Source organism: Flavobacterium sp. UBA7682, from assembly GCF_002482945.1.
Classification (GTDB): domain Bacteria; phylum Bacteroidota; class Bacteroidia; order Flavobacteriales; family Flavobacteriaceae; genus Flavobacterium.
Map to the genome: position 1 here is coordinate 1 of NZ_DLGY01000015.1, position 43,625 is coordinate 43,625.

A 43,625-nucleotide genomic window follows, 5' to 3' on the forward strand; every position below is an offset into this window, starting at 1 on the left:
CAAAGAGAACGAGGTTTAATTTCTCACACACGATATATCTCTGAAGGATTATCAAGGGATAGACATAAATCACTCGTTCTCATCACTATCTAATCATAATGATTGAACTGTAACAAATTTACGAATACAAACATACGAGGGACAGCAGCCTTGTGGAGCTCCCGCAATGCAATGGAGGAGCGACGGCGTATGGCCCGACCTGACATTTTTGGAAAAAATGACAGGGCACGCCCGAAAAAAAATTATTTTTGCGACCTAAACTAAAAATTCCATTTTTTGACTTTAGACATTTGAATTTCAAACTTTAGACTTATCATGAAATACAATCCCTCGGAAATAGAACAAAATTGGCAAAAATTTTGGGCAGCAAATAAAACTTTTAAAGCAGAACAACCTGAACCCAAAACCCAAAACCTAAAACCTAAATTTTACGTTTTAGACATGTTTCCTTATCCGTCGGGCGCTGGTTTGCACGTAGGTCATCCGCTGGGTTATATTGCTAGTGATATTGTGGCGCGTTACAAACGTCATCAGGGGTTTAATGTGTTGCATCCGCAAGGGTATGATTCGTTTGGTTTACCTGCGGAACAATATGCGATTCAAACGGGGCAACACCCCGAAAAAACCACGCGTGAAAATATTGCGCGTTACCGTGAACAACTAGATAAAATTGGGTTTTCGTTTGATTGGGACAGAGAGGTAAGAACTTCAAATCCGGATTATTACAAACATACCCAATGGATTTTTATTCAGTTGTTTAATTCGTGGTATAATAAAGACACCGATAAAGCCGAAGACATTTCAACCTTAATTGCTGTTTTTGAAAAAGAAGGAAATGCTACAGTAAATGCAGTTTGCGATGACAATATCAATCCATTTACAGCAACGGAATGGAATGCTTTTTCAACTGAGGAAAAACAAAAAATATTATTACAATACCGTTTAACTTATTTAGCCGAAACCGAAGTAAACTGGTGCCCTGCTTTGGGAACCGTTTTGGCGAATGATGAAATCGTAAACGGCGTTTCGGAACGTGGCGGTCACCCAGTGATTCGTAAAAAAATGACCCAATGGAGCATGCGCATTTCTGCCTATGCCGAAAGATTATTACAAGGTTTAGACTCAATAGATTGGAGCGAATCGATAAAAGAATCACAAAGAAATTGGATTGGGAAGAGTGTAGGAGCAATGGTAAGCTTTAAAGTCATAAGTAGTAAGGATGAAGTAGGAAATATTGATGTTTTCACAACAAGACCCGACACCATTTTTGGCGTTACGTTTATGACTTTGGCGCCTGAGCACGAATTGGTTTCTCAAATCACAACGCCAGAACAAAAAGCTGCTGTGGAAGCTTATGTGGAAGCTACGGCTAAACGTTCGGAAAGAGAAAGAATGGCGGATGTAAAAACCATTTCGGGGGTATTTACTGGTGCGTATGCCGAGCATCCGTTTACTAAGGAACCGATTCCTGTTTGGATTGGCGATTATGTTTTGGCTGGCTACGGAACAGGCGCTGTAATGGCTGTGCCTGCGGGCGATGAGCGTGATTATGCTTTTGCGAATTTCTTTAAAGGACAAAATGGAATGCCCGAAATTAAAAACATTTTTAATCAGGATATTTCCGAAAAAGCCTTTACTGAAAAAAGCGGTTTTGAATTAATAAACTCCGACTTTTTAAACGGTTTGGGTTATAAAGAAGCGACTAAAAAAGTCATAGATCAATTAGAAGCCATCGGGCAAGGAAAAGGCAAAACCAATTACCGTTTGCGCGATGCGGTATTTTCTCGTCAAAGATATTGGGGCGAACCTTTCCCCGTGTATTACGTGAATGGTTTACCGCAAATGATTGACGCACAACATTTACCCATTGTGTTGCCAGAGGTAGAAAAATATTTACCTACCGAAGATGGTCAACCGCCTTTAGGCAACGCCACTGTTTGGGCTTGGGACACCGTAAATAACAAAGTAGTTAATAATGATTTGATTGACCACGTTACCGTTTTTCCGTTGGAATTAAACACCATGCCTGGTTGGGCAGGAAGCTCTTGGTATTGGATGCGTTATATGGATGCAACAAATGAAAATGAATTTGCTAGCGCAGATGCTTTAAAATATTGGGAAAGTGTTGATTTATATTTAGGCGGAAGCGAACATGCCACAGGGCATTTATTGTATTCTCGTTTTTGGAATAAATTTTTGAAAGACAAAGGATTTGCCCCAACCGAAGAACCCTTCAAGAAATTGATCAATCAGGGGATGATTTTGGGAATGAGTGCGTTTGCATATAGATTAAATATAAATGGAATATTAGGAGATGAAATTGAAGAAAAAAATATTTTTATATCCCACACTACAAATAGCACCATAAGAAGTGTATGTAAAAAATACAGCATCAATGAAATACATTTTAATTGGAAAAACATTAATGATCCAATAGATAAAATTATCCTTTTTGATAAGGAATGTCGTGTTCTAATAATAGAATATAAAAGTGATTTTGAAGTTTTTAATATTTTGAAAGACAAACTCAAAGCTATTTATGGCAACACTATTTTTTCTATTGAGATAAGTCCAGAGTTTTATCCTAAACACGTTAACTTATCATGCATTAACGATATCACTAATGAATTAAACATAGAAGCATTCAAAAATCATCCATTATATTCTGAATATAAAGATGCTGAGTTCTTTTTAGAAGATGGCAAATACATCGTTGGACGCGAAGTCGAAAAAATGTCCAAATCCAAATACAACGTGGTAAACCCTGATGACATTTGTAACGAATACGGAGCCGACACTTTGCGTTTGTACGAAATGTTTTTAGGACCTTTGGAGCAAGCCAAACCTTGGAATACCGCAGGAATTACAGGTGTATTTGGTTTCTTAAAAAAATTATGGCGTTTGTATTTTGACGACAACGGTTTAAACATCACCGATGAAGAACCAACGGCAGACATGTACAAAACCTTACACAAAACCATTAAAAAAGTAACTGAGGATATTGAGCATTTTTCGTTCAATACATCTGTGTCACAATTTATGATTTGTGTAAACGAATTGGCACAATTAAAATGTCACCACCGCGCCATTTTAGAACCTTTAGCCATTTTGATTTCGCCGTATGCCCCACACATTGCCGAGGAATTGTGGAGTCAATTGGGTCATCAAGGTTCCATTTCAACGGTTCCATTTCCAATATATGAAGAGAAATATTTGGTAGAAAGTGAAAAGGAATATCCTGTTTCATTCAATGGAAAAATGCGTTTCACCCTAAAATTACCTTTGGATTTAACACCTAAACAAATTGAAGAAATGGTATTGGCAGACGAAAGAACCCAAGCCCAGTTAAACGGAAACGCACCTAAAAAAGTGATTATTGTACCGGGGAAGATTATTAATTTGGTGGGTTAGTGATTGGGGTGTTGGGTGTTGGGTTTTAGGTGTTGGGTTATAGGTGTTAGGTGAAATTATTAATATATCTACACCAAAAAAAAACAAAGACCCAAAACCAAAGACCCAAGACCTAGTTAAAAAAATCTGAAATTCTGTCATAGTTGTTCGTTTGGCTTTATCTTTGAAATCTGAAAAACAAAATAAAACATTTTAGTTATGGGAATGATCCTAATGATTCTGATAATGGGCGCCAGTTGGTTGGTGAGTTATCGTTTAAAAAGTAAATTCGAAGAATATTCTAAACTGCATTTACAAAACAGCATGAGCGGTGCTGAAATCGCTGAAAAAATGTTGGCAGACCACGGTATTTTTGATGTAAAAGTGATTTCTACCCCAGGTAGATTAACTGACCACTACAACCCAGCAGATAAAACCGTAAACTTAAGCGAAGCAGTGTATAACCAACGCAATGCAGCAGCTGCGGCAGTAGCGGCTCACGAAGTTGGGCACGCCGTGCAACATGCTACGGCTTACGAGTGGTTAACCATGCGTTCTAAATTAGTACCCGTAGTTTCATTTGCGTCTAACATCGTACAATGGATATTGTTAGCCGGCGTTTTAATGATTAATAAATTTCCAGAATTGCTATTGGTTGGTATCGTGATTTTTGCTGCCACTACTTTGTTTTCGGTAATTACCTTACCGGTAGAATACGACGCCAGTAATCGTGCTTTGGCTTGGTTAGAAAACAAACGCATGTTAAACCATCAAGAACACGACGCGGCTAAAGATGCTTTAAAATGGGCTGCCAGAACGTATGTAGTTGCTGCGATTGGTTCTATTGCTACTTTATTGTATTACGTAATGATTTATATGGGAAGAAGGGATTAATCTTCCTTTTTAATCCTCATAAATAAAAAGCCTTCATAATTGAAGGCTTTTTATTTTTTTAACCAATACTGAGGATACAGAATTAATTTTCCAATATAAATGGGAGCATTAAAAGTATCGCTCAACAAATTATCTCCGTTAAAAATTCTACGATACCCTACGCCTATTCCAACGCCTATCCAAGGTCTAATTTTATAACTGGTTTGCGTTGAAGTTTCATTAACCCACAAATTAACCCTAGCGGCTCTTACCACATCATCATCTACCGTAGTTCTTACAATTGACAGTTTTCCAAAACCAATTTGTTCTGTAATCAACCACTCCCACTTATCGTTTTTATAGACAATTAAATCGGCAAATAAGCTACCGTACCAAAAACCAATATCAACAGTGCCTCTGACATCATTTTTTTGATTAAAAAAAGTAACTTCAACCGGACTAGTTATAAACGAAACACCTCCTCCTACACGAAGTCTGTTTTTATATTGAGAGCCCACCTTGGCTCCTAAAATTAAGATATCTGTGTTTCGAATACTAGAGAAACGATTATCTAACTGAAAGCTGAATTTCCAATTTTTGGGTATAGAATCTTGAGCAAAAATTACATTATTTAAAAAACAACAAAATAATAACCCTAAAAAAAACTTAATGTAAGTCATTATTTATTTTTAATTTTTTTTCTAGACACCTAAACAGTATTAACTAATTAAAATACTTATTCATTAACATGTAATCAATATTCTCTGCCTGAGAATGGCAAGAAATACATGATTTCCCTTTGTTAGAAGCCGATTCAGCGACACTTCCATCAGAATTAATATATCCCCAAACCCAACCTTTAGCATCTGCAAATTCATGGCCCGACTTTTTGTACAACACCGCATATCTTGCTACCGAAGAAGCATCGTTACGCAATTCTTTTACAATTAAGGAACCTTCTGGAAAAACAGCTCCGGCTTTCACTTTCCCTTCTTCAGTTAGTTGAGAAGCGGCTACTGCATTAAATCGAGTTTTTAAAAACGGATAATTATGTGCGCTTCCAGAACTTTTATCCAATAAAGCATCTGACTTTTTATACCATGTAAAACCATCTGTTTTTATGGACATTTCTAATAATTCTTTGTCGGTATTCGTAACTACTTTTTCGTCATCTTTATCACAAGACAACAAAAAAACCAAAGCAAATAATGAATAAATGATTTTTTTCATAATTAAGATTTTTAGGGAATAGGTAAATGTGTGTGAATGATTTATGTAAAAATAAAACCCTTCCTAATAGAATATGAAAAATTAACAAAACCTTATTGTTTTTTCAACCCTGCAAAACCTCCTAATCTTAAACAATTACTTGCTAAGCGTTTATATTTAAAACACCGCCTCGGCTACCGCTTTAATATTGTCAGATTTACCCATAGAGTAAAAATGAACAAACGGAACGCCTGCGGCGATTAACTCTTTACTTTGCTGAATACACCACTCAATACCTACTTGTTTGACTTGAGCGTTGGTTTTACATTTCAACACTTCGCTAACCAATTCTTGCGGAATATCTAAACTGAATACGTGTGGTAAAATCTGTAAATGACGTTGTACGGCAATGGGTTTTAAACCCGGAATAATCGGTACGTTAATACCAATAGCTTTCGCTTTGGCTACAAACTCAAAATATTTTTTGTTATCAAAAAACATTTGGGTAACTACATAATCAGCGCCTGCCTCTACTTTTTCTTTTAGCTTTTGCAAATCAAATTCTAAAGAAGGAGCCTCCATGTGTTTTTCTGGATAACCTGCTACACCTACACAAAAATCGGTGTGCATTTCATTATCCATAATATCGTGTAAAAACTTCCCTTTATTCAAATCGCTAATTTGTTTCACCAAATCAACTGCATAAGTGTGCCCTCCTTTAGTAGGCTCAAAATACTTTTGGTCTTTCATGGCATCGCCCCGCAAAGCCACTAAATTGTCAATTCCTAGGTAATGACAATCCACCAACATGTATTCGGTTTCTTCTTTAGTGAATCCGCCACAAATCACATGCGGAATGGCATCTACCTGATATTTATGCATAATAGAAGCACAAATCCCAATGGTTCCCGGACGCATACGGGTAATTTGTTTGTCTAACAAACCATTTTTATTCACATACACATACTCTTCACGCGAAGTAGTTACATCAATAAACGGAGGTTTAAACTCCATTAATGGCGTAATGTTATCGTATAATTCTTGAATGTTTTTTCCTTTTTGCGGTGGTATTACCTCAAAGGAAAATAAAGTTTTCCCTTGGGCTTGTGCGATATGATCGGTTACTTTCATTTTATTAGGTTTTAGGTGTTGGGTATTGGGTGTTGGGTGTTGGGTGTTGGGTTTTAAAAAAATTAAAACCTAAAACCCTTGACCAAAAACCTAAGACCCAAAAATCTACTCCGCCAAATTAGGGCTTAACCATTTTTCGGCTAATTCCTTAGAAATCCCTCGGCGTTGTGCGTAATCTTCTAATTGATCTTCTTTGATTTTTCCCAATCCAAAATATTTGGCTTCTTTATGGGCAAAATACATTCCTGAAACAGCTGCGGTTGGGAACATCGCCAAACTTTCGGTTAAGGTTACACCTATATTTTCTTCCACATTTAACAATTTCCACAAGGTTTTTTTCTCTAAGTGGTCCGGACAAGCTGGATAACCCGGTGCCGGACGAATCCCTTGATACGCTTCTTTAATCAACTCTTCATTGCTTAAATTTTCGTTAGAACCATATCCCCAAAATTCTTTACGCACTTTATCGTGTAAATATTCTGCGAAAGCTTCTGCAAAACGATCGCCTAAAGCTTTCACCATAATGGAATTATAATCGTCCATTTTTTGTTTGTACTCTTCTGCTTTTTCTTCTACTCCAAAACCTGTGGTTACACAAAATCCGCCGATATAATCTTTTAATCCAGTTGATTTTGGCGCCACAAAATCTGCCAAAGCGATATAAGGTTTGCCTGGAGCTTTTGCTGATTGTTGACGTAAAGTCAATACGGTTTCGGCTACTTGGGTTCTGGTTTCGTCGGTATAAATTTCTATATCGTCAGCATTATCAGCCGTATTGGCAGGAAATAATCCGTAAACTGCTTTAGCGGTAAACCATTTTTCTTTTAAAATGCATTGCAACATGGCTTGAGCTTCTTTATACAATTCCGAAGCTTGCTCACCTACTACCTCATCTTTTAAAATATTTGGAAATTTTCCGTGCAATTCCCAAGATTGAAAGAAAGGAGTCCAATCCAAATAAGGCACCAACTCATTAAAATCTAAATCATCAATTACATGAACACCTAGTTGTTTTGGTTTATAAACCTCATCGGCTTTCCAATCTATCTTAAACTTTTGCGCACGAGCGTCTTCTAATTTTACATATTCTTTGGTTCGGGCACGGCTTAAATAACCTTCACGCAATTCATCATATTCTGCGTAAGTTTTTCGCAAAAATTCTTCTCTGGTATCATCGTTAATTAACGTACTTACTACAGGCACGGAACGTGAAGCATCCAACACATGAATCACTCCATGATCGTATTGTTCTGAAATTTTTACGGCAGTATGCGCTCGTGATGTAGTCGCCCCACCAATCAACAACGGAATTTTAAAATCCAATCGTTTCATTTCTTTGGCAATATGTACCATTTCATCTAACGATGGCGTAATTAATCCACTTAATCCAATCACATCTACGTTGTGTTTTTTGGCTTCTTCCAGAATTTTTTCTGGCGGAACCATTACGCCTAAATCTATGATTTCATAATTATTACAAGCCAATACTACACCCACAATATTTTTTCCAATATCGTGCACGTCACCTTTTACGGTAGCTAATAATACTTTTCCTTGTGGTTTTGAATTTTCATCTTTTGCAGCTTCAATAAATGGCATTAAATAGGCTACGGCTTTTTTCATTACCCTTGCCGATTTCACTACTTGCGGTAAAAACATTTTTCCATCGCCAAACAAATCTCCTACTACACCCATTCCAATCATCAAATGTCCTTCGATAACTTCTAATGGTTTGGCCACTTGTAAACGAGCTTCTTCTACATCTTCTACAATATATAAATCCAATCCTTTAACCAAAGCGTGGGTGATGCGTTCTTGCAAAGGTTTGTTACGCCATTCTAAATCAAAAACTTGTTCTTTTTTAGCCCCTTTTACCGAATCGGCAAAATCCAACAAACGCTCTGTGGCATCGTCTCTGCGGTCTAAAATCACATCTTCTACATACTCCAATAAATCTTTAGGAATATCATCATAAACCTCCAACATCGCTGGGTTTACAATTCCCATATTCATTCCTTTTTTTATGGCATGATATAAAAATACCGAATGCATGGCTTCGCGCACGGTATCGTTTCCTCTGAAAGAAAAAGACACATTACTTACCCCACCACTTACACTTGCGTTGGTTAAGTGAGTTCTTACCCAATGCGTAGCTTCTATAAAATCAATAGCATTTCGGCGGTGTTCATCCATACCAGTTGCCACAGGAAATATATTCAAGTCAAAAATGATGTCTTCGGACGGAAAGCCCAATTCATGCACCATAATATCGTACGAACGTTTAGCAATTTCGCAACGACGTTCATAATTATCAGCCTGACCTACTTCGTCAAAAGCCATTACAACTACAGCTGCTCCATATCGTTTCAACAATTTTACATGATGACGGAACGCTTCTTCTCCTTCTTTTAATGAAATGGAATTCACTACACATTTACCTTGCACTACTTTTAATCCAGCTTCTATGATGTCCCATTTAGAACTGTCAATCATAATTGGCACTCTAGAAATATCAGGTTCTGCCATGATTAAATTTAAGAAACGAACCATCGCTTCTTTACCGTCAATCATACCGTCATCCATATTAATATCGATGATTTGTGCACCACCCTCTACTTGATCACGGGCAATATCTAAGGCTTCTTCGTATTTTTCTTCTTTGATTAAACGCAAGAATTTTCTGGAACCCGCTACATTGGTTCTTTCTCCTACGTTAATAAAATTCATGTTGGGACTTAAAACTAAAGGTTCTAACCCCGACAACTTCATGTATTTTGTTTGTTGTATGCTCATTTGAAATAATTGAATGCGTTAATTAATGGTACGAACTACGCTACAAAACCTTAAATAGGTCTGGGCTTGTATTGAGCCGCCAATTCCGCAATGGACTTAATGTGAGCTGGTGTGGTTCCACAACACCCACCAATAATATTGACCAATTTTTTATCTAAATACTCTTTAATGTGTGTTGCCATTTGTGCTGGTGTTTCATCGTATTCTCCAAAGGCATTAGGTAATCCTGCATTTGGATGTGCCGATACCCCAAACTCGGTATTGTGTGCAATGGCCTCTAAATGCGGAATCAGTTGATTAGCACCTAAAGCACAATTCAACCCTACCGACAATAACGGAATATGCGACACCGAAATTAAAAAAGCCTCGGCAGTTTGCCCAGACAACGTACGTCCACTAGCGTCGGTAATCGTTCCGCTTAACATCACGGGCACATCAATTTTTCTTTCCTCTTTTACTTCTTCAATCGCAAACAAAGCCGCTTTAGCATTTAAGGTGTCAAACACGGTTTCTACCAACAACAAATCTACTCCACCATCCAATAAAGCTTCCGCTTGTTGTTTGTACGCAATGCGCAAATCATCAAAAGTTACTGCTCTATAACCCGGATCATTCACATCGGGCGACATACTTGCTGTACGATTGGTTGGCCCCATAGAGCCCGCTACAAAACGTGGCTTATGAGGTTCTTTAGCCGTAAATTCATCGGCTACTTCGCGAGCAATTTTAGCCGATTCATAATTCAATTGATACACATATTGCTCCATTTCGTAATCTGCCATCGCAATAGTAGTACCCGAAAAAGTATTGGTTTCCGCAATATCAGCACCCGCTTCAAAATACTTGCGATGAATTTCTTTAATCGCCTCGGGTTGCGTAATCGACAACATGTCGTTATTCCCTTTTACCGATAAATGATAGTTTTTAAACTGCTCCCCACGGTAATCTTCTTCAGTAAATTTATATTGTTGTATCATGGTACCCATAGCACCATCGAGTACCAAAATGCGTTCTTTTAAGGCTTGTCTAATATCTGCTTTCATGTTTTATAAAGCTGAAGCGTTCAACGCTTGATTAATATCTGCAATAATATCTTGTATGTTTTCTAATCCTACGGAAATACGAACCAAACCATCAGTAATACCTACTTCGTTGCGGTCTTCTACCGACAATTTACTGTGTGTAGTTGAAGCTGGATGCGTTACAATGGTTCGGGTATCCCCTAAGTTCGCCGCCAAAGTACACATACGAATGGCGTCTAAAAATTTACGACCTGTTTCTAAATCCTTTACTTCAATCGCTACAATATTGCCTCCTAACTTCATTTGTTTTTGGGCAATTTCATATTGCGGATGCGATTTTAAAAATGGATATTTTACTTGTTTCACCTGCGGGTGACTTTCTAAAAAAGTAGCCAATGCCAAAGCATTTTCACAATGTTTTTCTACACGAACGGCCAAAGTTTCTAAACTTTTAGACAATATCCAAGCGTTAAAAGGCGACAATGAAGGCCCTGTGTTTCGGGCAAACAAATAAATTTCACGCAACAAATCGGCTTTACCAACGGCAATTCCACCTAAAACACGTCCTTGTCCGTCCATTAATTTAGTCGCTGAATGCACCACAATGTGCGCTCCAAACTTGATGGGCTGTTGTAAATAAGGCGTTGCAAAACAGTTGTCAATCACTAAAATTAAGTTGTGTTTTTTAGCAATCTGTCCTAAAAATTCTAAATCTAAAATATCTACTGCCGGATTGGTCGGCGATTCTGCATAAATGATTTTAGTATTCGGTTTGATGTACGATTCGATGTTTGCTACATCGTTTACGTTAAAATAACTCGTATTGATATTCCATTTTGGAAAATACTTGGTAAACAAAGTATGGGTAGAACCAAACACCGAACTACACGACACAATGTGATCGTCACTACTTAACAAAGCGGCAAACGTATTGTAAATCGCTGCCATTCCGGTACTGAATGCCAAACCATCTTCGGCTCCTTCCATCTGACATACTTTTTCTACAAATTCCGAAGTATTTGGATTAGAAAAACGACTGTAAATATTGCGGTGTTTTTCTTCGGTGAAAGACGCTCTCATGTCTTCGGCATCTTCAAAAATAAAACTAGAGCTTAAATATATAGGTGCAGAATGTTCTAAAAATTCAGAGCGATTGATTTGAGCTCTTATGGCATTGGTTTCAAAATTATCGTATGGCATGGTGTGTTTTATTTAAATATTTTACTTAAGATTTTTTCTAATTGATCAAATTCAATTAAAAAGGCATCGTGCCCGTGAATGGAATGTATTTCGTCGTAATATACATTGTCTTTTACCTTTTTCATTTCCAAATAATCGTCGTGATTTTCTTTACGGGTAAAAAACAAATCGGTATCAATAGCCACAATGTAAATAGCACTTTGAATATTTGCCACTACTTCGGGCATGGTTCCACGTCCTCGGGTAATGTCTACCGTTCGCAATAAATTATTCATCATGCGGTAGGCAGTCAACTGAAATCGTTTTTGCAATTTTTCACCGTGATGCATCAACCAACTTTCTACGTTAAAAACGTGTAATTCTTCGTTGGTAGAACGATTGAATTTAAGTTTATACGATTCAGGCGTACGATATAAATTCATGGCATGCATTCGGGCATCGTAAATCGGATTAGATGAATTGTTTAAAATGGCTTCTTGAACTAATGTATTAGCAATCATCCAATCTGTCGCTTTCCAATCTGTAGCAATCGGAATTAGATTTTGAATCAATGTAGGTCGTAAAGCCGCTAATTCCCATATAATTCCTCCGCCAATGGAACCTCCAATAGCCGAGAATAATTCTTTTACTCCCAAACTTTTTAATCCTGCACTAAAAATCTTAGCGATATCACGGGCGGTAAAATTTTTGTATTTATCAATTACATACTCATTAAAACAATTTCCTGGCACATCAAATGCCAATACTGAATATTTTTGAGTATCAATCACCTTACCATCACCTATAACTTCTGACCACCAACCTTCTTCACCAGCCACAGTTGAATTTCCTGTAAGTGCATGCACCACCAATACCACAGGTGCTTCTCCTAAAGGTTTTCCAAAAACCTGATAAGACAAAGCTACAGCATGGTAATGGGCGCCGTTTTCGGTTCCGTAATCAATAATCGTAATTTCTTTAAACTTATTTTTCAAGGTGTAACTTTTTAATATTTATAGCTATAAAGAAGTTGCACCAAAGGAGTTTTCTTGTTGTTATCTGTCCAGCGAACTGGTAGAACGTAGCACCTTCTTTTTAGGAAAAGGGTTGCCAAGACTTCACAGGGTCTATTCCCTCGGTCTTTCTTTATAACATTTCAAAACGTAAAAGAACTAAAAATTCTAGACTGCAAAGTAAACAAATGATTCACGATAAAACAAATAGAACTAAAGCTATTTTTTATTTATCAATTTTAAAATCAAATCCGTAGCTCCGGCATTTTGCAAAACATAATCCGACGCTAATTTGCCTAATTGTTTTTGACGTTCGGGATCAACTAATAAACCATCCAAAACAGCATTTAATTCCTTTTGATTATCCACCACAATACAAGCTTCTAAATCGACCAAATCAACCGCTTCTTTAAATTTTTTAAAATGGGGTCCAATCACAATCGGCACTCCAAAAACCGCGGGTTCTAATATGTTGTGTATTCCAGAGCCAAAACCTCCACCTACATAAGCCACATCGGCGTAAGCATATACCTTGGTTAAAAAACCTACGGCATCAATAATTAATACTTGTGCATTTTTTAAATCACTTTGGTCTTTTTCGGAATATAAAACCACCGCTTTTTGAATAGACTTTTTCAGTTGTTGGATTTGTTCAGATTTAATATTGTGCGGAGCGAAAATCCATTTCACAGACAAATCAGACTGATTAATATATTCCACCAACAACTTTTCATCAGCAGGCCAAGAGCTTCCAATAACTACCGTAGTTTGTTCTTGGGTAAATTCGGTAATAAAATCTAATGAATTATTGGCATTCAACACCTCCACTACCCTATCAAAACGAGTATCTCCACTCACACTCACATTGGTTTTTCCGATGCTTTTTAACAAATTTTCAGAAGTTGAATCTTGCACAAAAAAATGCGTAATACTTTGTAAGCAATTTCTATAAAACCCACCATACCACTTAAAAAACACTTGATTTTCCCTAAAAATACCCGAAACCAAATACGTAGGAATATTTCGTTTTTTTAGCTCTTTTAAATAATTAGGCCAATATTCATACTTCACAAAAAAAACTTTTTCGGGATGCACCAACTGTACAAAACGCTTCGCATTAAAAAGAGTATCTAACGGCAAATAACAAACCACATCCGCAAAAGGCGTGTTTTTACGAACTTCGTAACCCGAAGGCGAAAAAAAAGTAAGCACAATTTTATGTTGTGGAAATTGTTGTTTCAACCTTTTCATAATCGGCAATCCTTGTTCGTATTCCCCCAAAGAGGCCGCGTGAAACCAAATGACTTTGTCCGATGGTTGGATGTTATTTTTCAACAGTTCCCAAACCAACTTTCTACCCTGAATAAAGCTTTTCATCTTAGCCGAAAACAAAGCCGTTACAGGCAAAATCCAAGCAACAATTTGGGTAATTAAACGATATATAAAAAACATCCTGATTTGAGTTTAAGTATAAATGCCACAACAATTGCGACTACCAAATAAATGGTTATTTTTGCTTACTTTATTCTTCACCATGAAAAAAATTCAAATGGTTGACCTTCAAGGTCAGTACAAATATATCAAAGATACCGTTAACACTTCTATACAAGAAGTTTTAGAAACCAGCACTTACATCAACGGACCAAAAGTACACGAATTTCAAAAAAACCTAGAAAATTATTTAGGCGTAAAACACGTCATCCCCTGCGCTAACGGAACCGACGCTTTGCAAATTGCCATGATGGGACTAGGTTTAGAACCTGGCGACGAAGTCATTACCGCCGATTTCACCTTTGCGGCTACCGTAGAAGTGATTGCCTTGTTAAAATTAACGCCTGTTTTAGTGGATGTGGATTTGCACAACATGAACATTTCATTAGAACGCATTAGACAAGCCATTACACCCAAAACCAAAGCCATTGTTCCAGTGCATTTATTTGGTAGAGTAGCCAATATGGAAGCCATTATGCAGATTGCACAAGAACACAATTTATACGTTATAGAAGACAACGCACAGGCCATAGGAGCCGATTGCAAATTTTCAGACGGAAGCAAAAGAAAAGCAGGAACCATCGGACACGTTGGTGCTACCTCATTTTTTCCATCAAAAAACTTAGGATGCTACGGAGACGGAGGTGCTATATTCACCAACGACGACGCTTTGGCTCATACGCTTAGAGGGATTGTAAATCACGGCATGTACGTGCGTTACCACCACGATGTTGTTGGAGTAAATTCCAGATTAGACAGTATACAAGCCGCTGTTTTAAATGCCAAATTACCTTTATTAGACCAATACAATCAAGCCCGACAAAACGCCGCGCGCAAATACACCACAGCCTTACAAGGTCATCAAAACATCATCGCGCCAAGCATTTGCGACACCTGCGACTGCCATGTATTTCATCAATACACCCTAAGAATCATCAATGCCGACCGCGATGGACTCATGCAACATTTACTAGGCAAAGACATTCCGTGCGCCATCTATTACCCGATTCCTTTACACAGTCAAAAAGCCTATGCCGATGCGCGTTACAAAGAAGAAGATTTTCCCGTAACCAATCAATTGGCAAAAGAAGTCATTTCGTTACCCATGCACACGGAATTAGATGACGAACAAATCAACTATATTACCCAAGCTATTCTAGAATATTTAAAATAATTGTGAATTATATTAAATCTTTTAAAAAACTTTCGACTTAAAACTAAAACTAAATGAAAATACTCGTAACTGGTGGATTAGGATTTATTGGTTCGCACACTGTGGTAGAACTTCAAAACAAAGGATTTGAAGTGGTGATTGTAGACAACCTTTCCAATTCTTCTTTAGACGTAATTGAAGGTATTACCGCAATCACTGGCAAAAAACCCTTGTTCGAAAATCTTGATTTAAGAGACAAAACCCGTTTACGTGCTTTTTTTGAAAAACACCAAAACATTATAGGTGTGATTCACTTTGCGGCTTCTAAAGCGGTTGGAGAAAGTGTAGGCAATCCATTATTGTATTACGAAAACAATATCAATGCCTTAGTATATTTATTACAAGAATTACAAAAAAAGGAACAAGCTCATTTTATTTTCAGTTCTTCTTGCACCGTATATGGTCAGGCAGAAAAAATGCCGATTACCGAAGATGCCCCTGTAGTAAAAGCCATGTCGCCTTACGGAAACACCAAACAAATCGGAGAAGAAATCATACAAGACGTAGCCAAGGTAAGTAACATCAACAGCATCTTACTTAGATATTTTAATCCTATTGGTGCGCATCCAACTGCAGCTATTGGAGAATTACCTTTAGGCGTTCCTCAAAATTTAGTGCCTTTTATTACCCAAACGGCTATTGGTTTGCGTCAAGAATTATCGGTATTTGGCAACGACTATCCTACCCCAGACGGAACAGCCATTAGGGATTATATTCATGTCGTAGATTTAGCCAAAGCCCACGTAGTAGCTTTAGAACGATTAGTCCATAAACAAAATGCCGAAAAAGTAGAGGTTTTTAATCTAGGTACCGGAACAGGAAGTTCTGTTTTAGAAGTCATCAAAGCTTTTGAAAAAGTAAGCAACACCCAATTACCTTATAAAATTGTAGATCGCCGAGAAGGCGACGTTACCCAAGCCTATGCTGACACCACAAAAGCTAATAAAGTATTGGGTTGGAAAACCGAATCAAGTTTAGAAGATGCTCTAGCAAGTGCTTGGAAATGGGAACAAAAAATTAGAAAATAATTATTTTAAAAAATCTATATTTCTTTTAAACCCTTCAAATTTGGTTCTTTTTATCGGAGAATCCCTAAACACTTTTTTGAATACGTCTTCGGTAATTTCTTGCCAATCTTGTTTGGTGTAATTTAAAATTTCCGCTTTAGGCTGAAACAAAGGTTCTTGATGCGGTTTTGAAAATCGATTCCACGGACACACATCCTGACACACATCACAACCAAAAACCCAATCGTCTAAATAACCTTTGGCTTCAACAGGTATTTGATTTTTAAGTTCTATGGTATAATACGAAATACACTTACTACCATCCACCACATACGGCTGTATAATGGCTTGTGTGGGGCAAGCGTCCAAACAAGCGGTGCAACTACCACAATGATCGGTTGTAGGAGTATCATATTCTAACGGCAAATCCACAATAAGTTCTGCAATAAAATAAAAAGAACCCACTTTTTGGGTAATCAAATTGCTGTTTTTTCCAATCCAACCTAATCCACTTTTGGCAGCCCAAGCTTTGTCTAACACAGGTGCAGAATCTACAAAAGCACGCCCTTGCACCTCGCCAATTTCGGTTTGAATATTGTGTAAGAATTCTTGTAGTTTCTGTTTGATTACGGTGTGATAATCTGTTCCATAAGCATATTTGGAAATCTGATAACTTTCTGGATTTTGAGTTTCGGAAGGATAATAATTCAACAATAAAGAAATCACACTTTTGGCACCTTCCACCAACAGCGTGGGATTTAATCTTTTGTCAAAATGGTTCGCCATATAAGCCATTTCTCCGTGGTAATTATTTTGCAACCATTGATCTAAACGAGGAGCTTCTTGTTCTAAAAATTCAGCTTTGGAAATACCACAAGACAAAAATCCGAGGCGTTGGGCTTCGGATTTTATAAATGAGGTATATTCGTTTTTAGCTATCAAAACAATCCGCCTTGTATATTGTTTTTTATTTTACCCAAGTGTTTATAAGCTTTTTCGGTGGCTTCACGCCCACGAGGTGTACGCATAATAAAACCTTCTTGAATCAAAAAGGGCTCGTAAACTTCTTCTATGGTTTCTCCGTTTTCAGAAACCGCAGTAGCTAAGGTAGACAAACCAACAGGGCCTCCTTTAAACTTTTCTATAATGGTGTACAAGATTTTATTGTCCATCTCGTCCAAGCCGTGCGTATCCACATTCAAAGCTTTTAAAGAATATTTAGCAATATCAATATCTATTTTTCCTGTGCCTTTGATTTGGGCAAAATCGCGAACCCTACGCAATAACGCATTAGCAATCCTAGGTGTGCCACGACTTCTACCTGCAATTTCAATAGCAGACTCCATATTAATAGGTACTTTTAAAATGGAAGCACTGCGTTCTACAATGGTGGTTAATAATTCGGTATTGTAATATTGTAAACGACTTTGTATTCCAAAACGCGCCCGCATAGGGGAAGTTAACAAACCCGAACGTGTGGTGGCACCCACCAAAGTAAAAGGATTTAAATTGATTTGAACACTACGGGCATTGGGCCCAGATTCAATCATAATATCAATTTTGAAATCCTCCATGGCAGAGTACAAATATTCTTCAACCACAGAACTTAAGCGATGGATTTCGTCTATAAATAAAATATCTCTTTCCTCTAAATTAGTTAACAAACCTGCTAAATCACCTGGTTTATCTAACACCGGGCCAGAAGTAATTTTAATACCTACCCCTAATTCATTGGCTAAAATATTGGCTAACGTGGTTTTTCCCAACCCTGGAGGTCCATGAAACAAAGTATGATCCAAGGCTTCTCCTCTTAATTTTGCTGCTTCTACAAAAACTTTCAAATTATCCAAAACCTGCTCCTGACCCGTAAAATCATCAAATGATAAGGGTCTTAATTTTTTTTCGAGATCTAATTCCTCGGGATTAAAATGTTCGTTGGTAGGATTTAAATTTTCATTCATATGAGCAAAGATAACGCAAGCGCATGGTAAAAAAAAAGCCTTTTTACAGTTGTGTAAAAAGGCTTTTATATATTTTAAAAATGACTAGTGATTCAACACTTGCTCTCCTGGTTTCATAGGAACAGTTTGTGGAACAAAATCTTCTTCGTGGTAAGGATTGCTATAATCATATGGCCATCTGTGTACTTCTGGGATTGCTCCAGGCCAGTTTCCATGAATGTGTTCTACTGGTGCAGTCCATTCTAAAGTATTTGATTTCCAAGGATTCATCTCTGCTTTTTTACCGTAGAACATACTATGGAAAAAGTTCCATAAGAATACCAATTGGAAAGCACCCCCTACTAAAGCAAAAGCTGTAATTAAGACGTTAACGTCTGCTAAATCATCAAATAAAGGGAAAGCAGTATTGGTATAATATCTTCTTGGTAAACCTGCCATTCCAATAAAGTGCATCGGGAAGAAAACTCCATAAGCACACACTGCGGTTACCCAAAAGTGTACGTATCCTAAATTTTTGTTTAACATTCTACCGAACATTCTAGGGAACCAATGGTAAATCCCTGCAAACATTCCGTATAAAGCTGAAATACCCATTACCAAGTGGAAGTGAGCAACCACAAAATAAGTATCGTGAACGTTAATATCTAAAGTACTATCTCCTAAAATGATTCCTGTTAAACCTCCTGTAATGAAAGTTGAAACCAAACCAATAGAAAATAACATCGAAGGATTTAACTGTAAATTTCCTTTCCACAAAGTAGTTATGTAGTTAAATGCTTTTACTGCTGATGGAATAGCAATTAATAAAGTAGTGAAAGTAAATACCGAACCTAAGAAAGGATTCATACCTGACACGAACATATGGTGACCCCAAACAATCGTTGATAAAAAGGCAATCGCAATGATTGATGTTACCATCGCTCTATATCCAAAAATTGGTTTTCTAGAATTGGTGGCAATAATTTCAGAGGTTATCCCTAAAGCTGGTAATAATACAATATATACCTCTGGGTGACCTAAAAACCAAAACAAGTGCTCAAACAATACTGGAGAACCACCTTGGTAATGTAAAACTTCTCCGCTGATAAAAATATCAGACAAAAAGAAAGAAGTACCAAAACTACGGTCAAAAATCAACAATAAAGCAGCCGATAATAATACTGGGAATGAAATAATACCAATAATTGCAGTAACAAAAAATGCCCAAATCGTTAAAGGTAAACGAGTCATTGACATTCCTTTTGTTCTTAAGTTAATAACCGTAACTACATAATTTAAAGACCCCATTAAAGAAGAGGCAATAAATATAGCCATAGAAACTAACCATAGAGTCATCCCTGTTCCAGATCCTGGAATCGCTTGAGGTAAAGCACTTAAAGGCGGATAAATTGTCCAACCAGCAGATGCAGGTCCAGCTTCTACGAATAAAGATATAATCATGATTACACTAGATAAAAAGAATAACCAGTAAGAAATCATATTCATAAATCCTGAAGCCATATCACGCGCTCCAATTTGCAATGGAATTAAAAGGTTACTAAACGTACCACTTAAACCTGCTGTTAAAACGAAAAACACCATGATGGTACCGTGAATGGTTACTAAAGCCAAATACACGTCGTTTTTCATGACTCCGTCTGGAGCCATTTTATCACCTAAAAAGATTTCAAATACTTTGAAAGATTCTTCTGGCCAAGCCAATTGCATACGGAACAAAAGAGATAATCCTACACCAATAACCCCCATAACGATACCTGTAAGCAGGTACTGTTTGGCAATCATTTTATGATCAATACTAAATATGTATTTAGTAATGAATGTTTCTTTGTGATGGTGATCGTGTTCTTGACTGTGATCGTTTTCGTGAGCTGATGCTGACATAATCTTTGGTAGATTTAAATATTATGTAAGATTAATTATTTTTTATCGTTAACCACTGCTGAATCCTTAGCAACCACTACTGAATCTTTAGCAGGAATTTCTTTTACTTCGGTTTCTGTTGTATTCTGAGCTTTAAGAGCCTCTCCAAAGGTAGGTTTATCTTTTAACCAATTCTTAAACTCATCTGCAGATTCTACCACTATTTTCATTTGCATGTTATAGTGAGAAGCTCCACATATCTTGTTACATAATAACAAGTAATCAAAAGTATAAGGTTCTAATGCTTCTTCTCCTTTAGCTTTAAGCACTTCGCTTTTTTTAGCTCTAATTTGATTAATGGTATTTACTTTTTCAACAATCGCAGGATCCTGACGCATTTCGGCAGTAGTGATGATAGGTGTAAAAGCAAACTGAGTAACCATACCCGGAACACAGTTCATCTGCGCACGGAAATGAGGCATATAAGCAGAGTGTAAAACGTCCTGAGAACGGATTTTAAACAATACTTTTTTACCTTTTGGTAAGTGTAATTCGTTAACTACAATATCATCTTGGGCATTTGGGTCAGTAGCATCAATACCCAAAGTGTTAATTCCTTGTATGTATCTTACGTTAGATTTTCCTAAAGTGTTGTCTTTTCCTGAATAACGTGCTTCCCATCCAAATTGTTTAGCATATAATTCTACGACCATTACTTCTTCGTCTTCTGGAACAAACATAATGGTATTCCAAGCATATAATCCGTATAAAATCAAACCGAATAAAACCACTACAGGGATACCTGTCCAAAGCAATTCTAGTTTATTATTATCGGCAAAAAACAAAGCTTTAAGTCCTTTTCTACCACGGTATTTGAATGAAAAATAATGCAATAAAGCCTGAGTAAACGTTTGTACAAAAAAGATAAGCACCATAGAAATGTTCATTAACATATCTACTTCTGCACCATGTTCAGAAGCTGGAGTTCCCAGTACTAAATGTCCCCATTTGTACAATCCATAAATGGTAAATATGTAAATGAATCCCAAAAAGGCAAACATCAAATAACCATTCACATTATTATCTGCGTCATTGGCAACTTGACTATCATCAGATTGTGCTCCTGCTTGGGTAAGATCAAAAATCTTCACCAACTGCCAAACTGCAATAGATATTAAAACTAAAACAACTATAATCAACAAACTGGTCATACAATAATGTATTTACTATTAATAATGAAAATGTTTACTTTCTTCGATAAATGGGTTTCTCTTAGGTAATAAAGGAGATTTGGTAAGGGCATTGAAAACCACATACACAAACAATCCAAAGAAAAACAAAACAGAACTGATTTCTGATACGCCAATAAACCATTGAGTACCTACAGTAGCCGGCATAATCATATTGAAAAAATCAACATAATGACCTAATAAAATCACTACTCCTGCCATTACAATAATCCAATTCAAACGTTTAAAGTCTGTATTGATTAAGATTAGGAAAGGGAATATAAAATTCATCACTACCATACCAAAAAACGGCAAATTGAAATCTTTAATTCTGGTTACAAAATAAGTTACCTCTTCTGGAATGTTAGAATACCAAATCAACATGAACTGTGAAAACCACAAGTAAGTCCAAAAAATACTGATACCAAACATGAATTTAGCTAAATCATGGATGTGACTTGTATTTACATATTCTAGGTAACCTTTAGATTTTAAATAAATAGTAACTAAAGCGATAGAGGTTATTCCACTCACAAAGAAACTGGCAAAAACATACCATCCAAATAAAGTACTGAACCAGTGTGGATCTACAGACATAATCCAATCCCACGACATCATAGATTCAGAAACAATAAAGAATACTAAGAAAATAGCTGATAATTTAAAGTTCTTTTTATAATTAGTATTGTCATTAGCCGCATCTTGAGCTAAAGAATTTTTTCTAGAAAAATGACGATATAAATTCCAACCTAATAAAAAGATGAAAGCTCTTACTAAAAAGAAACCTGCATTTAACCAAGTTGATTTACCAGCAATTAAAGCATCGTATTTAGGACTTTTCACATCCAACAACTCTGCATCCATCCAAACAAATAAATGATTAAAGTGTAAAGTGGATAATACAAGTAATATAAATAAAATGATAGAACCTGGCAATAAATAACTAGCAATACCTTCCATTACTCTGAACAATACAGGAGACCAACCTGCTTGTGCCACTTGTTGCAAAGCATAAAACACCAAGGCTCCTAAAGCGATTAAAGTAAAAAACAAAGCTGCTACATATAAAGCTGCCCAAGGTTTATTTTGTAACTGGTGTAAAACATGCTCTAAGTGAGCGTTGTGTTCTGCGCTAGCTGCATGATCGTTTGCGGTAACATGATGTGCATTGGCATGTGCATCATGGTGCTGATCCTCTAGAATTTTTTCAACATCCTTTATGTCGTTAGGTTTAGTAGCAAAACCATATCCAATCCCCAACAATCCTAATATCATCAGGATAATTGAAAACGTTTTAAGCTTTTTTGAAAATGTGTACATATCTAAAAAATCAATTATTTCTATTTGGATAAATCAGCCTTTAATTTTAAAACGTAGTCAGTAACCAACCATCTTTCGTTTGGAGACAACTGATTGGCATGAGAACCCATGGAATTTAATCCATAAGTAATTACATGATAAACACTTCCTTCTGTGATTTGTCGGTCTGCATAATTAGGAACTCCTAAGAACTTTTCACGTTCTACTAATTTTCCTTTACCATTACCCGTTTCGCCATGACAAATTGCACAGTAAATACCGAATAATTCTTTCCCTTTTTCTGGATTTCTAGATAAAGAATCTAAAGGCGATTTCAAATTAGCTTTAGCCAATTCATAACCTTCGGTTGTATTGGGATACTCATAAGGAATAAAACCTCTTTTTACCGTACCTTTTACAGGAAGCTGAGCTTCTTGACCATTTTTGAAAGCATCTGACTCAGCATAAGTTTCATACCCTACCGATTGATACATATTTGGAAAATACTGATAATTAGGTTTGCTGTTATCCTTGCAAGAAACGACTGCTAAGGAAAATACGGCAAGCATTAAAAATTTAGATACTATTCTCATGTGACTAGTGCTTATCAATTACTTTAACTTCAATAGCGCCAGTAGATTGTAAAAATGCTACTAACTCCTCTTCTTTATCAGAAACAGATACTTCCATAATAAAGTGATCATCTGTTGTTCTTACATCTGGATTCTCTGCTTTTTTAAAGGGCCATAACTTACTTCTCATATAAAAAGTAATTACCATTAAGTGCGCGGCAAAAAACACGGTTAACTCAAACATAATAGGCACAAAAGCGGGCATGTTTTCGATGTAACTGAAACTCGGTTTACCCCCAATATCTTGTGGCCAATCTTCAATCATAATGTAATTCATCATCCAAATCGCAACAGACAATCCTATAGCTCCATAGATGAATGAAGTAATGGCTAATCTGGTTGGAGCTAAGCCCATGGCTTTATCTAAACCGTGAACAGGAAACGGAGAATATACTTCTTCTATATGATGATGAGCTTTACGAGTCTGCTTTACAGCATCCATTAAAATATCGTCATCATTGTAAATGGCATGTACAACTTTATTACTCATCTTATTAATGGTTTTTTGCTTCGTTTATTTTTTTGTAATTATCTCCAGAAGATTTTAAAATGGTTTTCACCTCTGCTTGAGCAATCACAGGGAAAGAGCGAGCGTATAAAAGGAAAAGCACAAAGAAAAATCCAATTGTTCCAATAAAAATTCCAATATCTACAAATGTAGGAGAGAACATTGTCCAAGAAGATGGTAAGTAATCTCTGTGTAGTGAAGTCACAATAATTACAAAACGCTCGAACCACATTCCAATATTTACTACAATAGAGATAATGAACGAGAACATAATACTTGTTCTTAATTTTTTAAACCACATAAACTGAGGAGAGAAAACATTACAAGTCATCATTGCCCAATAAGCCCACCAGTAAGGACCAGTTGCTCTATTTAAGAACGCATATTGTTCATATTCAACTCCTGAATACCAAGCTACAAATAACTCAGTAATATAAGCTACCCCAACAATAGAACCTGTAATCATAATGATGATGTTCATTAATTCTATGTGTTGAATAGTAATGTAAGCTTCTAAATTAGATACTTTTCTCATGATGATTAACAAGGTATTTACCATCGCAAATCCAGAGAAAACCGCTCCAGCCACAAAGTAAGGAGGGAAAATTGTGGTATGCCATCCTGGTATTACCGAAGTAGCAAAGTCAAAAGATACAATCGTGTGTACAGAAAGTACTAAAGGCGTAGCTAAACCAGCCAAAACTAAAGATACTTCTTCAAAACGTTGCCAATCTTTTGCACGTCCACTCCAACCGAAACTCAATACAGAATAAATGTGTTTTGTAAAAGGCGTTACTGCTCTATCTCTTAACATCGCAAAATCAGGTAACAAACCAGTCCACCAGAAAACTAAGGATACTGATAAATAAGTAGAAATCGCAAATACGTCCCAAAGTAATGGTGAGTTAAAGTTTACCCATAAAGAACCAAATTGATTTGGAATAGGCAATACCCAATAAGCTAACCAAGGACGTCCCATGTGAATAATTGGAAACAAACCTGCTTGCATTACCGAAAAAATAGTCATTGCTTCTGCAGAACGGTTAATAGCCATTCTCCATTTTTGACGGAACAACAACAATACAGCAGAAATAAGGGTACCTGCGTGACCGATACCTACCCACCATACAAAGTTGGTAATATCCCAAGCCCAACCTACAGTTTTATTTAAACCCCAAGTTCCAATTCCTGTAGAAATGGTGTAAATCATACAACCTAATCCCCACATGAAAGCGGCAAATGCAATTGAAAAAACAATCCACCACTGTTTGTTAGCTCTACCTTCTACAGGTTTTGCCACGTCTATTGTTACATCGTGATAGGTTTTATCACCAATAACTAAAGGCTTTCTAATGCTTGCTTCGTAATGAGACGACATATCCTTTATTTTGATTTAATTAATTGACTTGTTATGAATTTCTAACTTTAACATGATAGAATACGTTTGGCTTAGTACCCACGTGCTCTAATAAATGATACATTCTTTCGTCTGCAGCCAATTTAGCCACTTCGCTTTCTTTATCATTTACATCTCCAAAAACCATAGCCCCAGTAGCACAAGCACTTGAACAAGCAGTTTGGAATTCTCCATCTTTAACTAATCTTCCTTCTTTTTTGGCACGTAAAACTACTTCTTGTGTTTTTTGAATACACATAGAACATTTTTCCATAACCCCTCTTGAACGAACATTAACATCTGGGTTCAATACCATACGTCCTAAATCATCATTCATATGGAAATCAAACTCGTCGTTGTTGTTGTACAAGAACCAGTTGAAACGACGTACTTTATAAGGACAGTTGTTGGCACAATAACGAGTACCTACACAACGGTTATAAGCCATTTGATTTTGACCTTGACGACCGTGTGAAGTTGCTGCCACAGGACAAACTGTTTCACAAGGTGCATGATTACAATGTTGACACATTACCGGTTGGAAAGCTACTTGTGGATTTTCTGACGGATCCTCCATTTCGTTAAAAGTAGATAATGAACTACCTAAACCAGCAATATTTTCTTTTCTTTCGTTATCTCCTTCAAAAGTAGTTTCAGAAGAATAATATCTATCGATACGCAACCAGTGCATATCACGGCTTCTTCTTACTTCTGATTTACCCACTACAGGCACGTTGTTTTCTGCATGACAAGCAATCACACAAGCTCCACAACCTGTACAAGCATTTAAATCAATCGATAAGTTAAAGTGATGTCCTACAGAACGATCAAAAGAAGTCCATAAATCTACCTCGGTAGCTTTTACTGGATTGTGATCCAAAGAAACCATTGGAGCAACATTCCACTCTTTAGCATCTTTAGTATTAAAAATTTCTAAAGAAGTTTCTTTAATAATATCGCCACGACCCATTAAAGTTTTTTGCAACTGAACACAAGCAAATTCATGCTCTCCGTCAGCCTTAGTTACTTTAACCGATTGTACATTATTAAAGTTAGTATATAAAACGTAAGCATTAACCCCTACTTGCATTTCTTGTTTAATAGAAGCTTTTCTTCCATAACCCAAAGCCAATCCAACCGTTCCTTTTGCTTGACCAGGTTGAATAAGTACCGGAACTTTTTCTAATTTAACACCGTTTACCTCAAGGTTTACATAACTTCCATTTAAACCACCATTGGCTACATTGTGATTTTCTACGCCTAACTTTTTAGCATCAGCTTTAGAAACGGTTAAGTAGTTATCCCAAGATACACGAGTGATTGGATCTGGAAACTCTTGCAACCAAGGATTGTTTGCTTGTTGACCATCTCCTAAACCAGTTTTGGTATATAAATGAAGTTCTAAACCAGAAGTAGCCGAAGAATTCAACAGTGCGCTTGCCGCAGCTGAAAAATCAACAGTTCTTGCAGACAAAGGGTTAGAAGGAACTACTAAAACACCATCATGTAAAGCTTTATTCCATGAACCTCCACCTAAAACAGATGCTGTCCAATAATTTTTAACATAATCCACATAAGCAACCGCTTGACCCGACCAAGACAATAAAGCATCTTGGAATTGCATGGTATTAAATAAAGGTCTGATTACGGGTTGAACTAATGAGAAGGTTCCCTTTTGAACCGCTACATCTCCCCAAGATTCTAAATAATGTGGAGCCGCAACTGCTACAGAAGTTAAAGAAGCTGTTTCATCTTCTTTAGTTGAAAAAGCAACCGAAGTTTTTACTTTTTTAAGACCAGAAACAAATTCTTTAGAATTCGCTAAAGTATACACAGGATTTACACCAGACATAATCAAAGTGTGGACTTTTCCTGCATTCATGTCTTGAATCAATTGCTGAACAGCAACATTTGAACCTTTGCGAATTTGTTTTGGAGCAGCCGTATCAAAAGCCTCACTTTGTAAAGCTTGATTAATAGCTAACACCAATAATTGTGCATTTTTATCTTCAATTCCAGAAACTAAAACCCCTTTAGAACCAGCCGATTTTAATTTTGACGCTGCTTTTAAAACAACCTCTTCTTGATTTATTTTTCCAGTACTGATAGCAGCACCTGTAATTACATTATATATTTTAACTAAAGCTTGTTTTTGTTCCGCAACCGTTAAAGGCAATCTGTAATCTGCAGCGGCACCCGACAAAGTCATGTTAGACTCTAACTGATAATGCTTAGACATTTTACCGTTTTTAGGCACTCTTCCTTTTGCATAAGCAGCTTCATATCCGCCACCTTGCCAATCCCCTAAGAAATCAGCACCAACAGAAACAATTACTTCGGCTTTAGAAAAATCATAGTTTGCCAAAGCACGTTCTCCGTAAACTGCTTCAAAAGCATCTAAAGATTCCGAAGAAGAAACTGCATCGTAAACAATGGTTTTAGCCGTAGGATAAGTTTCAGCAAATTCCGCCAACAATTTATCTGTTGAAGGACTTGCAGTAGTATTGGTTAATATAGCGATTTGAGCACCTGTTTGTTTTGCTTCCGCCAAAGAAGTTTTCACTTTTTGGTTAACTGCATCCCAATCTGCCTCTTTACCAGCTATTTTAGATTTTTTTAATCTATAGTTATCATACAATGACAAAACTGAAGCATGAACTCTAGCATTGGCCGCATAAGCCAATCCAGCTAAAGCATTATTTTCAATTTTAATCGGACGACCTTCGCGAGTTTTCACTAAAACATGAGCAAAATCAAAACCATCCGCAACGGTAGTAGCATAAAAATCCGCAACCCCTGGAATAATTTCTTCTGGCTGAACCACATAAGGAATCGACTTAATCACAGGGCCTTCGCAAGCCGCTAAAGTAGCAGCAGCAGTACTAAAACCAACGTATTTAAGAAAATCACGTCTGGTAGTAGAAGAAGACGACAAAGTTTCTTGATTCCCTAAAAATTCATCAACAGGAATTTCTTCAACAAACTCGTTATTTTTAAGCGTCTCAACAATTGAACTGTTCTCACTTAGTTCTTCAACACTTTTCCAGTATTTTTTGTTTGATGACATTGTATATAGGTATTAACTTCTTAAACGATTATTATACTAGTAATGACATTTTCCACATTCCAAACCTCCCATTTGTGCAGCAGTCAATTTATCTACACCATATTTTTTAGAAAGTTCTTGGTGAATTTTTTCGTAGTAAGCATTATCTTCTACTTTCACATTAGTTTCTCTGTGACAATTAATACACCATCCCATAGTTAAAGGAGCATGTTGTTTTAACACTTCCATTTCCTCTACCGGACCATGACAAGTTTGACATTCTACACCCGCCACAGAAACGTGTTGAGAGTGGTTAAAGTAAACAAAATCAGGTAAATTATGAATTCTAACCCATTTTACCGGATTGGTTTTGCCTGTATATTTTTGAGCATTTTTATCCCAACCTACGGCATCGTATAATTTTTGGATTTCCCCATCATAAAAAGCTTTACTGTGCTCCGGAGTCGCTGTAGCTTCTGCCACTTCGGAAATATTTTTATGACAATTCATACAAACATTCAACGAAGGAATGTTAGAATGTTTACCAACTCTTGCTGCCGAGTGACAGTATTTACAATCAATACCGTTTTCACCTGCGTGAATTCTATGAGAATAATGAATCGGCTGAATCGGCTGATAATCTTGATCAACTCCTACTTGCATTAAATATCCGTAAGCAAAATATGCACTTACTAAAAGAAGGAAAATAACAGAAACCAAAACCAAAAATTGATTTCTAGCAAAAGCCACCCATAAAGGCACTGAAGCCGATTTCACCTCTACCTCTAGTCCTTTAGACTTTAATATATTATTCAGTAATTTATTTACCAAAAACAACATCACCACTAAAAGTGCCATCACCAAAGCTAACGCACCTAAAATAACATTGTTTGAAATTCCAGAATCAGATCCCGCTTGACCTGCTACTGGAGCAGCTCCCGCTACTGGAGTAGCCGCTTCTTCTTTTGGCTGTGAGGTATACGCTAAAATATTATCAATATCTGCTGTAGACAATTGAGGAAAAGCAGTCATTGCAACTTTATTGTACTCTTCGAAAACTTTAACCGCCTGAGCATCGCCAGACTTAATTAATTGAGAACTGTTGTTGATCCATTTGTACAACCACTCTTTATCGTACTTAGATGACACCCCACGTAAGGCAGGCCCAGTAGCTTTCGCATCTAATTTGTGACAAGCCGCACAATTTGCATTAAACAACTCTTTCCCTTTAGCCGCATCTCCTTCTTGAGCAGAAGCCATTGAAGTAACCGCTAAAACAAAAAAGAACGCGAAAACGAACGTTTTAGAAATTGATTTAAAGTAACCCACTTTTTTCATGTGTTGATTAGTAATATTTACTTTCACTTTTATTTACAAAAACCATCAACAGCTAATCCGCTGATTGATAAAATATTATGATTTATTTTTAAATCTACCTTAGGTAAAATCAAAAAAACATTAGCAGACGTTAAGTTTAATAGACGTTTGGAAATGTTAATTTTTCTTAAAAATACTTCGCAAAAATACAATTTATGACCTATTCTCAAAGTTGAAAAGAAACTAGTTTCATTAATTTATACTGAATCTAAATAATAAATTTGAAGCGCTTATTATTTTAAAGTTTTATTTTTGCTTCAAATTAATATGATAATGAAAATCAAAACACAACTTAGTCTTCTTTTATTACTTGTAGGTGGAGCATTTTCTACAGTAGCTCAGTCTACTATTGAGCAAAACGAGACTTTTGTGAGTTTTTTGAATGAAAAAAAGAACTTAGGCGCTTCTCAAACCTTTAAGTATCAGTATAAGATTCAAATTTTTAGTGGAGATATTGAAAACACCAAAAGGCTGATTGCTCAAGCCAAAAACGAGTTTAGCGACTTGGATATTATGGTAGAATTTAACGCTCCTTTATACAAAGTTTGGGTGGGTAGTTTTATGAATCGCATAGATGCCGAACGCATTTTAAAAATCGTTCAAGTGAATTATCCGAATGCGTTCATTATTAAACCCGCTAAATAAAGAACTACCTCTACTTAAATCCCAACTTTACACGCACTCTTTTTAAAACTTCGTTAGCTTTATTTTGGGCTTTTTCGGCGCCTACGGCTAATAACTCATCCAATTCAGATAAATTATTCATGTAGTAATGATACTTTTCGCGAGGTTCTGCAAAATTGGTAACGATTAAATCATATAAGGCTTGCTTGGCATTTCCGTAACCATACCCTCCTTTTTCGTAATTCGCTTTCATTTCTTGCACTTGTACTTCATTAGCCAACAAAGTATACAATGCAAAAACAGGGCAAGTGGTGGTGTCTTTAGGTTCTTCCAAAGGGGTACTGTCGGTTGGAATTGCCATAATTCTTTTGCGCAAAGGCTTGTCTTCTAAAAATACATCAATGGTATTGTTTCTGGACTTGCTCATTTTTTGCCCATCAATTCCGGGCACATATTTAGTTTCTTCAGAAATTTTAGCATCTGGTAATACAAAAGTTTCTCCCATTTGATGATTAAATCTTGCCGCTACATCGCGCGCCATTTCCAAGTGTTGCAATTGGTCTTTCCCTACAGGAACTTGCTCTGCATCATACAATAAAATATCGGCAGCCATTAACATCGGATACGAAAACAACCCTGCATTCACGTCGTCTAAACGATCGGCTTTATCTTTAAAAGAATGAGCCAAGGTTAAACGTTGGTACGGAAAAAAACAACTCAAATACCACGCTAATTCTGCGGTTTGCGGCACATCGGATTGACGATAAAAAGTCACCCGATTCACATCTAAACCAAAAGCCAACCAAGTAGCTGCTACTGAATAGGTGTTTTGCTTTAAAACCTCAGCATCTTTAATTTGTGTTAATGAATGCAAGTCTGCAATAAACAAATAAGATTCATTGGCAGGGTTTAAGGCTAATTGTATAGCGGGCTGAATGGCCCCTAAAATGTTCCCTAAATGCGGAGTTCCTGTACTTTGTATTCCTGTTAAAACTTTTGCCATAATATTACTATGAAAAAATGGCGTCTGCATCAAAAGACACAGACACCATTAATTTGATGGATTCAAAAAATTATTCTTTAATCATTTCTTTAATTTTAGCCTCTAGCTCATCCATTAATTCTGGATTATCTTTAATCATGGCTTTAACAGAATCGCGTCCTTGCCCTAATTTAGTATCGCTATAACTGAACCAAGAACCACTTTTTTTCACGATTTCAAACTCTACTGCTAAATCTAAAATTTCACCAACTTTAGAAATTCCTTCACCGTACATAATGTCAAACTCGGCTGTTCTAAAAGGTGGTGCCACTTTATTTTTAATGATTTTTACTTTGGTTCGGTTACCCACAACTTCTTCTCCATCTTTAATTTGAGAAGATCTTCGGATATCAATTCTTACAGAAGCATAAAATTTTAAGGCATTACCCCCTGTGGTGGTTTCAGGATTACCAAACATCACCCCAATTTTATCTCTTAACTGGTTAATAAAAAACACGGTGCAATTGGTTTTACTAATCGTAGCCGTTAATTTTCTTAAGGCTTGAGACATCAAACGGGCATGTAAACCCATTTTAGAATCTCCCATTTCTCCTTCAATTTCACTTTTAGGAGTCAAAGCCGCCACAGAATCTACTACTACAATATCTACTGCTCCGGAACGGATTAAATTTTCGGCGATTTCTAGGGCTTGTTCACCATAATCAGGTTGAGAAATAATCAACTCATCGATGTTCACTCCTAATTTTTGGGCATAAAAACGGTCAAAAGCGTGTTCCGCATCTATAAACGCTGCAATACCTCCTGCTTTTTGAGCCTCGGCAATGGCATGTAAAGTTAAAGTGGTTTTACCCGAAGATTCGGGCCCGTAAATTTCAATAACTCTTCCACGAGGATATCCGTTTACACCCAAAGCAATATCTAAACCTAATGAACCTGTAGGAATCGCTTCTACATCAACAATCGCTTTATCCCCTAACTTCATTACGGTTCCTTTTCCGTATGTTTTATCTAATTTATCAAGCGTTAATTGCAACGACTTTAATTTGGCTTCCTTATCTGAACTCATGGTATTGTTTTGATTTTTGTGCTGGTAAAAATAATCTTTTTTGACTCAAAAAAAGATTTGACAAATATTAATAATTAACAATTTTGTGTTGAGTCGGTCAAATATCATTCTTTACTCTACTATTATCTTTTTGGTTGTGGTAACCCCATTAATACTTACTTGTAACACATATTCGCCAAGGGCTAAATGCATGTGTTCTTTGATTTCGGCAACATCAATTTTACCTAACTTTTTGTTGGCTAACAATTGTCCGTTGATACCAAATAATAAAATGGAAACTTCTGACTCTTGCTCTAGATTAAATCTGATGGTGTAAAACTGACCTTGTTTAACTGGGTTGGGGAATACCGACCACTGCCCTAAACTAGCATCGTGACTGTTAGTTACTCTAAAAGACATTTGTTTTTCGCAACCTTTAGCCGTAGTTAATTTTAATTTATAGTTCCCTGGTATTTGTGTGCTGATTTGATTTTCATTAGAAATCACTTTGTTTTCGCAAGTCCAAGTATATTTTAAAGTCTCGGCATCTTTTCCTTTAACATTGGGCTGTATAACCACAGGTTCGTTAGAATGTAATTGCCATTGCGCAGGAATGTCTACTTCTAAATTAGAAAAAGGTTCTAAAGTAATATTAGACGTATAACTTCTTTTTTGAGCATCTGTTATTTGGATAGTATAAGTACCAAAAATTAAATTAGGAATCTGAAATTGAGAAGTGGAAACCGAGAAACTTTTATCTGTTTTTTGTCCTGAAATTTTAATATAAAATGGAGCCTGACCGTTAATGATTTTAGCTTCTATTTTGTTATTGGTACTCGACAAACAACTATTGGTTTGGGCTTGATAAGTAGCAAATAAATCAGGTGCTTTTACAAAAGTAAATGTTTGATTTTCTTTAACCGAAATTCCTTGAAAAACAATGGAATCTTGAATCGCTTTTTGCTTGTAATACGTTGCGGTTTGATAGTCAAAATTGTCCGTTGTACTTTTATCGTTAATCACCAACCAAATAAATTCTTCTTGATTATGGGATTGACTGTTTTTTTTATCGGATAACTTCATTTTTTGAGCATCTATAAAAAAAGAAAGTTTTACAGAATCCTTGGCAGCAACTCCGCTAGTTTGCATCTTCCAAACACGATCCATTTTTTGGTACGATTGCAATCCATTTCGTTTATGTAAAATAGTTTTTTGATTATTATCTCCCCACATTACATAAGCCTGGTTTGGAATTACATTTTTTTCGGAAACATTTTGATTTTTTAAATCCCCTACACCTATCAATAAACCATCTTTTTCTGCATTGGCAGAACGTTTTTGATTCAATGATAATTCGGATTCTTTACCTATACCCGTTACTCGATAATTAAAAATTTCATTCTCCTTTGCGTTCCAAATTTTATCTCCTTTGGGATTAAAATAGTCTTTTTCTTTATTTAGGGATATTCCATATTTGATGGACAAATACGATTCTATGATTTGTTGTCTTTCCTTGGAAACAATTTCTGGAATATAAATAAATTCCATAATCTTGGTTTTTGCCTGTTCACCAGACAAAAGGTCTTTATTAAACTGGATTAAATTATTGGCGGTAACTTTTGCTAACGAAGATTGATGGGTTAAAATAATTCCTTGTTGGGGATTTCCCTTTTCATAAGGTTTAAAATCGGCATTATAGATTCCTTTGTTGGTAAATCTAATGCTGTTGTTCTTATCTAATACCTTTAAAAAAGGAACTTCTTGTTCGTCATCAGATTGTAGAACCACAAAAAAAGTAGAACGATTGTTCCAAACAGAGCTAAACCGAGCCACAACCTGATTCCCTTCAAAAATTACGGAACTATTAAAATTGAGTTGATTAAGAGATGCGGATTGACTTTTATGGGATGTAACTGAGGATTCGTTGTTTTGTTTTAACCAAATTTGATTTCCTAATAAAGGATTAGAAAATTCTGAAATTGTTTTTTGGCAAAAAGCATAGTTACCTATTAAAAACAAAAAAACTAGCGATGGAAAAACTTTCATGAGTCGGAATTTTTAACACCCCAAATGTGTTAAAAAAATACCAAAAACATAAGTGGGCGATTTTTCCGCATAAGTGGGCGATTTTAGTCATAAGTGGGCGATTTTAGTCATAAGTGGGCGATTTTAACTCCAAAAACAGTTTTTAGAAAATAATTTTGTTAATAACTTTTTTTCACACTGAAAATCAATTGGTTACAATCAAAAATTCTTACAAAAGCTAAAAATCCCCAATAACCAGATGGCTAATGGGGATTTGAATTTAATTTAAACTAATTTTTTAGTCTACTATTAATTTTGTTGTTTGTCCTTTTTGATTTTTCAACAAGTAACCGCCAGAACTCAATCCTGAAACATCCAACATATTAACTTCTTGTCTATTTAACAATTCTCTTCCAAACAAATCAAATACCGTAATGTCTGATGGTTCTAAAAAATATACCTTCCCATCTTGAACTGGATTTGGAAACACTTTAAATGAAGAAATGAAATTAAGCGTTGGAACATTCAACGATTTCTCTACAAGCATTGTTTCTGCTTCGGCAATATTGTGAGTAATTGTATAATATCCTGGAGTTGTAATTTCAAAACGCTTTAAATAAATAGGTTCTTCTTTGGTACTTAAGCCTTTATTAGCTACAATTACTACTGGAAATTCTACTAAATCACTTGAAACCACATACAAGACACCCTCTCTTAAATAAATATCTTCAATCACAAAAATCCCTTCTTTTTCAACGAGTTCAACAAATCCATCGATTGCTGATCCGTGAATTCCGTATCGGATTTTATCTGGATTTGATAACTTAATGCTGTAAATTTTAGTTTGGTAATTAAATGTTACATCATACATACCATCTTCGGGCACCTCAAAACCGGAACCTTTTAGCACTGCTGTTCCTGTCGGATATTGATTCCCTCCCCAAGATACAAATGGAACAAAATCAAGTTCATCAAATACATATTTTCTTCCAGCATAGAGCTCAATATTCTTAATAGAAAAATCTGCTTCATTTAATAATTCTAATTCCACTTGATTAGTTTGATATTCATCAGTAAGAAATATTCTTGCTTTTATAGAATTGATTAACTGAAAAGTATATTCTTTTGTTTCAAAATTAAAAGTGATATCATAATACCCTCTTTCAAAAGCATCAATATCAATGTTGCTAACAGACATTATCGCAACACCATTAGGAATAGAGGAAACTCCCAAATCAGGATAACCTTCACCCCCAAAAAAAATCGCACCTTTATGTAACAATTGATTTTTTAACGTGTAAATAATTCCGTCTTTAGTTTCCATTGGAATATTATCTAGAGGATAAGCGGAATCTATAATAGCAGTACCTGTAAGATATATTTTTTCTTTAGGATTTAAATTTGGAAATTCTTCTACAAGAATAAATTCATATTCTTTAGACAAATGATTAAAAGTGACGTTATATATCCCTCCTACTTTTACTTGAATAGTTTGGTAGTTTAAAGAAGCTTTACCTTTGGGAAAATCTAATCCCCCCCAATTGGCAAATAAATCATCCTCATATTTAAAAGATATGTACCCAGCGTTGATTGAAACATTATTAGCGGCATACAGAATTTTATCATTTGTGCTTAATTCAGACAGTACAGTACTTCCATTAGTTAAATCATAAAGACTTATTGCTGCTGGGTTTAAAGACTCATTCAGATTGAAAGTGTATTCTCCATTAAGCACATTGTAAAAAATATCATAATCCCCAGCGGCATCAATTAGTAATGCAGATTTATAATAAGAAGCCGTTCCTGAAGGAAAATCATTTGAACTCCATTTTGTGTTGATATCTAAATCTTTAAAAGAAAAAGTGCCTTTTGCTAATATTTGATTTTTTAAATAATAATTCTGATTATCGGTAGTTAACATCTGTATGGATTCTTGCTCAATTGAACTTCCTGTTATTCCTACTTGAACCGAACTCAAACTCTCTAAAAGTTCGAAATTAAATATTTGAGAAATCTTGTTGAATGAAACATTATAATACCCCCCAACTGTAACATTTATTTCTAATGGTAAGTCCTTAGAGGCTATACCCGAAGGAAAATAGTATGAACCCCATTTTATATTATTCTTAGCATCTTTTATATAAAGAAACCCTTTATTAATTAGCTGATTTTTTAATGAGTAGTGAATTCCATCTTCTGTACTCATTTTGATTGCTTCAAAACCAGTCGAAACCCCTTGTAATGCAATTTCGTCTATGGAGCTTCCTGTTAACTCGAAATTGTACTCTAACGTAGCAATATTAAATGATATGAAATAAAGTCCAGGTGTAGTTATTTGAATATCAATCCCATTATAGACTCCAATACCTTTTGGAAAGGTAAACCCTCCCCAATTATTAACCCAACCTGAATTCTCTCTAAACTTTAATGTTCCATTGACTAAATTCGTACTTAACGAGTAGTGAACCCCGTCTTGTGTTTCCATAAAAACATCTTTTGCCCAATCTGAAACAGCTGGACCAAGAATGCTTATATTCAGAAAATCTTGATTTTCTTTACTTCTTTCAGAAGTATTAGCTAAAAGGTTAAAAAATATTAAATGAAACAATAACAAAAAATGAAATGACTTTTTCATATTACGATTATATGATTAATTATTCTTTAACAAATACTGAATTTAAAACTCCTTTGTCGGTGTTAATTTTCAAGATATAAGTTCCTTTAGACAATTGACTTACTGGTATGGATTTTACTTCTTTTGCGTTAGCTACTGCCATAACCAACTGCCCCATGGTGTTGTATATTTCCATGGAATGTAAGGTGATATTTGACTTTGTGGAAATGTTCAACACTTCTTTTGCAGGAATTGGATACAACTTGATTTGTTCTGAAAAATCAAATTCAGCATTACTTAATCCTTTTACTTCTTTTATAGTTGTTGTTGCTGTATTGGTTTGTATTGGCCAATTATAATCAAAATAAATATTGGCTTGATTACTAAAGGTATCGTTTAATTGTAGCGTAGGCAATGTTTTGATCTTGAACAACACATAACCATGCCTGTCTGGGCTTGGATTAGCTGGTAATTTTATATTCTGAAAATAGAACACTACTTTATTGTTTTCTATTCGTGTTTTTTGCTCATGACTTGCATTTAAAACTACTATGGAGCTCACATCAAATTTTGTGGTATCTATAAAATCTTCGATTACTACGTTTTCTGCATAATAATCACCTGTATTTTCGAAACGGATTTTATAATGTACATAATCCCCAACCATATCGGGTAAAATCACATCACCTTCCAAACAGGTTTTATCATTTGGATCATAAGAACCTACGACTCTTTGTTCCAATTCAAACACATTATCTTCTGGCGTAACATCGGTAACAGAAGTAACTATTTGAGCTACATATTTTAAAACATCTCCGTTATTTACCGCAGGAATTTCCATCGGAGAATTCACATTAAATCCTACGTTTATGGTTCGGGTTTCAAACGGTTTTAAGTCTTTAAAATTCCAAGTGAGTTGACTTGTTTCTGATTGATCAAATGTTGGAACCGAAGACACATAATCCAATAAACCATCGTTAAAGTTCAAGGCTACCTGACCAGAAATCGTTTGATTTCCTTTGTTCTTAAAAACCATTTTATAAGAGGCATCAAAACCCGGACGTGCAGCATCAATCGGCGTAAAAACGACTTCTAAGTCTTTACGAATTCCTTTAGGTGAGATACAAAAATTTTGATTAAAAATATTTTGTTCATCAGTCAATTCAAACGTAATTTCTGCAGGAACCACTGTAAAATAAGGTGAATTTTTTATGGTTGGATAAACCGTATATTTTCCCTTTTCTAAAGAATATCTAAATTTTCCTTGAGCATTAGAAACCATTTTAAATTCTTTTTCGTTTTTGGTAAAATTGAATTCAATATCAGAAAATCTAATATCGCTTGAATCACAGAAAGAGTTTTCTCCAGTAAAAACACCTATTTCATTTAATCTTTGAATTGAAATATCATCAATAGCAAAATCATTACCACAACCACCTGGTGCATTATTTCGTATAACTATGGTTATCGAAGTATTTGGAGCTATAAAAGAAAAACCATACTCTTTCCATATATTTTCTAAACTGGATTGAGATTGTATATTTCCAGTAGATAAATCAGCAATTTTAGTTTCTCCATTTAAAATTTGAAAAGTTACATTTACAGGTATATCTGATTCCGTTGAATAACAACCCGGAACAGCATTGGGATTTAATATATTAGCCACCCATATAGAAAAATTATAGCTCTCACCAACTGTTAATCCTGAAACTGTTTTACGATAAATTTCGTTATTATACATTCCATCACCATTAATTAACATATATCGACCATCCGTATTTCCTGTATGGTCTTTAAAATTCTGATGCCATCCAGCGTAAGTAAAATTATTATTACCCAAACAATTAGTCTGACCATAATATTGATTATTTGCAGCAGATAAAATTAAAAACTCTCCATCATTAGGCCCATAAATTATAGGACAATTATTAATTGGTTGAATATACGAGGGATCCATAGGGTGCCATCTTGCTCTAGTTAAAATTGCAAAATTTGTTGTTGCACCATTAGGCATCACATTAGTCGCAACCGTTCCCGACCCAAAATCTTCAAAAAAATTCTGAGCATGTAAAAATGTACTCCCTAGAAGCACCAACAAAAAATAAAATTTCCTCATTTTAATAAATTTTTAACGCTTCAAATATCTACATTATTTTTAATATGAGTTTTTAACCAATTTTTGCTTATAACTGGGCGATTTTAGTCATAAGTGGGCGATTTTTCCGCATAAGTGGCGATTTGGGGTCTAAAAATGGCTTTCAGAAAGAAAAATTGTTGATAACTTTTTTTGGCACTGAAAATCAAATAGTTACAAACCTTTTTTTCTAATTTTTGATTTTACGGATGGCTAAGCAATAGCCGAAAGAGCGACCTGCCTAAGCAGGGAACGCCCCAATTTTAAAAATCTAAATATTCCGCTTGGTATGTGTTGCCAATGATTTTTTGTAAAATTTCAGGATTACCGTTACTGTAGAAAAAATGTTGGTGCGCCGGAGTAAGGTTCAATAAATTGTTTTTTTCGAGCACGCGCTGGGTTTGTTTGGCAACTGCTTCGCCAGAGTCTATGATGTGTACTTGCGGAGGGAGAATTTGGCGGATTTGTTCGATTAAATATGGGTAATGACTACAACCTAACACCAAATAATCGATATTTTTTTGAATCATGGGCTCTAAATACTCCTGAAGCAACTGGGTCATTTTAGGGCTTTGAATTTGACCCGCCTCGATTAAATCAACCAGTTCATAACCGATTTGCTCGATGATTTCGGTGTTTTTATACAACTGAACCGCTTCGTGAAACAAGTCGCTATTCAACGTTCCTTTGGTAGCCAATATGCCTATTTTTTGTGTTTTGGAATGAAAGGCTGCGGGTTTTATAGCTGGCTCTATTCCTATAAAAGGAACAGAATATTGTGCTCTTAATTCTTTAATCGCATTAGTGGTAGCTGTGTTGCAGGCGACTACTATAATTTTACACCCTTGTTGTAATAAATACTCGGTATTCTTTTGGCTTAAAGCGATGATTTCTTGTTTGGATTTTTGCCCGTAAGGCGCATGTTTACTGTCGGCTAAATAAATGGTATTTTCATTGGGCAACAACTTGTGGATTTCTTTCCAAATGGAAGTACCTCCGATACCCGAATCAAATAATCCAATAGGTTTTTGGCTACTCATAAACACACTTAAGATTGGGTAAGTTCGCGAAAAAGGGATTCTAAATTTTTGTTTTTCACCGTTAATTGCAAGGTTTTTAACCCATTGGCTTGGGCAAAATCAAATACTAAAACGCGTACATCTTGCAAGCTTACAAAACTTAACTGCCAAACATTGTTTTGCATCAAAATCGCAGCAGTAATTTCGGGAATGGTGAGCAATAATTCTTCGGTAATTGGCAAATCAAATTCCACTTCAATCAGTTGGATATTGCCATTAGATAATTTATCTATTTTTTTATCTGCTACGATTTTCCCTTTATTAATGATGATTACCCGATCGCAAATGGCCTCAACTTCTTGCATGATGTGCGTAGATAAAAATACCGTTTTATTTTTGCCTATATTTTTAATCAATTCTCGGATTTCCAACAACTGATTTGGGTCTAAGCCTGTAGTCGGTTCATCCAAAATCAACACTTCTGGATTGTGTAACAAGGCATTCGCAATTCCTACTCGCTGTCTATATCCTTTAGATAATTGTCCGATTTTTTTATGAGCCTCTGGTGTTAATCCAGTCAGTTGAATGACTTCCTCGATTCTTAGCTTTTCAACGCCATAGACCTGCGCATTAAAACTCAAATATTCCCGCACATATAAATCCAAGTATTGTGGATTGTGTTCTGGAAGGTAACCAATGCTTTTTTTAACTTCTTGTATTTGGTGATCAATATTAAATCCATTAACTATCGCCTCGCCACTATCTGGAATTAAATAACCGGTTAAGATTTTCATCAAAGTAGATTTCCCAGCACCATTCGGACCTAAAAATCCAACTATTTCTCCGTTTTGAATGGAAAAAGAAACCGCATCAATCGCTTTTTGCGTATCATATGACTTGGATAATTCTGTAATCTCTATAGACATCTGTAAAATAGGTTTGTGACCTGCAAAATAAGTATTATTTAAAATAAAGAAAAATATATTATGTGTAGATTTGAAAGACTAATCAAACCTTAAAAGTAATGGCTCAAACTCCCTCTAATATGTTGCCTTTAGGCACGATAGCCCCTGATTTTGAACTGAAAGACACCCTTTCGGGGAATTCATTAAAACTAAAGGATTTAACTGGAAACAAAGGGACTTTAATCATTTTTATGTGTAACCACTGCCCATTTGTAATCCATGTAATTGACGAAGTGGTCAGAATAGCCAATGATTATAGAGTACAAGGTATGGGTATGATTGCCATTAGCAGTAATGATGTGGGGAAATATCCACAAGACGCTCCTGAATGGATGTATGAATTTGCCTTTAAGAATAAAATGGATTTTCCGTATTTATACGATGAAACACAACAAGTAGCTAAAGACTATGACGCAGCTTGTACCCCAGATTTTTATTTATTTGACGCTCAGAACCAATTGGTTTACCGTGGTCAATTAGATGATTCCAGACCCATGAACGGAATTCCAGTAAGTGGTTCTGATTTAAGAAACGCTATTGATGGATTGTTGTATAATCGAAAAATAAACGCCAACCAAAAACCCAGTATAGGCTGTAATATCAAATGGAAGTAAATTTAAATCCCTTCATTATTCTGACTCCTTAAACCAACCAGAATACATAATATAATTATTAGCAATTCGTTCAATTTCTCCAGAAAAAGCTGATTCACTAATTTCTTTTACTTTTTTGGCTGGAACTCCGGCATATATGCTCCCAGACTCCACAATAGTATTTTGAGTAACTACTGCACCTGCGGCTATAATGGAATTGCTTTTTACCACACATCCATCCATTACAATGGCTCCCATACCGATGAGCACATTGTCTTCGATGATGCAACCATGCACAATAGCGTTATGACCGATAGAAACATTGTTTCCGATTATCGTAGCGTGTTTTTGATATGTACAGTGAATTACCGCACCATCTTGAATATTCACTTTATTACCTATAGTGATTTTATTTACGTCACCACGAATAACCGCATTGAACCAAACGCTACAGTTTTCGCCAAACGAAACATCGCCGACAATGGTAGCATTATCAGCGACGAAACAATCTTTTGGTATAGTTGGAAAAATTCCTTTTACAGCTCTAACGACCATTGTTAATTGCAGGACAGTTACATTCGAACGGAACTGGTTTACAGAATAAATCAATTCCTAAAGTAATTTGGTGAAATCCACCAGAATAATTGATATCTCCTAACAAGTGGGTATAATTATAAGCAAACATATAATTCTTTACATTTAAACCTAAAATAGCAGTAATCATACTTTGTCTTTGTCCTTTATCAGTCTCCAGTTGTTCCGCTCTTTCTACTTGTCTTCTCCAAGAAATCCCCCCCCAAACAGTTCCAAGATCTAAAGGTTTATAAGCCTTTAAATTATAATCTATCGATCTTTCTTTAGTTTCTAAAGTATTGATATACATTAAAGAAGGCTCTATTTGAATCACATTTTTATTTCCCCAAACGTAACCCACATTCAAAATCATTTTTCTGATGTTATCAGATTCATAATCTGTATATAATTCTCTTTTAGAAGTAGCTAAATTTCTATAGGTTAAATGCGCGTACATACTGCCTAACAAATAAGAAGCGCCTATATCTACGTTAAAATAATTATCGGTTTGTTTTACACCTCCAATTGTAGGATCGAATTGAGTATTTAATAAATCAAAGGATGTTTCGTCCAAACGGCTTCTTACGGCTCCTGCGGCTATACCTAATTGCAAACGATTCAATTCCATGTAATTACTACTCATCCTTAAGTGTTTAGCGACTGCTAATTTCGCACCTGTTTGTGAATGATTTCCGTTACGGTCATTAAAAAATATAGCCCCTACACCTAAAGATTCACCTACCTGTCCGTTAGCACTTAAGGTTTGTAAACGCGGTGCCTTATCGCTATCAAACCATTGCTGTCTGGCGGTAGCTCTAATTTTTGTACAATTAGAGGCTCCAGCCATAGATGGATGAACCAAAAAGTAATTATCGTTTAAATAATCTGAGTATATTGCGACTCCTTCTTGTGAAAATGCCTGTTGCACCAACACAAAAACTACAATCAAACACCAATTTTTAAATTTCATTTATGCTATTTCTTTAATGTAAAGTAAGTGTTTTTATCACCTACACATTTATTGATTTTATTTTATATCGCAAATCACTAAGTATTTAGCTAGAGTCGAATAATGGTTAAAAACATCATTCTGAACCTTTTGTGACGTTGATTCCTTAACAGTTTTCGCCATAACGGTCAAATATATAAATTTTCGCATTACCAAACCCATCAAAACTAAATATTTTACTTACGAATTAGTCCTTCTTTTTTTAACTATAAATACACTTCTCTTCTATCTTTTGAGTGTAAAGTGTGATTTAAATTCTTTCTGCTGTCCATTCTCTTCATACTGTACCACGAACCAATAATCATTAGCTGGTAAGGCATATCCGTTAAAGGTTCCATCCCAGCCCTTGCCTTCGGGTCTGATTTCTTTTAACAATTTACCGTATCTATCAA

34 protein-coding genes and 1 riboswitch are annotated in these 43,625 nt (G+C 35.8%); of the genes, 6 read left to right on the plus strand and 28 right to left on the minus strand.

Annotated features, from left to right (window positions below; all coding sequences use genetic code 11):
* Positions 1-315: 315 nt before the first annotated feature.
* Positions 316-3,411, plus strand: coding sequence for a leucine--tRNA ligase (locus tag B3C16_RS03270; protein ID WP_291128691.1), 3,096 nt, complete (start codon positions 316-318; stop codon positions 3,409-3,411).
* Positions 3,412-3,609: 198 nt separating this feature from the next.
* Entirely contained in the window at positions 3,610-4,284 is a 675-nt protein-coding gene (locus tag B3C16_RS03275; protein ID WP_291128693.1) for a zinc metallopeptidase, read from the plus strand.
* Between the two features lie 50 nt (positions 4,285-4,334).
* Here the strand turns inward: B3C16_RS03275 and B3C16_RS03280 are convergent, their stop codons facing one another.
* The 8 genes from B3C16_RS03280 to B3C16_RS03315 form a co-directional block, all read right to left on the minus strand.
* On the minus strand, positions 4,335-4,943 hold the full coding sequence (locus tag B3C16_RS03280) for a hypothetical protein (protein WP_291128695.1): 609 nt from the start codon (positions 4,941-4,943) through the stop codon (positions 4,335-4,337).
* 43 nt (positions 4,944-4,986) lie between these two features.
* Positions 4,987-5,493 (minus strand): cytochrome P460 family protein, encoded by a 507-nt coding sequence (locus B3C16_RS03285; protein WP_291128698.1) that lies wholly within the window; start codon positions 5,491-5,493, stop codon positions 4,987-4,989.
* A 156-nt stretch (positions 5,494-5,649) separates the two neighbouring features.
* Complete coding sequence (gene metF, locus B3C16_RS03290; protein ID WP_291128700.1) at positions 5,650-6,603, minus strand: methylenetetrahydrofolate reductase [NAD(P)H]; 954 nt, start codon at positions 6,601-6,603, stop codon at positions 5,650-5,652.
* Between the two features lie 105 nt (positions 6,604-6,708).
* Positions 6,709-9,396: a methionine synthase gene (metH, locus tag B3C16_RS03295; protein ID WP_291128703.1), complete on the minus strand. Its 2,688-nt coding sequence runs from the start codon at positions 9,394-9,396 to the stop codon at positions 6,709-6,711.
* Positions 9,397-9,446: 50 nt separating this feature from the next.
* Positions 9,447-10,439 (minus strand): homocysteine S-methyltransferase family protein, encoded by a 993-nt coding sequence (locus tag B3C16_RS03300; RefSeq protein ID WP_291128705.1) that lies wholly within the window; start codon positions 10,437-10,439, stop codon positions 9,447-9,449.
* A gap of 3 nt (positions 10,440-10,442) precedes the next feature.
* Positions 10,443-11,618, minus strand: a complete 1,176-nt coding sequence (locus B3C16_RS03305) for a trans-sulfuration enzyme family protein (protein ID WP_291128707.1) — start codon at positions 11,616-11,618, stop codon at positions 10,443-10,445.
* 8 nt (positions 11,619-11,626) lie between these two features.
* Complete coding sequence (locus B3C16_RS03310; RefSeq protein WP_291128709.1) at positions 11,627-12,592, minus strand: alpha/beta fold hydrolase; 966 nt, start codon at positions 12,590-12,592, stop codon at positions 11,627-11,629.
* A 57-nt stretch (positions 12,593-12,649) separates the two neighbouring features.
* A riboswitch (SAM riboswitch) is annotated at positions 12,650-12,752 on the minus strand.
* A gap of 77 nt (positions 12,753-12,829) precedes the next feature.
* Positions 12,830-14,062 (minus strand): 3-deoxy-D-manno-octulosonic acid transferase, encoded by a 1,233-nt coding sequence (locus B3C16_RS03315; RefSeq protein ID WP_291128711.1) that lies wholly within the window; start codon positions 14,060-14,062, stop codon positions 12,830-12,832.
* An 82-nt stretch (positions 14,063-14,144) separates the two neighbouring features.
* Here B3C16_RS03315 and B3C16_RS03320 point away from each other — a divergent pair, with 82 nt between their 5' ends.
* Together B3C16_RS03320 and galE are read left to right on the plus strand one after the other, a co-directional pair.
* Positions 14,145-15,275: a DegT/DnrJ/EryC1/StrS family aminotransferase gene (locus tag B3C16_RS03320; protein ID WP_291128713.1), complete on the plus strand. Its 1,131-nt coding sequence runs from the start codon at positions 14,145-14,147 to the stop codon at positions 15,273-15,275.
* Positions 15,276-15,328: 53 nt separating this feature from the next.
* On the plus strand, positions 15,329-16,342 hold the full coding sequence (gene galE, locus B3C16_RS03325; protein WP_291128726.1) for a UDP-glucose 4-epimerase GalE: 1,014 nt from the start codon (positions 15,329-15,331) through the stop codon (positions 16,340-16,342).
* Here the strand turns inward: galE and queG are convergent, their stop codons facing one another.
* From queG to B3C16_RS03375, 10 genes are all read right to left on the minus strand, one after another.
* Positions 16,343-17,263: a tRNA epoxyqueuosine(34) reductase QueG gene (queG, locus tag B3C16_RS03330; RefSeq protein WP_291128729.1), complete on the minus strand. Its 921-nt coding sequence runs from the start codon at positions 17,261-17,263 to the stop codon at positions 16,343-16,345.
* The gene (gene ruvB, locus B3C16_RS03335; protein ID WP_291128732.1) at positions 17,260-18,282 is read right to left on the minus strand and encodes a Holliday junction branch migration DNA helicase RuvB; all 1,023 of its coding nucleotides are present in this window, start codon (positions 18,280-18,282) and stop codon (positions 17,260-17,262) included. The genes queG and ruvB overlap by 4 nt, the downstream gene beginning before the upstream one ends.
* 84 nt (positions 18,283-18,366) lie before the next feature.
* Positions 18,367-20,163, minus strand: a complete 1,797-nt coding sequence (locus tag B3C16_RS03340; RefSeq protein WP_291128736.1) for a cytochrome c oxidase subunit I — start codon at positions 20,161-20,163, stop codon at positions 18,367-18,369.
* A gap of 35 nt (positions 20,164-20,198) precedes the next feature.
* Positions 20,199-21,353 (minus strand): cytochrome c oxidase subunit II, encoded by a 1,155-nt coding sequence (locus B3C16_RS03345; RefSeq protein WP_291128739.1) that lies wholly within the window; start codon positions 21,351-21,353, stop codon positions 20,199-20,201.
* Positions 21,354-21,371: 18 nt separating this feature from the next.
* Positions 21,372-22,691: a quinol:cytochrome C oxidoreductase gene (locus B3C16_RS03350; protein ID WP_291128740.1), complete on the minus strand. Its 1,320-nt coding sequence runs from the start codon at positions 22,689-22,691 to the stop codon at positions 21,372-21,374.
* A 20-nt stretch (positions 22,692-22,711) separates the two neighbouring features.
* The gene (locus B3C16_RS03355) at positions 22,712-23,263 is read right to left on the minus strand and encodes a c-type cytochrome (RefSeq protein ID WP_291128743.1); all 552 of its coding nucleotides are present in this window, start codon (positions 23,261-23,263) and stop codon (positions 22,712-22,714) included.
* 4 nt (positions 23,264-23,267) lie between these two features.
* The gene (locus B3C16_RS03360; protein WP_291128745.1) at positions 23,268-23,792 is read right to left on the minus strand and encodes a DUF3341 domain-containing protein; all 525 of its coding nucleotides are present in this window, start codon (positions 23,790-23,792) and stop codon (positions 23,268-23,270) included.
* A 4-nt stretch (positions 23,793-23,796) separates the two neighbouring features.
* The gene (nrfD, locus tag B3C16_RS03365; RefSeq protein WP_291128748.1) at positions 23,797-25,188 is read right to left on the minus strand and encodes an NrfD/PsrC family molybdoenzyme membrane anchor subunit; all 1,392 of its coding nucleotides are present in this window, start codon (positions 25,186-25,188) and stop codon (positions 23,797-23,799) included.
* 31 nt (positions 25,189-25,219) lie between these two features.
* Positions 25,220-28,273, minus strand: a complete 3,054-nt coding sequence (locus B3C16_RS03370) for a TAT-variant-translocated molybdopterin oxidoreductase (RefSeq protein WP_291128751.1) — start codon at positions 28,271-28,273, stop codon at positions 25,220-25,222.
* Between the two features lie 36 nt (positions 28,274-28,309).
* Positions 28,310-29,590 (minus strand): c-type cytochrome, encoded by a 1,281-nt coding sequence (locus tag B3C16_RS03375; protein ID WP_291128754.1) that lies wholly within the window; start codon positions 29,588-29,590, stop codon positions 28,310-28,312.
* 312 nt (positions 29,591-29,902) lie between these two features.
* On the opposite strand from B3C16_RS03375, the gene B3C16_RS03380 reads away from it, so the two are divergent.
* A complete protein-coding gene (locus B3C16_RS03380) occupies positions 29,903-30,274 on the plus strand; it encodes an SPOR domain-containing protein (protein ID WP_291128757.1) in 372 nt (123 codons plus the stop codon).
* A 10-nt stretch (positions 30,275-30,284) separates the two neighbouring features.
* Here the strand turns inward: B3C16_RS03380 and trpS are convergent, their stop codons facing one another.
* From trpS to gldA, 7 genes are all read right to left on the minus strand, one after another.
* On the minus strand, positions 30,285-31,256 hold the full coding sequence (gene trpS / locus B3C16_RS03385; RefSeq protein ID WP_291128760.1) for a tryptophan--tRNA ligase: 972 nt from the start codon (positions 31,254-31,256) through the stop codon (positions 30,285-30,287).
* Between the two features lie 70 nt (positions 31,257-31,326).
* Positions 31,327-32,322, minus strand: a complete 996-nt coding sequence (recA, locus tag B3C16_RS03390; protein ID WP_291128763.1) for a recombinase RecA — start codon at positions 32,320-32,322, stop codon at positions 31,327-31,329.
* Between the two features lie 111 nt (positions 32,323-32,433).
* Positions 32,434-34,347, minus strand: a complete 1,914-nt coding sequence (locus B3C16_RS03395) for a T9SS type A sorting domain-containing protein (RefSeq protein WP_291128766.1) — start codon at positions 34,345-34,347, stop codon at positions 32,434-32,436.
* Positions 34,348-34,624: 277 nt separating this feature from the next.
* On the minus strand, positions 34,625-36,961 hold the full coding sequence (locus tag B3C16_RS03400) for a T9SS type A sorting domain-containing protein (RefSeq protein WP_291128769.1): 2,337 nt from the start codon (positions 36,959-36,961) through the stop codon (positions 34,625-34,627).
* Between the two features lie 19 nt (positions 36,962-36,980).
* A complete protein-coding gene (locus B3C16_RS03405) occupies positions 36,981-39,056 on the minus strand; it encodes a T9SS type A sorting domain-containing protein (RefSeq protein WP_291128772.1) in 2,076 nt (691 codons plus the stop codon).
* A 281-nt stretch (positions 39,057-39,337) separates the two neighbouring features.
* Positions 39,338-40,114: a glutamate racemase gene (gene murI, locus B3C16_RS03410; RefSeq protein ID WP_291128776.1), complete on the minus strand. Its 777-nt coding sequence runs from the start codon at positions 40,112-40,114 to the stop codon at positions 39,338-39,340.
* Positions 40,115-40,122: 8 nt separating this feature from the next.
* Positions 40,123-41,019 (minus strand): gliding motility-associated ABC transporter ATP-binding subunit GldA, encoded by an 897-nt coding sequence (gene gldA / locus B3C16_RS03415; protein ID WP_291128779.1) that lies wholly within the window; start codon positions 41,017-41,019, stop codon positions 40,123-40,125.
* Positions 41,020-41,117: 98 nt separating this feature from the next.
* Between gldA and B3C16_RS03420 the strand changes: the two genes are divergently transcribed.
* Positions 41,118-41,672, plus strand: coding sequence for a thioredoxin family protein (locus tag B3C16_RS03420; protein WP_291128782.1), 555 nt, complete (start codon positions 41,118-41,120; stop codon positions 41,670-41,672).
* Positions 41,673-41,687: 15 nt separating this feature from the next.
* Here B3C16_RS03420 and B3C16_RS03425 read toward each other — a convergent pair whose 3' ends face one another.
* The 3 genes from B3C16_RS03425 to B3C16_RS03435 form a co-directional block, all read right to left on the minus strand.
* Entirely contained in the window at positions 41,688-42,206 is a 519-nt protein-coding gene (locus B3C16_RS03425) for a gamma carbonic anhydrase family protein (RefSeq protein ID WP_291128785.1), read from the minus strand.
* Positions 42,196-43,194 carry a PorP/SprF family type IX secretion system membrane protein gene (locus B3C16_RS03430; protein WP_291128788.1) on the minus strand — a complete coding sequence of 333 codons (999 nt, stop codon included), beginning with the start codon at positions 43,192-43,194 and terminating at the stop codon, positions 42,196-42,198. Before B3C16_RS03430 ends, B3C16_RS03425 begins: the two co-directional genes overlap by 11 nt.
* 264 nt (positions 43,195-43,458) lie before the next feature.
* Positions 43,459-43,625: T9SS type B sorting domain-containing protein (locus tag B3C16_RS03435; RefSeq protein WP_291128791.1), on the minus strand; the 167-nt coding region annotated here is incomplete at its 5' end.

Excerpts from the sequence above, each read along its gene's own strand:
- B3C16_RS03430 (WP_291128788.1), bottom strand. The coding sequence starts at position 43,194 with ATGAAATTTAAAAATTGGTGTTTGATTGTAGTTTTTGTGTTGGTGCAA.
- B3C16_RS03275 (WP_291128693.1), top strand. The coding sequence starts at position 3,610 with ATGGGAATGATCCTAATGATTCTGATAATGGGCGCCAGTTGGTTGGTG.
- recA (WP_291128763.1), bottom strand. The coding sequence starts at position 32,322 with ATGAGTTCAGATAAGGAAGCCAAATTAAAGTCGTTGCAATTAACGCTT.
- nrfD (WP_291128748.1), bottom strand. The coding sequence starts at position 25,188 with ATGTCGTCTCATTACGAAGCAAGCATTAGAAAGCCTTTAGTTATTGGT.
- trpS (WP_291128760.1), bottom strand. The coding sequence starts at position 31,256 with ATGGCAAAAGTTTTAACAGGAATACAAAGTACAGGAACTCCGCATTTA.
- B3C16_RS03285 (WP_291128698.1), bottom strand. The coding sequence starts at position 5,493 with ATGAAAAAAATCATTTATTCATTATTTGCTTTGGTTTTTTTGTTGTCT.
- B3C16_RS03370 (WP_291128751.1), bottom strand. The coding sequence starts at position 28,273 with ATGTCATCAAACAAAAAATACTGGAAAAGTGTTGAAGAACTAAGTGAG.
- galE (WP_291128726.1), top strand. The coding sequence starts at position 15,329 with ATGAAAATACTCGTAACTGGTGGATTAGGATTTATTGGTTCGCACACT.
- B3C16_RS03425 (WP_291128785.1), bottom strand. The coding sequence starts at position 42,206 with ATGGTCGTTAGAGCTGTAAAAGGAATTTTTCCAACTATACCAAAAGAT.
- B3C16_RS03280 (WP_291128695.1), bottom strand. The coding sequence starts at position 4,943 with ATGACTTACATTAAGTTTTTTTTAGGGTTATTATTTTGTTGTTTTTTA.
- B3C16_RS03270 (WP_291128691.1), top strand. The coding sequence starts at position 316 with ATGAAATACAATCCCTCGGAAATAGAACAAAATTGGCAAAAATTTTGG.
- B3C16_RS03305 (WP_291128707.1), bottom strand. The coding sequence starts at position 11,618 with ATGCCATACGATAATTTTGAAACCAATGCCATAAGAGCTCAAATCAAT.
- B3C16_RS03340 (WP_291128736.1), bottom strand. The coding sequence starts at position 20,163 with ATGTCAGCATCAGCTCACGAAAACGATCACAGTCAAGAACACGATCAC.
- gldA (WP_291128779.1), bottom strand. The coding sequence starts at position 41,019 with ATGTCTATAGAGATTACAGAATTATCCAAGTCATATGATACGCAAAAA.
- B3C16_RS03380 (WP_291128757.1), top strand. The coding sequence starts at position 29,903 with ATGAAAATCAAAACACAACTTAGTCTTCTTTTATTACTTGTAGGTGGA.
- B3C16_RS03375 (WP_291128754.1), bottom strand. The coding sequence starts at position 29,590 with ATGAAAAAAGTGGGTTACTTTAAATCAATTTCTAAAACGTTCGTTTTC.
- B3C16_RS03360 (WP_291128745.1), bottom strand. The coding sequence starts at position 23,792 with ATGAGTAATAAAGTTGTACATGCCATTTACAATGATGACGATATTTTA.
- B3C16_RS03315 (WP_291128711.1), bottom strand. The coding sequence starts at position 14,062 with ATGTTTTTTATATATCGTTTAATTACCCAAATTGTTGCTTGGATTTTG.
- B3C16_RS03345 (WP_291128739.1), bottom strand. The coding sequence starts at position 21,353 with ATGACCAGTTTGTTGATTATAGTTGTTTTAGTTTTAATATCTATTGCA.
- B3C16_RS03350 (WP_291128740.1), bottom strand. The coding sequence starts at position 22,691 with ATGTACACATTTTCAAAAAAGCTTAAAACGTTTTCAATTATCCTGATG.
- B3C16_RS03395 (WP_291128766.1), bottom strand. The coding sequence starts at position 34,347 with ATGAAAGTTTTTCCATCGCTAGTTTTTTTGTTTTTAATAGGTAACTAT.
- ruvB (WP_291128732.1), bottom strand. The coding sequence starts at position 18,282 with ATGAATGAAAATTTAAATCCTACCAACGAACATTTTAATCCCGAGGAA.
- B3C16_RS03400 (WP_291128769.1), bottom strand. The coding sequence starts at position 36,961 with ATGAAAAAGTCATTTCATTTTTTGTTATTGTTTCATTTAATATTTTTT.
- metF (WP_291128700.1), bottom strand. The coding sequence starts at position 6,603 with ATGAAAGTAACCGATCATATCGCACAAGCCCAAGGGAAAACTTTATTT.
- B3C16_RS03405 (WP_291128772.1), bottom strand. The coding sequence starts at position 39,056 with ATGAGGAAATTTTATTTTTTGTTGGTGCTTCTAGGGAGTACATTTTTA.
- B3C16_RS03355 (WP_291128743.1), bottom strand. The coding sequence starts at position 23,263 with ATGAGAATAGTATCTAAATTTTTAATGCTTGCCGTATTTTCCTTAGCA.
- metH (WP_291128703.1), bottom strand. The coding sequence starts at position 9,396 with ATGAGCATACAACAAACAAAATACATGAAGTTGTCGGGGTTAGAACCT.
- B3C16_RS03300 (WP_291128705.1), bottom strand. The coding sequence starts at position 10,439 with ATGAAAGCAGATATTAGACAAGCCTTAAAAGAACGCATTTTGGTACTC.
- B3C16_RS03420 (WP_291128782.1), top strand. The coding sequence starts at position 41,118 with ATGGCTCAAACTCCCTCTAATATGTTGCCTTTAGGCACGATAGCCCCT.
- B3C16_RS03320 (WP_291128713.1), top strand. The coding sequence starts at position 14,145 with ATGAAAAAAATTCAAATGGTTGACCTTCAAGGTCAGTACAAATATATC.
- murI (WP_291128776.1), bottom strand. The coding sequence starts at position 40,114 with ATGAGTAGCCAAAAACCTATTGGATTATTTGATTCGGGTATCGGAGGT.